The 57671-nt window shown below is 67.7% G+C and carries 51 protein-coding genes and 2 pseudogenes; 31 read left to right on the top strand and 22 right to left on the bottom strand.

All coding sequences use genetic code 11. The features are described 5' to 3' along the window. Positions 1 to 344 precede the first annotated feature (344 nt). From AB0959_RS42995 to AB0959_RS42970, 6 genes are all read left to right on the top strand, one after another. Positions 345 to 1001 carry a hypothetical protein gene (locus AB0959_RS42995; protein WP_366832297.1) on the top strand — a complete coding sequence of 219 codons (657 nt, stop codon included), beginning with the start codon at positions 345 to 347 and terminating at the stop codon, positions 999 to 1001. A 192-nt stretch (positions 1002 to 1193) separates the two neighbouring features. After that, positions 1194 to 1523, top strand: coding sequence for a hypothetical protein (locus AB0959_RS42990; RefSeq protein ID WP_366832296.1), 330 nt, complete (start codon positions 1194 to 1196; stop codon positions 1521 to 1523). A 47-nt stretch (positions 1524 to 1570) separates the two neighbouring features. Then, complete coding sequence (locus AB0959_RS42985; protein ID WP_366832295.1) at positions 1571 to 2764, top strand: putative T7SS-secreted protein; 1194 nt, start codon at positions 1571 to 1573, stop codon at positions 2762 to 2764. Positions 2765 to 2807: 43 nt separating this feature from the next. Further along, positions 2808 to 3503 carry a hypothetical protein gene (locus AB0959_RS42980; protein ID WP_366832294.1) on the top strand — a complete coding sequence of 232 codons (696 nt, stop codon included), beginning with the start codon at positions 2808 to 2810 and terminating at the stop codon, positions 3501 to 3503. 36 nt (positions 3504 to 3539) lie between these two features. After that, on the top strand, positions 3540 to 4196 hold the full coding sequence (locus AB0959_RS42975) for a hypothetical protein (protein WP_366832293.1): 657 nt from the start codon (positions 3540 to 3542) through the stop codon (positions 4194 to 4196). Positions 4197 to 4253: 57 nt separating this feature from the next. Then, the gene (locus AB0959_RS42970; protein WP_366832292.1) at positions 4254 to 4802 is read left to right on the top strand and encodes a hypothetical protein; all 549 of its coding nucleotides are present in this window, start codon (positions 4254 to 4256) and stop codon (positions 4800 to 4802) included. A 145-nt stretch (positions 4803 to 4947) separates the two neighbouring features. On the opposite strand, the gene AB0959_RS42965 is transcribed toward AB0959_RS42970, so the two are convergent. Next, positions 4948 to 5613, bottom strand: a complete 666-nt coding sequence (locus tag AB0959_RS42965) for an ATP-binding protein (protein ID WP_366832316.1) — start codon at positions 5611 to 5613, stop codon at positions 4948 to 4950. A 194-nt stretch (positions 5614 to 5807) separates the two neighbouring features. On the opposite strand from AB0959_RS42965, the gene AB0959_RS42960 reads away from it, so the two are divergent. From AB0959_RS42960 to AB0959_RS42930, 7 genes are all read left to right on the top strand, one after another. Continuing rightward, complete coding sequence (locus tag AB0959_RS42960) at positions 5808 to 6680, top strand: helix-turn-helix transcriptional regulator (RefSeq protein ID WP_366832291.1); 873 nt, start codon at positions 5808 to 5810, stop codon at positions 6678 to 6680. Then, complete coding sequence (locus AB0959_RS42955; RefSeq protein WP_366832290.1) at positions 6677 to 6880, top strand: DUF397 domain-containing protein; 204 nt, start codon at positions 6677 to 6679, stop codon at positions 6878 to 6880. The genes AB0959_RS42960 and AB0959_RS42955 overlap by 4 nt, the downstream gene beginning before the upstream one ends. A 41-nt stretch (positions 6881 to 6921) precedes the next feature. Then, complete coding sequence (locus tag AB0959_RS42950; protein ID WP_366832289.1) at positions 6922 to 7227, top strand: hypothetical protein; 306 nt, start codon at positions 6922 to 6924, stop codon at positions 7225 to 7227. A gap of 264 nt (positions 7228 to 7491) precedes the next feature. After that, positions 7492 to 7821, top strand: a complete 330-nt coding sequence (locus AB0959_RS42945) for a hypothetical protein (protein ID WP_366832288.1) — start codon at positions 7492 to 7494, stop codon at positions 7819 to 7821. A gap of 79 nt (positions 7822 to 7900) precedes the next feature. Continuing rightward, a complete protein-coding gene (locus AB0959_RS42940) occupies positions 7901 to 10138 on the top strand; it encodes a hypothetical protein (RefSeq protein WP_366832287.1) in 2238 nt (745 codons plus the stop codon). Positions 10139 to 10170: 32 nt separating this feature from the next. Then, a complete protein-coding gene (locus AB0959_RS42935) occupies positions 10171 to 10767 on the top strand; it encodes a hypothetical protein (RefSeq protein WP_366832286.1) in 597 nt (198 codons plus the stop codon). A gap of 230 nt (positions 10768 to 10997) precedes the next feature. Continuing rightward, entirely contained in the window at positions 10998 to 12248 is a 1251-nt protein-coding gene (locus AB0959_RS42930) for a hypothetical protein (protein ID WP_366832285.1), read from the top strand. A gap of 119 nt (positions 12249 to 12367) precedes the next feature. Here the strand turns inward: AB0959_RS42930 and AB0959_RS42925 are convergent, their stop codons facing one another. Next, on the bottom strand, positions 12368 to 12721 hold the full coding sequence (locus AB0959_RS42925; protein ID WP_366832284.1) for a DUF4333 domain-containing protein: 354 nt from the start codon (positions 12719 to 12721) through the stop codon (positions 12368 to 12370). A gap of 430 nt (positions 12722 to 13151) precedes the next feature. On the opposite strand from AB0959_RS42925, the gene AB0959_RS42920 reads away from it, so the two are divergent. Beyond that, on the top strand, positions 13152 to 13877 hold the full coding sequence (locus AB0959_RS42920; RefSeq protein WP_366832283.1) for a hypothetical protein: 726 nt from the start codon (positions 13152 to 13154) through the stop codon (positions 13875 to 13877). A gap of 79 nt (positions 13878 to 13956) precedes the next feature. Further along, positions 13957 to 14106: pseudogene (locus AB0959_RS42915) on the top strand (IS630 family transposase); the annotation flags it as partial. 65 nt (positions 14107 to 14171) lie between these two features. On the opposite strand, the gene AB0959_RS42910 reads toward AB0959_RS42915, so the two are convergent. The 4 genes from AB0959_RS42910 to AB0959_RS42895 form a co-directional block, all read right to left on the bottom strand. Continuing rightward, positions 14172 to 15326, bottom strand: coding sequence for a hypothetical protein (locus AB0959_RS42910; RefSeq protein WP_366832282.1), 1155 nt, complete (start codon positions 15324 to 15326; stop codon positions 14172 to 14174). 158 nt (positions 15327 to 15484) lie between these two features. Next, positions 15485 to 15997, bottom strand: a complete 513-nt coding sequence (locus AB0959_RS42905) for a hypothetical protein (protein ID WP_366832281.1) — start codon at positions 15995 to 15997, stop codon at positions 15485 to 15487. A gap of 63 nt (positions 15998 to 16060) precedes the next feature. After that, on the bottom strand, positions 16061 to 17359 hold the full coding sequence (locus tag AB0959_RS42900) for a putative T7SS-secreted protein (RefSeq protein ID WP_366832280.1): 1299 nt from the start codon (positions 17357 to 17359) through the stop codon (positions 16061 to 16063). Between the two features lie 19 nt (positions 17360 to 17378). Further along, positions 17379 to 17681 (bottom strand): hypothetical protein, encoded by a 303-nt coding sequence (locus AB0959_RS42895; RefSeq protein WP_366832279.1) that lies wholly within the window; start codon positions 17679 to 17681, stop codon positions 17379 to 17381. 422 nt (positions 17682 to 18103) lie between these two features. Between AB0959_RS42895 and AB0959_RS42890 the strand changes: the two genes are divergently transcribed. From AB0959_RS42890 to AB0959_RS42875, 4 genes are read left to right on the top strand one after another with little or no spacing between them, the layout of a single operon-like run. Further along, on the top strand, positions 18104 to 18409 hold the full coding sequence (locus AB0959_RS42890) for a hypothetical protein (protein WP_366832278.1): 306 nt from the start codon (positions 18104 to 18106) through the stop codon (positions 18407 to 18409). A 5-nt stretch (positions 18410 to 18414) separates the two neighbouring features. Further along, positions 18415 to 19716, top strand: coding sequence for a hypothetical protein (locus AB0959_RS42885; protein ID WP_366832277.1), 1302 nt, complete (start codon positions 18415 to 18417; stop codon positions 19714 to 19716). 32 nt (positions 19717 to 19748) lie between these two features. Then, the gene (locus AB0959_RS42880; protein ID WP_366832276.1) at positions 19749 to 20453 is read left to right on the top strand and encodes a hypothetical protein; all 705 of its coding nucleotides are present in this window, start codon (positions 19749 to 19751) and stop codon (positions 20451 to 20453) included. A gap of 14 nt (positions 20454 to 20467) precedes the next feature. Beyond that, on the top strand, positions 20468 to 21091 hold the full coding sequence (locus AB0959_RS42875; protein ID WP_366832275.1) for a hypothetical protein: 624 nt from the start codon (positions 20468 to 20470) through the stop codon (positions 21089 to 21091). Positions 21092 to 21546: 455 nt separating this feature from the next. Here AB0959_RS42875 and AB0959_RS42870 read toward each other — a convergent pair whose 3' ends face one another. The 5 genes from AB0959_RS42870 to AB0959_RS42850 form a co-directional block, all read right to left on the bottom strand. Continuing rightward, positions 21547 to 21852, bottom strand: a complete 306-nt coding sequence (locus AB0959_RS42870) for a hypothetical protein (protein WP_366832274.1) — start codon at positions 21850 to 21852, stop codon at positions 21547 to 21549. Between the two features lie 92 nt (positions 21853 to 21944). Beyond that, complete coding sequence (locus tag AB0959_RS42865) at positions 21945 to 22346, bottom strand: hypothetical protein (protein ID WP_366832273.1); 402 nt, start codon at positions 22344 to 22346, stop codon at positions 21945 to 21947. Positions 22347 to 22408: 62 nt separating this feature from the next. Then, positions 22409 to 23155, bottom strand: a complete 747-nt coding sequence (locus tag AB0959_RS42860) for a WXG100 family type VII secretion target (protein WP_366832272.1) — start codon at positions 23153 to 23155, stop codon at positions 22409 to 22411. A gap of 30 nt (positions 23156 to 23185) precedes the next feature. After that, complete coding sequence (locus AB0959_RS42855; RefSeq protein WP_366832271.1) at positions 23186 to 23500, bottom strand: type VII secretion target; 315 nt, start codon at positions 23498 to 23500, stop codon at positions 23186 to 23188. Positions 23501 to 23903: 403 nt separating this feature from the next. Next, the gene (locus tag AB0959_RS42850) at positions 23904 to 24353 is read right to left on the bottom strand and encodes a hypothetical protein (RefSeq protein WP_366832270.1); all 450 of its coding nucleotides are present in this window, start codon (positions 24351 to 24353) and stop codon (positions 23904 to 23906) included. Between the two features lie 478 nt (positions 24354 to 24831). On the opposite strand from AB0959_RS42850, the gene AB0959_RS42845 reads away from it, so the two are divergent. After that, on the top strand, positions 24832 to 25065 hold the full coding sequence (locus AB0959_RS42845) for a hypothetical protein (RefSeq protein WP_366832269.1): 234 nt from the start codon (positions 24832 to 24834) through the stop codon (positions 25063 to 25065). A 62-nt stretch (positions 25066 to 25127) separates the two neighbouring features. Here the strand turns inward: AB0959_RS42845 and AB0959_RS42840 are convergent, their stop codons facing one another. After that, entirely contained in the window at positions 25128 to 25781 is a 654-nt protein-coding gene (locus AB0959_RS42840) for a hypothetical protein (RefSeq protein WP_366832268.1), read from the bottom strand. 165 nt (positions 25782 to 25946) lie between these two features. On the opposite strand from AB0959_RS42840, the gene AB0959_RS42835 reads away from it, so the two are divergent. Beyond that, positions 25947 to 26384: a hypothetical protein gene (locus tag AB0959_RS42835; RefSeq protein WP_366832267.1), complete on the top strand. Its 438-nt coding sequence runs from the start codon at positions 25947 to 25949 to the stop codon at positions 26382 to 26384. An 84-nt stretch (positions 26385 to 26468) separates the two neighbouring features. Here AB0959_RS42835 and AB0959_RS42830 read toward each other — a convergent pair whose 3' ends face one another. The 8 genes from AB0959_RS42830 to eccCa all read right to left on the bottom strand — a co-directional run bounded on the left by AB0959_RS42830 (position 26469) and on the right by eccCa (position 44134). After that, positions 26469 to 27191: a hypothetical protein gene (locus tag AB0959_RS42830; protein ID WP_366832266.1), complete on the bottom strand. Its 723-nt coding sequence runs from the start codon at positions 27189 to 27191 to the stop codon at positions 26469 to 26471. Between the two features lie 170 nt (positions 27192 to 27361). Beyond that, positions 27362 to 28702: an SUKH-4 family immunity protein gene (locus AB0959_RS42825; RefSeq protein ID WP_366832265.1), complete on the bottom strand. Its 1341-nt coding sequence runs from the start codon at positions 28700 to 28702 to the stop codon at positions 27362 to 27364. 57 nt (positions 28703 to 28759) lie between these two features. Next, positions 28760 to 30805 carry an ATP-binding protein gene (locus tag AB0959_RS42820; RefSeq protein ID WP_366832264.1) on the bottom strand — a complete coding sequence of 682 codons (2046 nt, stop codon included), beginning with the start codon at positions 30803 to 30805 and terminating at the stop codon, positions 28760 to 28762. An 88-nt stretch (positions 30806 to 30893) separates the two neighbouring features. Beyond that, positions 30894 to 31232: a hypothetical protein gene (locus tag AB0959_RS42815; RefSeq protein ID WP_366832263.1), complete on the bottom strand. Its 339-nt coding sequence runs from the start codon at positions 31230 to 31232 to the stop codon at positions 30894 to 30896. Between the two features lie 167 nt (positions 31233 to 31399). Then, entirely contained in the window at positions 31400 to 33484 is a 2085-nt protein-coding gene (locus AB0959_RS42810; RefSeq protein ID WP_366832262.1) for an SUKH-4 family immunity protein, read from the bottom strand. A 174-nt stretch (positions 33485 to 33658) separates the two neighbouring features. Next, positions 33659 to 39343, bottom strand: coding sequence for a toxin glutamine deamidase domain-containing protein (locus tag AB0959_RS42805; protein WP_366832261.1), 5685 nt, complete (start codon positions 39341 to 39343; stop codon positions 33659 to 33661). 236 nt (positions 39344 to 39579) lie between these two features. Beyond that, the gene (locus AB0959_RS42800) at positions 39580 to 39987 is read right to left on the bottom strand and encodes a hypothetical protein (protein WP_366832260.1); all 408 of its coding nucleotides are present in this window, start codon (positions 39985 to 39987) and stop codon (positions 39580 to 39582) included. A 202-nt stretch (positions 39988 to 40189) separates the two neighbouring features. Further along, positions 40190 to 44134 carry a type VII secretion protein EccCa gene (gene eccCa, locus AB0959_RS42795; RefSeq protein WP_366832259.1) on the bottom strand — a complete coding sequence of 1315 codons (3945 nt, stop codon included), beginning with the start codon at positions 44132 to 44134 and terminating at the stop codon, positions 40190 to 40192. Between the two features lie 269 nt (positions 44135 to 44403). Here eccCa and eccD point away from each other — a divergent pair, with 269 nt between their 5' ends. The 6 genes from eccD (at position 44404) to AB0959_RS42765 (ending at position 51681) form a co-directional block, all read left to right on the top strand. Next, the gene (eccD, locus tag AB0959_RS42790; RefSeq protein WP_366832258.1) at positions 44404 to 45861 is read left to right on the top strand and encodes a type VII secretion integral membrane protein EccD; all 1458 of its coding nucleotides are present in this window, start codon (positions 44404 to 44406) and stop codon (positions 45859 to 45861) included. Between the two features lie 269 nt (positions 45862 to 46130). Beyond that, entirely contained in the window at positions 46131 to 46418 is a 288-nt protein-coding gene (gene rpsO / locus AB0959_RS42785) for a 30S ribosomal protein S15 (protein ID WP_131566354.1), read from the top strand. A gap of 356 nt (positions 46419 to 46774) precedes the next feature. Next, positions 46775 to 48994, top strand: a complete 2220-nt coding sequence (locus tag AB0959_RS42780; protein ID WP_366832257.1) for a polyribonucleotide nucleotidyltransferase — start codon at positions 46775 to 46777, stop codon at positions 48992 to 48994. Beyond that, positions 48991 to 50370 (top strand): pitrilysin family protein, encoded by a 1380-nt coding sequence (locus AB0959_RS42775; protein WP_366832256.1) that lies wholly within the window; start codon positions 48991 to 48993, stop codon positions 50368 to 50370. Before AB0959_RS42780 ends, AB0959_RS42775 begins: the two co-directional genes overlap by 4 nt. 86 nt (positions 50371 to 50456) lie before the next feature. Then, positions 50457 to 51209 carry a 4-hydroxy-tetrahydrodipicolinate reductase gene (dapB, locus tag AB0959_RS42770; RefSeq protein ID WP_366832255.1) on the top strand — a complete coding sequence of 251 codons (753 nt, stop codon included), beginning with the start codon at positions 50457 to 50459 and terminating at the stop codon, positions 51207 to 51209. A 16-nt stretch (positions 51210 to 51225) separates the two neighbouring features. Continuing rightward, positions 51226 to 51681, top strand: a complete 456-nt coding sequence (locus AB0959_RS42765) for a hypothetical protein (protein WP_366832254.1) — start codon at positions 51226 to 51228, stop codon at positions 51679 to 51681. A 61-nt stretch (positions 51682 to 51742) separates the two neighbouring features. Here the strand turns inward: AB0959_RS42765 and AB0959_RS42760 are convergent, their stop codons facing one another. Together AB0959_RS42760 and AB0959_RS42755 are read right to left on the bottom strand one after the other, a co-directional pair. Continuing rightward, on the bottom strand, positions 51743 to 52303 hold the full coding sequence (locus tag AB0959_RS42760) for a hypothetical protein (RefSeq protein ID WP_366832253.1): 561 nt from the start codon (positions 52301 to 52303) through the stop codon (positions 51743 to 51745). A gap of 166 nt (positions 52304 to 52469) precedes the next feature. Continuing rightward, entirely contained in the window at positions 52470 to 52703 is a 234-nt protein-coding gene (locus AB0959_RS42755) for a hypothetical protein (protein WP_366832252.1), read from the bottom strand. Positions 52704 to 52922: 219 nt separating this feature from the next. On the opposite strand from AB0959_RS42755, the pseudogene AB0959_RS42750 reads away from it, so the two are divergent. The 4 genes and pseudogenes from AB0959_RS42750 to AB0959_RS42735 all read left to right on the top strand — a co-directional run. Next, positions 52923 to 53213 (top strand): annotated as a pseudogene (locus AB0959_RS42750) (FAD-dependent thymidylate synthase); the annotation flags it as partial. Next, complete coding sequence (thyX, locus tag AB0959_RS42745) at positions 53193 to 54422, top strand: FAD-dependent thymidylate synthase (RefSeq protein ID WP_366832315.1); 1230 nt, start codon at positions 53193 to 53195, stop codon at positions 54420 to 54422. The pseudogene AB0959_RS42750 and the gene thyX, both read left to right, overlap by 21 nt. Positions 54423 to 54666: 244 nt before the next feature. Continuing rightward, on the top strand, positions 54667 to 55566 hold the full coding sequence (gene dapA, locus AB0959_RS42740) for a 4-hydroxy-tetrahydrodipicolinate synthase (RefSeq protein ID WP_366832251.1): 900 nt from the start codon (positions 54667 to 54669) through the stop codon (positions 55564 to 55566). A gap of 127 nt (positions 55567 to 55693) precedes the next feature. After that, positions 55694 to 57379 carry a ribonuclease J gene (locus AB0959_RS42735; protein ID WP_366832250.1) on the top strand — a complete coding sequence of 562 codons (1686 nt, stop codon included), beginning with the start codon at positions 55694 to 55696 and terminating at the stop codon, positions 57377 to 57379. The last annotated feature ends 292 nt before the right edge of the window (positions 57380 to 57671 follow it).

Below are 57671 nucleotides of genomic sequence, written 5' to 3'. Positions count from 1 at the left end.
ACAGCCGTACCCCACCGCAGCACCCAATCAGGGGTTCCCCACTCCTCCAGGTCAGCCCCAGCGGAACCCCAATCCCTACACCCAACAACCGCCGTATCAGGGACAGTAGGGGTCGGAGTCGCTTGTCATCCTCGTGCTCTACATGGTGACCCCTGATCTCGACTCCGCCACGCCTACCGGGACATATTGCTCGGGATCGCCCGCACGCTCACTTTCACTGACCTCGAGCGAGCCACGGCGGACGACAGGGCCACCCAAGAACCAGAGGAGTGACCGGCGCCCCCGCTATGCGGAACGACGTCGGATAGCACCAGCCGTGCCGGGACGGACTGACAGGAGAACTAGTGCCGGACATCATGCAAGGTACCCACACATCGGGAACGCTGGACACCGCCTCGCTGCGCGGAAAGCTGACCACCCGGATGTGGTGGACCGGTATTCGCAACACCGTGATCTACGGGCTCATGGCCTTCGGCGCACCGGCCCTGACCGGCGTCGTCCAGGACAGCAGCCTGCCCTGGCTCGTCTACATCGTTGCCCCGTTCACCGGTGTCGGTATTGTTGGCCTGCTTGCAACGCTCCGCAGCATCCCGGTAGCGGTCGTCGTCACGCGCAGCTGCCGCAAGACACTCGCGCAGTACTCCTTCGACACGTTCTGCCCGCAGATCACCAAGGTGGACGGCGCCGAGGCGACCAAGGGCCGCCCGAAGAGCATGACCCTGGCGCTGTACACCGCCGAGGGCCACGAGTCGCCGTTGATGCGGATGAACCCGATCCCGCGGCGCGGCGCGTGGCGCAATCCCTGGCCCGAAGGCATTGAGAAAGGTGTGTACGTCGCGGGTGACTTGCCCTTCGGCGCGGTCGGTTACGTGCCGAGCAGCGGGACGTTCTTCCTCATGCAGCCCGAGGACTGGGACGCCACCGCCCACGACCGCAAGCAGGCAGACCCCGACCGCGTCACCCGAGCCCAGGCCGCCGACCTCGCGAGAAGGATCATCTAGCCCCGCAAGGCCGATTCACGCTGAGGCGACGATCTCGTGGCCCTTCTGTAGGGATTTTCTGCAGAGCCGTGGGGTCGATGAGGTCCGGTACTGACGGCCAGTCAGCGCATGTAAGGTGCCAAGAAGGCCCGGGTGATCAGTTGAGTCGCCTGGGCCCGACGCATCCAGAGCTGAACGGGGAGAAACTGGCCCATGGGGGACCACTTCAAGACGGACATCGGGCAACTCGAACAGTTCCTGACAAGTCTGGAGAGATGCGTCGATGAATTGAACGAAGCTCGGACCGCCCTCGATCATGTGCGTGCCGACCAGATCGGCACCCCCCGGCTCGACGAGGCCTGTGACAAGTTCCAGGACGAGTGGAAGTACGGGTCCGACAAGACCAAGGAACTGATCGACGACATCAAAGAGGGCGTGAAGTCCAACAAGAAGGGCTACGAAGAGGTCGAGGACGCCCTGGAGAAGGCCCTCAAGCAGATCGCGGACAAGAGCACTTCTGGCGGTAACGGGGGCGGTAAGTAATGGCTACGAACCCGTACCCCCACATCGGCTTCAACCCCGTACCGGGCATGCCCGCCGAAGTCTCGAAGCTGCAGCAGAAGGCGGCCGCGGCCGCGACGGCGCTCGAGAACACGCACCGGCAGCTGACCAAGCTCACAGCAGAGAGCAGCTACTGGGAGGGCGACGCGGCGGAGGAGTTCCGTAAGAACCTCGAGGGCGACCTATCGAAGTACATCAAGAAGGCCGCCTCGGCGCTGCGTTCCGCTGCAGGTCAACTGCACAAGTGGGACGCTCAGTTGACCTCCAACCGAGGGCTGGCGAAGAAGTACGACGACGATGCGGCCGAGAAGAAGGCCGCGGCTGACAAGGCCAAGAACACGTACGACCAGGCTGCCCAGCACCCGGACCTCAAGCTCGCCAACCAGACCTTCCCTTCGCAGGAGGAGGCCGACGACGCGACCGCGCGGCTGCGCTCCGCCGAGCGAGGGCTGAACGAGGCAAGCACAGCTCTCACCAAGGCCAACAACGAATACGAGTCACTCAACCGCAAGATCAAGGAGCTGGAGTCCGAGCACTCCCGCGATGCCGAGATCATCGCCAAGGCGTTGGAAAGCACGGCCGAGAAGGCTCCAGACAAGGGCTTCTGGGAGAGCGTCGGCGACATCCTCGGGTCGGTCGGCAAGTTCCTTGCGGAGCACGCAGGCACCATCGGCGCTATTGCCGGTCTGCTCGCCCTCTTTCCCGTGCTGACCCCGATCATGGCGCCCATCGCGCTCGTGGCGAGTGCCGTATCCATGGGCAAGAACCTCTCCGACGACGAGTTCCGCAAGAACTTGATGTTCCAAGGCAGCAAGATGGAGATCTTCTCCGCCTATGCGTCCTTCGCCGGTGACGCGGTCGGCATGATTCCGGGTGGGAAGGCGTTGGGACTCGCGGCCAAGGAGGGCTTCGAAAGCGCGGCTGACGGAGCCAACATCGCTTCGAAGACCTGGGCTGGCATGAAGGGCGGAGTCTCCGGCATCGGCCGCTCGGCGTTGGACGAGGCAAACGATGCATGGCGGGTCGCGGGTGAATCTGCCAAGGGTTCAGGGCTTCTGATGGCGGAAATCAGTGTCAACGGCCTCAACGTAGCCGCGAACGCCGTCTCTTCTGCGGAGAGCTTCGGTGCCGTGGACGAGGACGGTACCGAGCACAACGTCGCCGAGAGCACGAAGGCAGCCGCGACGGCGCACGGACTCGCCGGATTGCTTGGTCTCCTGTGACCGGCCAAGGCGAGAGTGAAGGCAACGCATGACCGTGAGTGAAGTGACCACCCCATCCCATGGCACCCGCAAGCCGTCCTTCTGGTATGGGTTGCCGGTCGGGTATCTGTCTCTGGACCTCCACCCGCCGGCCGAACGGCTGATGGAAGTCGTCAACCAGCTCCGTGGGCTGCCTGAACAGGAACGAGACGAGGCCGATCGGGCTTTGCGCCTGTACGCGGGCATTGTCAACCTGCTGAACGCCAACCGGGTGCAGGAGTGCGCGCTCGGGGTCCATCCCAACGACTCCGGCGGTTTCACGACATCGGTGTTCACCGTGTCGACGATGTTGACGGCGGGCAACAGCTCGAAGCTTGTGGTGGCCGGCCTCGCGGGCAGCGCAGCGGATGGCCGGGACGAGGGCATGTGCCCTCTGGAGCTGCCGTGCGGCGTCGGTTTCCTCGCCGAGAAGCGGTCGCCCGCCCCTCGGTCGTCCCGACGGCCGGAAGCGAGCGACGCGGCCCCGAGTCACATCTGGCAGGGCACCATCGCGGTAGCGGCACCAAGCGCCCCGGAGCTCATCGTGCTCCAGATGGTGACACCGGACCTCGACTCCGCCGACGCCTACCGGGACATACTGCTCGGGATCGCCCGCACTCTGACATTCACTGATCCCGCGCGAGCAGCTGCCAACGACGAGGACGGGGAACCGGAGGCGCCCACTGGCGCCGCCGCTGCCATGCGGAACGACTTCGGATAGCGCCAGCCGGGCTGGGGCAGGACTTCAGGAGAACTAGTGCCGGACAACACTCAAAATGCCTACGCGCCGGGAACATTGGACACCACCGCGCTGCGAAGGAAGCTGACCGGCCGGGTGTGGTGGACCGGTATCCGCAATTGCGGGGTCTACGCCATCATGGCGTTCGGGGGGCCGTCACTGGGTGCGGATCTGACTCGCGCCGGCCTGTCCTGGGTGTTCATCATCATGGGACCAATCACCCTTGTCGGCATCATTGGCTTCTTCGCCACGCTCCCCAGTATCCCGGTAGCGGTTCTCCTCACGCGCAGCTGCCGCAGGACACTCGCGCAGTACTCCTTCGACACGTTCTGCCCGCAGATCACCAAGGTGGACGGCGCTGAGGCGACCAAGGGCCGCCCGAAGAGCATGACGCTGACGCTGTACACCGCCGAGGGCCACGAGTCGCCGTTGATGCGGATGAATCCGGTCCCGCGGCGCGGCGCGTGGCGCAATCCCTGGCCCGAAGGCATTGAGAAAGGTGTGTACGTCGCGGGTGACTTGCCCTTCGGCGCGGTCGGTTACGTGCCGAGCAGCGGGACGTTCTTCCTCATGCAGCCCGAGGACTGGGACGCCACCGCCCACGACCGCAAGCAGGCAGACCCCGACCGCGTCACCCGAGCCCAGGCCGCCGACCTCGCACGAAGGATCATCTAGCTTCGCATGGCCAGCTCCCGCACAGACTCCCGCACCGATTCGCGTCCCCGAGGCCCCGTGACCCGGGTGATCCTCTGGATCTGTGGCGGCATCGCTGCCTTCGTCGCCGGTTTCTGGGCGGTTAATGCGACCGCCGATCTCGCTCTTTCCGCAGGCGTCTACGGCACCACCGGCACGTACAAGGTGGAGAGCTGCTACGACACCAAACCCGGCCGGAAGCGCTCCGACATCTCCTGCTACGGGGACTTCACGCCGGATGGCGGCAGCGCCGACGACGCCGTCTATGTGCACCTCAAGGACACAGGGCACGACTACCCGGACGGCACCGAGTTCGACGCACGGCAGGGGCTTGAGCCGGACACGATTCAGCGGGCCGGGATCCGGGGCGTCGTGGGCGAGCTGTGGCAGGTCGGATTTGCCGTGGCCGCCCTCTGCTGGCTCTTGTATTTGGTGGTCCGGCCGCCCAAGTCGGACAAGCCGAACCGGAGCCGGGAACCGTCGCGGCGCGAGAAGGTGGCCGAGCGGGTGGGTATCGGTCTCGTGATCTGCGTCCTTGTGGGCGTCCTGGGCTGGATCGCCAACTTCGTGGACTCGATCACTTCTTAAAAGGTCCTGTGGGCAGAAGCCCTGCCTGAGGCGCGACTTTCACGTAGACGTCGGCCGTCGCGGCCGTCATCGACTGCATGGCGGCCCGCCTGCTGACCTGTGCCGCAGCGTCGTCCAGGCCGAGCAACGGAGTGGCTCGGTCACGTCACCTTTCACCGCCTCCGGCAGCGTCGCACTGACGAGGTTGCCCTGAACCCCGTACGGTCAGCGGCTCGGCGGCGTCCACACGCAACACGGAACCGTCGTCCAGTCCCAGCACCATGACGAATCCGCCTGACGGAGAACGCTCACCCCGGGCACTCCGCACCGTCCGCCATACCCCACGCAGCTTGACCAGATTCCCGGGCTGGAGTGTTACCGCCGCGACATCCCTCTCGACCGGGACAGCCGTGATGCCCGAGGCCTTCAACTCTGCCCACACCGTCTTCCCGATGGCGCCCACGCGTTCCTGTACGCCCCATTGGTGGACCAGCGCATCCACGAGCAGCAGCCCGCGTCCGCCGGCCTCGTCGTCACCGGGGTTCCGCACTTCGGGCCGGCCTTCCCCGGCGTCGCTCACCTCCAGCCGCAGCAGCCCGTCCTCCGCCGTGTACGCGATGCGTACGCCGACCTGGCGGTCACGTGGCGCCCGCGCCCGCAGTGCATTGGTCACCAGCTCCGACAGGACCAACTCCGCTGTGTCGAGCACTTCTTGATCGATGCTCCAACTGCCGAGCACGGCGCTGAGCAGGGCCCGCGCTCTGGGAACGGTGCTGTCGCGGCGGGGGAGGCGGCAAGCGATCTCGTGAGCGTCTGACGGCTCGGGCTGCATAGCCAAAGCGACTCCTGGAGTTCGTGGCTGAGTCGGAGTGCCCTCGGTGCGGTGAGGAGGCGATCTCTTGCTCACCGCATCCGGCTCACGCAGCATAGGCTCCATGCAAAATTGCACGGAGCCTCAGAGGCTCTCTTCACTCCTTCGAGTAATGCCTGCGTCCCTCCACCCGTGCTCCTGATAGGGAGTTGCGCATGCCTTCTGTGAAACCGTCCACCGTCCTGGGCAGGCAGCTCGGTGATGAACTCAAGCGACTCCGTGAAGCCGCAGGCGTGTCCATGGCGGAGGCCGCCGAAGTGCTCGACTGCACGAGAGGGAAGATCAGTCGTCTGGAGAACGGGCACGTGCCGGTCCGTGCACCAGATCTGGATGCCCTCATGCGCGCCTACAAGATCGAAGGCCAGGAGACGCGCGAGCGGCTCAGTGTTCTGGCTCGGAAGGCCAACCGGCGCCGCCGGGACGGTTGGTGGCACCAGTACCGTTCCGTTCTCGGTGACGCCTACCGGGACCAGATCGAGTTGGAGGCCATCTGCGACCGCGTTCGGACGTACGAAGTCCAGCTGGTTCCAGGGCTCTTGCAGACGGCTGAGTACGCACGCGCGATCACGGTGGCGTCGCGCGCTTGGCAGACAGCCGAGGAGATTGAGCAGTTTGTCAAGGTGCGGCTGACCCGACAGCGACGGCTCACGGACGAGTCGCCTCTCGAACTCTGGGCGGTGGTGGCGGAAGGAGTCCTACACCAACACGTGGGAGGTTCGGCGGTGATGCGTACGCAACTGGAGCACTTGCTCACGATGGCGGAGCTGCCCAACATCACCGTGCAGGTCATGCCGTTCTCGCGCGGTGCGCACTCGGGTATGTTCGGTCCGTACTTGGTGCTGAGCTTCCCGCAGATGACATCGCTTGATCTCGTACTGACGGAGACTCCGACGGGCAATGTCTGGATGGAGCGGGAACCGGATGTCGCGTACTACCGCGCTCTCTTCGACGACGCACGCACCGCTGCGCTGCCACCGACAGAATCACTCGCGCTGGTCCATCGCATCGCGAAGGAGTTCCGACCATGAGCCATGAAGACCACATATCGACCGCTCTTGCGGAAGCGGCATGGCGTGCGAGCAGCTACAGCGGTGGGCAGGGTAACTGCCTTGAGGTTGTCGATGGTCTCCCTGGCGTACTCCCCGTGCGCGACAGCACACGCCCGACCGGCCTCGTACTCGCGTTCAGTCATCACGCTTGGAGCGCCTTCCTCGACCACTTGCGGTGACCGACCGTACGCCGCCGCCCACCGGGCCAGGAGGTCTAGCGATGGCAAGGCTAGGGTTGCGGCCCACGGACCGAACCGCGTACCTGATCATCTTCCTTACGACCATCGGGCTGTGGGGCACCATCGAGTACAAAGTCCGTTCCGTCGACCGGAGAACTGCCCGGCTGGAGCGGAAAGTTGATCTCGTCCTTGAGTCGTTGGGCGTCGAGTACGTCGACCCGGCGCTGGATGAGGTCGACACTCTCGTCAGGGAAGGGAAGAAGATCCAGGCGATCAAGCGCTACCGGATCATCACCGGGGCCAATTTGTCCGAGGCCAAGGACGCGGTCGAGCGCATGGAGGTGTAGCTGGCCGGACGGCATCCCGAGGCAGACTGATCGAGACGTAACCAGGTTCTGCCCATGGGCTCGTTACTCTGCCGCGGTCGCGTGCCTCCGTGGGTGGAGCCCTCATACCCGCGCAGGCCAATGCCAGTAGCACACACCTTCCCCAGAGTGCTCACACAACTCCGCGACCGGACACGGCTATACTCACGCACCGCGCGGACGTGTGCGCGTCAAAAATCGGCGCCCTTCGCTCCACACGAACGCAAAACAACACGGGGGATCGGCATGTCAACGGGGACGGAAATCGAAGATCCCGCAGCGCTCAATCGCGCGGGCTCCGGCGCGCGCGAGATCGCGGGGCAGACGCGAACCGCCGGCGCTCATCCGGTGGACGAGACGCGTACGGCGTCCCGGGACTTCGGCACCGGTAACTGGGACGGCGGGCTGGGCGGGGCGCTCACCAACTTGGCGGAGACCTGGTCGGCGCAGGTCTCCTCGCTCGCGGGCAAGTGCGACAGCCTCGCCGGCCAGTGCGGCGCTTCGGGAGTGCTGTATCAGCGTACCGAAGCCGCGAACACGCAAACCATGAACTCTCTGGCGAGTGACTTCGGCTGAGCCAAGCCCTCCACCTGTCGCCACCGCCACCGCGCCAACCTGACAAGACTCACGACTCCACGGGGGAATCGCCGAGCTCATGCCGACGTACGAGCAGCTGTACCACCTCAACCTCAGCAACCTCAAAGCGGCCGCTGGCCGCTGGGAGGAGACCGTCACCAAGTTCAAGGGGCTGCACACCGCGTACGGAGATCAGGTCGCTCGCCCCTTCCGGCAGGCCGGCTGGACCCAACCGGTTCTGACGGCGGCCAAAGCCGACAGCGACGTGCGTGCTGCCCAGCAGGAGTTCGCGGATGCGCACAAGGAGGCGCAGGGCATCGCCGGTGTCCTCACGACACTGCACGCCGAGCTGAAGAAGGCGAAGGGCGACCTCCACCACCTCGCCAATGTCGAGGCCAAGGAGCAGGACCTCGTCGTCAGCGCCGCAGGCGTCGTCACGCCGCGTAACGACCTCTCCCAGGACGCCGGCGCTCGCCACGATCCCGACGGCCAGGCCCCCATCCGCGAACAGCAGGAGGCTTGCGACGCCTTCGCCCGCCGTATCGAACGCGTCCTCCAGCGCGCCGCCGACGCCGACGAGACCGCCTGCTGGGCCCTGCGCCGCGACCTCGGTGGAAACAAGACCGACTTCAACTCCAAGGTCGTCACTTCCCTCGACGGCGCCGACGCCACCCGCGCTCTGGCGCTGGCGAAAAAAGGCTCGGACATGTCGGACAGCGAACTCCGGAAGTTCAACGAGCTGTTGCGGGCCAACAAGAACGACAAGGAGTTCGCCGAGAAGTTCGCCACCGGCATGGGCGGCCGGGGGACGCTGGAGTTCTGGGCAGACATGGCGGACCCGGCCGGCAGTGCGGACACCACGCGGCCAGAGCGCAAGGAGCTGCTGAAGGAGCTTCAGAAGGACCTCGGCGAGACGTTGGGCACCGCCACCCAGTCCGACAGCAAGGCTATGCAGGACTGGAAGGAGGAGGTCATCGCACTCGGTCCGCAGCCGCTCGGCATCGAGGACGCGAAGAATCCGGCCGGGTTCCAGGTGATGAGCAGCCTGATGCGCTACGGGAAGTACGAACCCGAGTTCATGGAGGACTACGGCAAGTCCCTCATCGCCACCGACAAGTCGTTCGGCAAGGACGTCGAAGAGGGCTGGAACGGCGATCACACCTCCGGCACCCTGAACTTCGCCGGTAAGAACGAGGGCAGCACCGACCCCATGATCGGGTACATGGAAGGGCTCGGCCGCTGCCCCGAGGCGGCGACGAACATCTTCGCCAATGACGAGTACTTCGAGTACCTCACCGACAAGCGGGAGTGGTTCCCGGATCAGGAGGTGCCGTTCTTCGACCCGGAGACCGGCGAACGATACGCGGATCCCATCACCGGATACAACCAACTGGGCCACGCCCTGGAGGCGGCGACGACGGGCCATGCCTACGACGAGGCGCCGCCGAAGGGCCTTCCCGCGCACAGCGATGATCAGGCCGAGATCATGCAGAAGATCGTCACGGGGGTTTCCGAGGACCCGGACATGGCCCGGGACGGCATGAACGACAGTCTCGGCCGGATGAGCGCCGAGTACATGCCGGACTTCAGCAGGGCCATGGCCAGCGACAAGTCCGCCGATGGCCTGGCCCTCTTCCCCCTGGAGGGGGCACAGGCGAACTTCGGCGAACAGGACGCGACGAGGTTCCTCATGACCGTCGGCAAGGACCCGGACGGGTACGCCGCGGTCAACCTCGGACAGACCGCCTACGCCGCCAACCTGTACGACTACCACCTCAAGCACCCGGACGCCTATGCCCCGGACACGGACGAGGCCCTCAAGAACATCGCCCACTCTTCCGGCGAGATCCAGGGAGCCATCGCCGTGGGCCGCCAGGAGTCGGAGATCGGGGATGCCGTGGAGGCCGACAAGAAGTACAACGACGCCCTGGAGCGCAAGGGGGCTTGGGCGTCCGGCATCGTAGGCACCGGCATCGGAGTTGGTACAGCCTTCATCGCGACGCCTGCTACAGGAGCCGCTGTGAGCGGCATTGCCACCACCATCAGCGGAGACATCGTCAACCAAATTGTCGATGGCAAGGAGCAGGACAGCACTGGCAAGGTCGTCTACAGCACTGGCCAGGACTGGCAGCACGTCAAGGACTCCACCTCGCAGGTGAACCAGGACGCTGCGCGTGCGGCAGCTGAAGCCCACGGAATCTCACGCACCGAGAACTTCAACAGCATCATCGCCAGCGAGACGACCGCGGGAATCGTCGAAGCGCAGACCAACCTGCGTGGATACGGGCGGGACTTGAGCGCGGAAAGCAGAGACTGATGAGAACTTTGGTAATAGCGGGAACCGGTGCCGTGGCCCTGGCTGGTTGCCTCGTCGGAGGTTTCTTCGTCGGAAGAGCGTTTCCCGAAGCCGAGAAATCTCACCTCGACAGCTGGGAAATCTGCGACGGAGACGACTTTCAGGAACAGGTAACCGCGTTCGAGCGTATCCTTCCGGACGGAAAGAACTTTGCCTCCTCTGCCAAGTCGCGGAGTAGTGAAATCGCTGACAAACTGAACGCAAGCTGCCGTATTACAGTTGACGGCAAGAATGCCTTCTACCTCGAGACTCAGACCGTTAATATGTCTGCCGTTACATGGGAGAAGGGTCTGCTGCTGGACAAGGTCGTCAGCAAGGATGGACTCAAGACGTTCAAGGCCGGGACCCGGGCACTCTCGTCATCCAATGCGGCAGCCATTTATCTCCGCTGCACACGCAAGGACAGCGAAGGTCGGGACATGGCATTGAGCATCGAGGTCTCGGCTCAGGGCTCGGCAGTCTCCGAAACGGGCGCTCATCGTCAGGATCTGGCCGAAATCGCTGTGCAGGAAGCCCGGGTGGCTGCTTTGCCGACGCAGTGTCAGTCCGGCGATCCACTGCCCGAACGCGCGCTGCCAGCACTGGATTGACTTGGGCAAGCTGTCGCTCCACTGAACTCGGCGCAGCTGCGGACTCGACGAGACGCGGTGCAACAGGCCTTCCGCCCACCGCCACCGCGCCAGCCTGACAGGACTCACGAACTCCACGGGGGACTCGCCGAGCTCATGCCTACGTACGAGCAGCTCCACCACCTCAACCTCAGCAACCTCAAAGTGGCCTCTGAGCAGGAACTTCTTCCCGCAGCCGCGAAGGTGGACGGATGCTGATCATCTCCGACCATCGGCGGGACGGCGTACGCAAGTCCGTCAACGTACTGCTGTGCGTGGTCGCCGTAGCGGGCATCGGACTGAGCAGCACGGTGCTGTGGCAGAACTTGAACGGCCGACACCAGATCAACCAGGCTTGCGCGGGGCTCGTCCCGGCCGGACGGGTGCTCGCGCTCTCTCCGGCGGGCGGCACCATCTCGCACCGGGTGGCCGACGAGGGCACCATTCAGCTCGACGGCGGTCTGCCGCAGGACTGCGAGATCTTCAGCACCGAGGCAGGGGAGAAGCACGGCACATCCAGCGGCGAGCGGTGGTTCTTCACCGCCACGGTGGGAGTCCAGCCCTCGGGCGAAACCTGGAGTCCCGAGGATCCGCTGGACCACCTTGTCTCCCCTTTCAGCGACGATCCCACCTACCCCGCGGAACCGCTGGGCGGCGGTATCGCCGGCAAGGTCACGGCGTCGAGTGTGATCGTCAGTCTTCTCTGCCCTGAGGGAACGTCGAGCGACAAGTCGACCAAAGGGGTCTGGGCACGGGCCTCGCTCATGGATCCCGGCCCGGCGTTCCTGGAGGAGGGGCAGCTCACTTCGCAGGACCGGAACACGCTCGCCGAGATTACCGTAGGCACGGCCAATAACTTCGCCGAATATCTGGGCTGCGCCGATCGGTTGCCTGATCCGCCGGAGGACATTCCCGCCCTCACGGAAGGCCCCATTCCGGCCGCTCGCGCGGATGGTACCTGCGCCTGGTACGGCAAGGCCGGCTTTGCACGGCAGAGGCAGCTTCCGGACCAGGCGCTCGAAAGCCGCACGCACGGCACTCTCTGGGACGAGCAGTGCGGCCTCACCCTCAGCGACACCCGTGCGAACGACCTCTGGGAGTCCAACGCGGCCAAGACGGAGGGGCTTGCGCGCCCGTCAGACCCGGCCGACTGGTACGTCTCCCTCCACACCTACGCCGGAGATGCGGCGAAGAACGTCTATCTCAAGTCCAATAACGACGACCTCCCGGTTGCCGCGGAACCGGGCGAGGCGGGCCGCAGCGATCGTTCGGCCTGGTGGGCCTCCTCCCAATGTGACGGGAAGCCCCAGATTCATACGATGACCGTCTCCTACGGCTACAACCAGCTGACGATCCCCGCACTCGAGAAGGTGTTCCGCGCATACGTCACCGATGTCGTCGCCCGCCGCGGCTGCAAGGACACCAAGTTCCCCGCCTCCTCGACCTTCCATGCCGACCAGTAGGGCTCTGTTAGGGGAGTGCTCGACCCTGTCACCCTGCCGTGCCGTTTGCTCTGGCGTCCTCCCTGGAGGGGCCGGTGCGCAGGAGCAGCCCCGCAGCCGGCCTCACCCGATCCGCCCCCTCAGTTCGCAGCCGGAGAAGCTGTATCGTCGGCCTTGATGTCGAAGTTGATCTTGCCTCCCTCGACAGAGGAAACGGTGACCGTCACGCCCAAGGTGCTGCCGTCGCTAGCTGTGAGAGTGCAGCGGGTGGTGGTGCCGACCTTCCCGGTGAGGTCCTCGGGGCAGCTGATGTCCGGCTTCGGCTGGCCCGTCGTGGCGGCGAGCTTTTCGGCGACCGTGGTGGCCAGCTTGTCCGCGGACAGTTTCGGCTCGGACTTTTCCACGTTGACCGAGGCCGAGCAGCCGACGAGCAACGTGCCGACGACTGCGGCCGAGATGCTCCAAGTTGCTGCGGACAGGCGAGCTGTGGGCATGAGAGTTCCATTTCGTGTGATCAAGATAATCAAGGCGCCGGAAGTGTGCGTGGCAGGACTGCTTCAGACATGACCCGGAGCGGAGCGGAAAACGCTGCCGTGATGGAAAGTTCCGGGCGCACCACCGTGCCGCGCTCAGGAGACGGCACGCGTCAGAGTAACTGAATATCAGCCCGTTCCGGGCGCCCGGCGCCGCATCATGATCTCTTCACTTTGCCTGCGGTCGGTCTCCATCTGTGAAGAGTTGATAGAAGAAAACCGCTGCGGTGAGGAGAATCCACGAACGAGCTGCGCCCTTCCATGGTTACCGCCGCGCCGGCCAGGCACTCGTCTTGCCGTTACTGAGGGCCCCTCAGGTATCCACACGCCTTCCCTTGCCGGTATTCGCCCCGCTCCATTTGCGGTCGCGTGTCCGCGATAATCTTGGGTCATGGAGATGCTGGTAGGGATTCTGATCAAGGTATTGCTCTTCGCTTTCATTGCCGGCATGTTCACCTTGGTGATCGCCATGTCCGTACGCGGACGCAGGCAGGATGCGCGGATCAGGGATGAATGGGCGCAGATTGCCCAGATCGCTCCGGAACGTGGCTGGATGTACCAGCCGTGCGTGCGAGGGCAGATCGATCAGTACGGCGGTATGGGGCCCATCCTCTACAAGGGGGAGAACCAGGCCGCCTGGCACTACACCACCGGAGAGCTCCGCGGTCGTTCCTTCAAGTACTTCGAGTACCGCTACAAACGATCCGCGGCGGACGGTGACGTCAACGACTTCGGGGACCACAGGCGTCTCGTCATCAAGTCGGTCTTCACTGTCACGGCGCCCGGCTCCGGAGCGTATATGGAGATCCTTCGCAGGAGTAAGCTGGGCGCGGTTGCGGACGGGCGACCCGGGAAGCGGGTCGGGGAGTCGGAGTTCGACAAGGAATTCAAGGTTCTTGTCAAGGATGAGGCATTCTTCCGGAACGTCTTGAGCGGTGGCGTCGTGCCCTTCATGCTCGCAGACCCCGGTGCCAAGGAGTCCCCACTTCGGTTCCGCGACAACGAACTCATCACGTGGTACACGGGCACCCTGTCTCCGCAGGCCGTCGACGAGAAGTTGAACTACTTGTGTGATGTGCTCGACCGGATACCCGCACAGGCCTGGACTGCGGTCTGAGCAGCCAGAACGCCCCTTGCTCCGGACCACCGGGTCCCGGGGCAAGGGGCGTTCTTGTGCGCGCAGACTGACCGACCCGGAGGGGCAGAGGCTGCACCGCTACCTGCGCTGGCGCAACGCCAACGCCCGCCAGCCCGACGTACTCGCCGCCAAGCGCCGGGAACGGGCCCGCGTCCGCGGCGAGAAGGGCATCCGGTGGGGCGGTCGAGCGATGTCAGCGGTGGCCTGACCGCCCACCAGTGACTCTCCTGGTCACAGCACCGACAGACGCAGCGAAGAATCGAGGGACCGAACTCAACGCAGCGATGGATGCGACTCGTTGCGTACGGTCCAGAGCTCCGGATCCAAGTTCTGTTTCTGAACGCCGAGAACGCTCAGGCGTGCTGCTGCGACGAGAGCCAGGATTCCCGCGGCCGCACCCAGTGCCAAGCCCAGCTTGTACGGAACCGCACCGAGCAGGTAGGGGACTGCAGTGAGGGCTGCGATGGCCGCGATGAGCAGGGTTCGAGTGTGCACTTTAGGTCGGAACCGGGACGGGCGGGCAAGCGGCTCGGCTGCGACGGCGCTGTCGGTCCGGCACACCGGCGCCGCCGCGCCGCGCAGCCACGGTTCCCAATCCTGCTCCGCCGTCTGCCCCCAGACCACACGGCCGGTATCGGTGACGAAGGCAGCGGAGACGCTGCGCTGCTTGTCCGTGCCTGCGATGTCCTTCCACCGAGTGGGCCAGCACAGCCATCCCGAGTGGCCGGACAGCTGAGCAGCGGCGTAGGACAGGTGCTTCTCGCCTGTGGGTATACGGAAATTGTCGCCGGCGTACATGGACTGGAGCCGGATGGCCTGTTGCCGGTCGGTGTCACCCTCGGGCAACAGGTCGACGTAGTACGAGCTGGTGGTGATGATACTGCCGACACCGGTACCTGTGGGCCGCCGGTACTCCTCCCGCACCGCCGTGCCGAATCGGACGCGGACCGCGTGAACACCCCCCGAGGCGGCGTCCTCCTTGAGCATCCGCTGTCCCGCACCGAGCTGGTCGGTGAGCAGGCCGATGGCATACAGGGACACCACGACGCCGAAGAGCAAGGTGAGCCCGCAGTACGCACTTCCGACGAGCGATCCGCCTTCACCGTAGGCAGCGCGAGCGGCGGCGAACGGGGCCCAGGCAGTCACGTAAGCCGCGCCGATGTAGCCCCAGTCGCGGCGTATCGTGCCCAGTTTGCCAGGTATCCCGTCCCGAGCCGGAGCGACTGGTAGCGGCTCCACGGGCGGCGCCGCCCGGACAGCCAGCAACCAGCCTCCAGCAAGCAGGGCCGCCAAAGCCAACGGAACAAGAATGTCCAGCCGCGGAGCGTCCGCGTCATACCGCACTACTGCCGCACCCCAGGCGACGGCTGAGCACACCAGCGCCGCCCCACCCAGAGTGGTAGCGAAACGAGTGGAACGGTGCCGCATGCGGCCTCCCCCTGACCGTGTCCTGAACGTGCTGTAAGGCAGGAGGAGATTACGCCAAGAGATCACCTTCTGGAAGAACCGATATACCCCTCATCACGATCGGCAGTATCCAACCACGATCATGAGAATCAGCCTGGCGGGCGTTCCCGGTCGCAGCACTAGGCCAGTGCTTCGTCGGCCGGGCGCACCGTCCTGATGAACTCCTTGAAGTCCTCGATGACCTGGCCGAGTTGGCTCGGCTTCGCGGTGAGGACGAGTTCGATGACGACGCGCTTCGCCGGGTCCTTGACGTCCTCCATGCCGAGGTAGACCTGGCTCTGGAGCAGTTCCAGAGGTTCTCCCCTCAGGGTGGTGGAGAGGCGGAGGTTCTGAACCACGCCAGGGGCGTCCGTCAGGCCCGGGGCGTCCGGGGTGCCCGCCTCGGCCTTCTTGACGACCTCTACGGGTCCTGCCTCCTGCAGCCGCCGCACCGACTCGTCGGCGATCTGCCACATGCTGGCGCTGTCGTTGCGCATCTGCCCGGCGATGGTGATGTTCGCCGTGAACCCGTCCATGGAGGCGGGATGGAGCGCGACGAAGGCCACGCCAGGTGCCCCCACCTCGTCCGGCGGGGCCGCCTGCCAGCCGTCCGGCAGGGAAAACGAGATCTTGATCGGCAACGTGGTGGCCATCGTGAATCCACTTCCTTGATGAGCGTCGGCTCAGGCTGGAACCAACTAGCCAGAACCAACTCGCTAGAACCAACTGCCGACCGTGCTGTCCCAGGCATCGCCCACCGCGTCAGCCGCGTCATCGGCCGAGTCGATCATCTTGCCGGGGTCGATGGTGACGTCGAAGGAGACCTTGCCGCCGATGCCCAGACCGACTCCGGCCTCTCCGCCGATGGTGAACTTGCCGTCCTTCATGCCGAGGTCGGCACTGGCGGAAGCCCCCGCTCCGGCCCATGCCTCGCCGCTCACGCCGGCGCCGACGCCGCCCACGTCGGCAGAGACCGACCCTGTGGCCTTGGCTCCGGCGAAGGCCTCCGCTCCGGCGTGCAGTCCGTCCTTGCCGGCGGAAAGGTTCGCCGAGGCTTCCGCGCCCGCAAAGGCCTTGCCCTCGGCCTGGGCTCCGACGATGCCGTACTGCACACTGCCGTTCGCGGAAGCCTGCGCCAGATAAGCGCTCCCCGAAACACCGGCCTGGAGCCGCCCGTTCGCGATGCTGGCGGTGGCGGATCCGTCCACCCCGAGCGCTGAAACCCCCACTCCGCCCTTGAGCGTGGCGCCACCTACCGTCTTCTCTCCGGAGTCGCCTGCCGACCAGGCGCTGGCGTTGCCCGACCACTCGGCGAGTTTGATGTTGACATCGGCCTTCTTACCGGTGGCCGGATCCGTCGGATCCCCGTCCTCGGCCCCTGCGGCCTTGTCGCGGATGAACCAGTTGCCGTTCTCGTCCTTGCCCCACTGCTTCTCGGTGCGCCACTGGCCGTCTTCGCCCCTGGGGCGCCACCTCTCGGTCTCCCACTTCGTATGGGTTTGAGTGGTCTTGCCGACCCCGTGCTCGTCCGTCCACTGCTTGGCGTCCACCCAGTCCCTGGCATCCGCGAGCCAGCTGGGGCTGTCGGAGGAACCGCCGGCCAGGTCGTCGAGCTTCTTGGCCAACGTCTCGGCCTCGTGCTGAAGGTGCTGGCGTGCGGTCTTCAGTACCTCCGCCGCCGCATCGTGCTGCCCGTTCTCCCATTGCGCGATCGCCGTAGCGGCCTGCTGCTGCGCCCAGCTCAGCATGGAGGAGTACGAGGTGACTGCCGTGGCCGCACCCGACATCGCGTCGGAAGCTAGGTACCAGTTGGTCTTCTCCGTGGACAGGGTGGGCCAGAAGGCGTCACTCGCCTTACCGGTCCATCCCGGGATGCGCAGGCCACGGAGCCCGTCGCCGATTCCATCGAACTTGACCGACCAGGTGGTGAGGTCGGTAGCCAGATCACCAAGCTTCTCGACGTCCCCCGGGATGAGTTCCTTCGGGTCGGACGTCTCCCCGAGCGCGGCTGCCATGAATACGGATTCCCCGTCCCTAACCCAAGTCCGACTTGACCGAATTCACTGCGTTGCGGATGGCCTCATCCGTCGCCGCGTAGTTGTTGCTGGCCGAGTTCAGTCCCTCTGCCAGGGTCGCCGCGCAGTCGGCGAGGAACTCGGCGCCCGACTGCCACGTCGCGCAGAAGCTCACCAGTGCCGCGGCGGCCGAATCGACCCCGATCGAGGACCCCTGCTTGGACACCGGCTCCAGGTCCACTTTTTCGACCGGCGAGAGGCATTCCAGAATGCCCGACGCGCCCTTCTTGAGGATCTCCGGGTTTACTTCGAGGTCGGTCACCGCAGGATCCCCTTGTTAACTCCGCTTGCTAACTCCGCCTGAACGCAGATGCGTTGGCAACCAGCCTGCGGAAAGTATCACCAAGATCGGGCCCTGAGTCGCGCCCACACCACACCCTCACGACTCCTGCCGTGCACGCGCTGAGCTCTTTCAGGACAGCCACTGGGATTTTCCCAACGGTTGGTAGTTCGCGCCCAGTTGTGGAGAAGGAGCGGACGTGTAGAAGCGCTGCACGCAGGCTGTTCCGCCGATCCGGCTTGGGTGGTGCGGGGTGTGACGGGGCGTGACGTGGTGGAGGTGCACCACCATCGCTGCTCCGTGCCCCGGTGCGGCGTCTTTACCATTCCATGGCATGATCGGCCCATTCGACCGCCGGTTGCCCTTTGCCGATGCGACCGTCGATGCGCGAACGGGAGGCTTGCGTGGGGGACCACTTCAAGACCGACATTGATCAGCTCGACACTTTCACCAGAGATCTCAAGGGAGCCAACGACTCCCTTGAGCAGGTGCGGACCGCCCTGCGGCACGTGCGGGCCGACCAGATCGGGACGCCGGAGCTGGACGAGGCCTGCGACGAGTTCCAGGAGCGGTGGAAGTACGGCAACGAGCAGATCAAGGAGCGAATCGACAAGCTCACCGAAGGCCTCCAGAAGAACACCGACAACTACCGCGAAGTGGAGACCTCCCTGGAGGAGAGCTTCAAGCGCGCCGCGGCTGCGGGGAAGTGATTGCGGTGGCACAGAATCCGTATGTGCACCTCGGGTGGAACCCGGTGCTGGGGCAACCGGGCGAGGTCGAGAAGCTCCGCACCCAGCTCGTCAATTCGGCGAGCGCGCTGCAGACCGCGTACCAGAAGATCGACAAACTGCTCGGGGAGTCCAGCTTCTGGGAGGGCGACGCCGCCGTGGGCTTCCGCGAGGCCCTCGACGGTGACCTGCCGAAGTACATGAAGGACGCCCACAAGTCGCTGACCCTGGCTGCCGGTCACCTCGGCACGTGGCACGGCGGGCTGACCAGCCGCAGGGAGCTCGCGCGCAAGTACGACGTCGAAGCGGCCGACCACAAGGGTGACCTCAAGACCGCCAACTCCCGGCACGATGCGGCCCAGAAGGACCCCGACCTGAAGCTCGCGGGGCAGACGTTCGCCGAAGGTCCCGAACTGGAGGCCGCCCAGGCCCGCCTCAACGCGGCCAACGACCGGCTCAGCGACGCCGTCACCGCCGTCAACAACGCGCAGGGCGCCCTGGACGAGGTGATGCGCAAGGCGCGGGAGCTGGAGGGGACGCACGAGGCGGAGGCGCGGGACCTCGCGAAGAAGCTGAAGGATTCCACTAAGGACCTGGCGCCTGAGGAACCGGGGTGGCTGAGCAAAGCGCTCAGCTGGATCGGGGACAACCTCACCAACATTCTGAGTGTGTTGGCGGCGGTGGCGGGGTTGCTGGCGCTGATCTGCACCGGCCCGGTCGGGATTGCGTTCCTGCTCGCCGCAGGCGCGCTCAGCCTGGCTACCATGGCGTCCCGGCTCTCCGATCCCCAGGTGCGTGCCTCACTTTGGGACGGCATCACGAAGGGTGAGCTCGACGCGGACTTCTGGGAGAACTCGGTGGGGCTCGCCGGGGATCTCGTTGGGGCGGTGCCGGGCGTCGGGGCCGTGTCCCGTGGCCTCAACGGCGCCATCCAGTCGACGCGCTACGCATCCGAGGCGGTCAGCGCGGGGCAGTTCCTCGGCAGGTTTGCCGACGACACCGTCACGGCCGCGAACAGGATCGCGACTGCGGGCGCCTATAACCCCGCCGGAAACTGGGTGGCGCAAGCAGCGGGGGGCAGCCAGGCGGTCAAAGTGGGCATGGACTATGTCTCGCCGGTCGCGGGTGTGCTTACCTCCGGCTACGGACTGGCCGCTGAGAACATCGATGCCTTGGACAGCGATGCCGGCAAGAACACCGCCACCGGGGTCGACGCGGCTCGCGCGGGCCTGTTCGACGGCCCTGCGGCCTTCTCCGTCTTTCGCAGCACTGTGGCGGCACTGGGATGACAGAAGAAGCCTCTGAGAGTCCTATCCGTCTGGTGATCGACGACACGGCCAGAGACCCGAGCTCGAAGATCTGGTACGCACTGCCGGCCGGGTTCTTCGGCATTCCGATCGACGCTCTCGACCCTGAACCGGGCACGGAGCAGGAGACGCGCCTTGAGCAGGCACTGGCATTGGTCCTCGACCTGGCGCCCGAGGACCAGCGTGACCGGTACACGGGCGCACTGCGGGACGTGCGATTCATGGCTGCCCAGATGCGGAGCGAAGGTGTCATCGCATGCTCGCTCGGTATGCACTACGCGGATGACGGGTCGTCTGCCTCGTCCGTGTTCACGGTTGCGCTCAGAGACATCGATTGGGCCCCAGCCAAGATCACGGCGGTTCGCGCGGCCTCCCTGCGTGAAAGCGGGGAAAACGTGGGGCTGTTGACGCTGCCGGGCGGCCGTCCGGCGTCGATATGCGACACCATGATCACCATGCCCGCCCTGGCGGGGATACCCAGCCAGGACCTCTACCAGTGCAATCTCTACGTCCCGGCCCCCTCAGGTACGCAGCTGGGCGTCCTGACGCTGAGCAGCACGGCCGTGGGCTCCCGGAAGCACTACCGCGACATGATGGAAGGCATCGCGCACACGGTGTCTTTCTACGATCCGATGCCGGAGATCGAGCGGGCCGTACGCGGCGACACGGCCGACGGCACGAGCAGCATCGCGGATGACATCGCGTCCGACTTCGGCTGACCTGGGATGTGCGCATGACCACGAACGTGAACAAGCAGAGTTTCGAGGGCTTTGACGGTCCGGTGGCGTGGGACACACCGGGCACCCGACGTGCCTTCCGTCTCCGGACGGCGCGTCACCTGGCCATGGGGCTTGGTTCGGTGGCGCTGTGGTGGGGGGCCGTGTTCGTCACCGTCCTGCTGCCCGTGGCTGCAGTGGTTCCCATGGTTCTGGTCCTTATGGTGATCGGGATCATGGCCCTCGTGGCCCTCGGCCGCCTCGGCTGGGGGTGGCGGATGTGGCGCATCCTTCGCGTCTACCCCTGGCGTCAGAAATCCGGTGCTGTCCGGATCACCAGGGGCAAAGACGCGATTTTCGTACTGCCCGATCCCGACAGCCCCGAGAAGACGGTGTCTCTGAAGGTGTCGGCCGGGCTGTTCCGGACCTGGAGCCGCGAGGCCTTGAAGGAGTACGACGAGGAACTCTGGTACGCGGGTGACCCGCGCTTCGCCTGTGTCGTGGCCAAGCCCGACCTGCGCGGCCTTGGCTACCTTGCCCAGCCCACCGCCTACAACCACCGCACCTCCCCCCGCCGCAAAGGCGTCAGCCCCGAAGCCCGCCGCCGCGCCCGGGCCATCGGTGCCCGCGTCGCCGACTGACGCGGGACCCGACCCGGGCTCCGGGCGGGGCCGGCTGAGCTCAACTACCCGGAGCCCGCCCTGACCTGCCACGCAGTCGAGACGTCCCGATAGGTGTCGCGGGTCTTCTCCAGCCCGTCCTCGATGGCCTGTGTACCCTCGTCGATCTTCGCGATCGCGTCGTCCCAGCTGTCGTGGAACTCGTCGCAGACGTTGTCGAGTCAGGGCGTTGCCGGAGTGCAGAGCACGCAGTGCCAGTGCCGGTACGGAGTCGAGAGAGCGGGCAGGTGCACAGCCGCGAGGGCGCGGAGCGGAGCATGGGCTCCACCGTGAACACAGGGGCCCTGAACGCAAGGGCCGTGAATGCAGTGGCGGGGTAGGGCTGGGCCGGTGAGGACTGTTTGTCACAGGCAGTCTCTCGACCTGACCCGCTCCACCGTCGAGAATGACGCGGCGGAGTTGAGCGCTCGGAGGCGTCAGCCCACGCTGCGCAACACGACCAGCACCGCGCCGCTCCCCAGCGCACATGTCAGGGCGAGCGCCAACAGTTTGCCGCTGTGGCTGCGGTAGCCGCGTACGGCCGCCCAGACTCCGGTGGCGCCGACGACCGCCAGGACTCCGCTCACCACACGCGTGGCGACAGAGGAGTTCGGCAGGACCGTCGCCGCGGCGCCGCCCAAGGCGACCATCGCGCTGAGGATGCCGGCGAACATCGCCGCGTTCCACCAGGTGCGAGACGTCAACCGCTCCCGGCCGCCGTCACCCATGTCGTTCATCAGCATGTGCGGCAGGCTACGCGATCGCCCGAACCGGCGTAACCGACGCGAAGCTCGACCGCTCGCCGGTTGCGCAGTACGCGGCTGACATTTCGCTGTCAGAGTTTCCAGTCGTGACCGCTGTGGCGAGCCCGTTGCTGTGCCGCTCGTGAGCGCTCCGCTGCTTCCTGACGCTCCTGTTCGATCTCGGCGCGCTGGTCCTCGAGGTAGCGCTCGGCCTCGGCGCGCTGCCGTTCCCGTTCTTCGGGGGACTGTTCCTCGTACTCCCGGCGAGCCTGCGCGATGCGTTCGCCGAGAGCTTCGGAGTACGCGCCCACGCGCAGGGCTTCGCGGAGGCCGGTCCGTCCGGAGAGGACCTCCTTGGCCATCTCCTGGAGTGCGGGGTTGCCGGACGAGTTGTCGGCGAGGCGCTGCAGCGACTTCCGTAGAGCACGGGCCCGTGCCTCGTCCCGCGCGATGTCCATCAGGTCCGCGTCGCCGATCTGGCGCTCTTCACCCATGGTGGGGATCTCTCCTTACTGCCGGTTGCTGTCGGCAATGGCCGAGCGAGGGGACGACAGCGTCAGGCGACCGCAGGGTTGTCGTAATTCCCGCCCACGGAAGGGAAGTTCTGGAAGTGCCCGTAGATCTCGGCGCCCAGCGATTCCAGGACGCCGACTCCGCCGTTGACGATGGTCTGAGCCTGGGCGAACATCTTGGTCGCGTCCCCCCACAAATTGATCAGCCGTGTGATCTCGAGAGCAGCCAGTCCGTACCCAAGGAGAGCGCCGGCTCCTGTCCAGGCCAGCAAGGTACCCGCGGCCATTTCGACGCCAACAATGATCAGGCCGTCGATGATGCCGCCGAGTACGCCCTTGATGGCCTCCGCCGTCGAATAGGCGGCGTGGGCCAGCCTCTCGTACGTGGACTGCAGGGAATCGAAGGTCTCGCGGCAGCCGGTGAGTTTCTTCGCCAGCTCGTCGAAGTAGATGTAGGCCGCGTCCGCGGCATTACCGTCCCATGTCGAGTCGAGAGAGGAGTTCCCCGACTTCAGGTTCTGTGCCACGCCCTCGCACGCCTTGCCGATGTTCTGCCATACGGAGGCGCACTCGGCGAAGGACTCCCAGTCACCGGCGAACCACTGGATGACTTCGTCCAGGGGATTGAAGCCGAAGACCGCGTTGTACGCCTCCATGACCCAGTACGACGGGCTGACGAGGTCGCTGGCGTCGTTGAAGACGTCCAACAGGAATCCCTGTGAGAACTCCTCGGGCTTCTTCGGGGCGGTCAGGTGACTGGTGGGCTCGGATACATCTGTAAAGCCGGACAATGGGGGGCCTCTCGGGGCAGGCTGGCGGAGTCAGCGCTTGCTGGGCGGGTAGGTGGCGTCCATGGACCGAGCGGTCGCGGTGTCGGTGTTCCCGTAGTAGGTGGCGCTCTTGCTCAGCTCTGTCTCCGCTGCGCGCAGTACCGACTCCGCCCGTGTCATCGCGGAGTTCACCTCGTCGACCACTGACCGGTGGGCGCCGATGATCAATTCGATCAGGCCCTGGTTCGAGATGCCCACGTCGCTGTTGTCCTGTGCGTACTTCCGTGCGTGCTGCATGTCGTCAGCGGCTCTGCCCACTTGCGACGCATAGCTGGTCAGATCGTCAGCCTGGACCCTGAACCCCATCAGTCCCCCTTTGTCCTTCAGCCTCAGCAGTTCGGACACGTTATCGCACGCCACACATCAGGCCGAACGGCTGTAGGTGATCGAATGAGCCGTCGAACCGGTGAACCTTGACTCTTCCTTGGTGAGTTGGAAGGTGATTCTTTGGTTTTCCCCGGCGCGGACAGAACGCGCTGTTCATGCGGGTGTCCGGCTGTCAGGAGTTCGCCGCGTAGTAGCGAGAAGAGGGAGCGAGAAGAGGGGTACCTCGCATCTCAGAGGACCAGCCCGGCGGAATTGTGACGGGAGTTGTGAGGGAGTGGCGAGGAGAAGTTGTGAGGGGGGTGAGGAGCGACGTCGATGGCGTCAATGCGCGTCTGTCCTGCGGGCACCGGCAGATGGCCGCGATCCACCGGACGGGCGGCCTCTAGCCCGACGATCCGCGGGTACGCTCCCGGTGCCCCTTGCGATCCGGAACACCCATGTAGCCGGCCTCACGCTCGGTCTCACCGAGCCACAACCGCGGGACCTGTTGCTGGATCGCCGTGACCAGTGCCTCGCGGGAACCCGCGGGGACAGGGAGGCGGTAGCGCAGTCGCGGGAGGGTGGGTTGCAGCGGCTCCTCGTCACGGACCATGGGCCACAGGACCGGGTCGTCCCGGTCGATGTGAGTATTGGGGAAGAGTTCGATGGAGTACATCTTCACGCCGCTCTTCCCTGCCTTGCTCCAGTGCAGTCCGACTCCAGCGAGGCTCTGCCAGGGGATGACGTTCCCCACCTTGCCGTTGCTGACCCACAGCCCCGCGTCGTCGACGCTCACGCTGGAGCGCCGACCCGACCAGGCGACGACCAGGCTTCCGACGCTGATGACACCCATCAACAGCCCTATGACGATTCCCCCGATCCCCTTGGGGTTTGGTCCGCTCTCTCCGAGACCCGCGGTTACCGCTATGCCGCCGAACAGAACGAGCGCACTGATCGCAGTGAGGGCGATGCCAAGGGGAATCATCCGCCGCGAAGCCTTCTGGCCGGTGCGCACGACAGTGGCGGTGGGGGACGGGGATGGGGACGAGGGTGGAGGGAGATCGCGAGAGGACGACATGGGCGGAGTGTAGGGAACGTTTCCGCGACCTCACCCGGCAGGGTGTTGGCCGCTAGGCTCCGCTGCCATGACGAGGCATGGCGGTGAGTCAGCACACGCATCGGAGGCGGCGACACAGGGAGGGACGAAGCCCCGGAACGGTCAGCCACGGTCTGACGATGGCAGCGAGAACGAGCTGCGGGCACCGTTCCAGGCTCAGGGCCGACCGGGCCTCGCGGAAAGCCGACGGCGCGACGCGCGGCGGGCGCGCCGGATGTACGCGGGACTCGCCGGGTTGGTTGCCGCTCTCTGCCTCGTCCTCATCGTCGTACGTCTCAGCCGGGGCGACGCGCTGGGTGTCTGGGCCGCCACGTACGCCGTAGGCGTGGTCGTCAGCGGTTTGGGTGCCGCGCTGGCCCGGAGTGGCCGTACCCGCTGGGCGATGGCGGTCACTTGTATGGCGGTGGCGGTGGCGAGTCTCGGTGACAACCCGGCCTTCCCGCGCTGAGGCCGGCATCGGACGAAGTATCGGTCAGGCGAAGTAGCTGGTGCGACGTATCTGGCGACGTATCAGGCGAAGTAACTGACCAGGAACGACACCCCGGCCCCCACGATCCCCACGCCGATCATCCCGAGCATCACCAGGCGCGTCACTCCACGCCCCGACGCCTCCCACGCCGCGTCGTACGAGATGCGGCTCTGCCCGAACGGGGCGTAACCCGTGGCGAGGCAGAAGACTCCGAGGCCCGTGAGGACCCAGCCGCCGAAGAAGGCTCCGAAGAAGCGCCAGGCCCGGTCCGTGCCGCTCTGGATGTAGTCCCCGTCCCCGGCGGCAGCCGTCGTCGGCGCGTCCGTCTGCTGCACCGACAGCTCGGTGCCCTGGGCGTACCGCTGCCTGAGCTGCACCGCGGCCTCGGTGTCCTTGCTCTTGCCGTTCTCGGAGACGAACGTGCCGGTGCAGCGGATGGGGCGGCGGTTCTTGCGGCTGCTTCGGGAGGCGTTGTTCGGGTAACTCACCTCGCACACCCTCACGGTGAGCGTGCCGTGCGTGCCCGCCCATCCCGCCGCGTACGCCCCCTCGTACGCGCCCCAACCACTCAGAGCGAGGCCGGCCAGGAGGAAGACCAGGCCGCCCGCGCGCCCGAGGCGGCCGAAGGCCCTGCCGACGAGGCCGGCGAGGCCGGAGCGGGAACTGTCTTTTCCGGTGCCTTGCGTTCGGGCCATGACAATGCCGTCCTTCTCATCCGCGGCTACCTCTTCGGCCGGTGGGCGCAGTCAGCATGGCACCTGTGTCTGTGGGCATGGAGGGGAGGGTGCGACACTGCGCCGCCTCCCGAGTCGGGGGATACTGCGGGTGACGCGAAGCGAGGAGAAACGAGGAGTGGCGAGATGACGAGTCGGCCCGAGAACTCCCCGAACCCGCACGGTTCTTCGCCGGAGCGCGGGGTGCTCGACGAAGCGCTGGAACCGGGACAGCTACGGTCCCTGAACTCCGCCCTGCGCAAGCTGTCCGAAGCCGACGGCGGAGCGAACAGGGACATGCAGGACGCGGCGAAGAGGCTGCTCTCCGGCCGCCTCGCCCTGCGCGAGGCCCTGGACGACCCCGCCGTGGCACGCGCCCTCGGCGGCGGTGGCATGGCGTCGCTGCGCGGCCAGTGGGAGTCGCTCCCCGAGGAGGAACGGGAGCGGATCAGGAGCGAGGAGGCCCCGCCGAGCGGTGACTCGGCCCCGGGGGCTTCCGAGCCGAGGCGCTCGGAGGGTGACCCCTCGTCGCAGTCCGGCAAGAAGAGCCCGGGGCGGCACAGTGGTGGGTTCTCGCTGTACTGATCGCTGTACTGATCGCGGTACTGATCGCTGTGCTGATCGAGGTACGGGTCGCGCCTGCTGATTGAGGAGCGCCCCCCGGTGGAGTCAGGCCGTGCGGCCCTTGTTGCCGATGAGGTAGGCGAGGCCCCAGGCAGCGGCCGCGGCGAGCGGGAGGCCGAGCAGGGAGAACCAGTCCACCCCTCCGCCTTGGGTGTCCCACCAGGCCTTGGCCGGGTACAGCGGGTTGTCCTCCAGCATGTACCTGAGGGGCATGAGCGACCCGTCCTTGAGGAAGAGGCTCACGACGGTGTTGGTGTAGCCGAAGAAGGTGCCGAGCACGGCGATGATGGCGGCGCCGACCCGGGCTCCGTTGCTGCCCCTGCCCACCGTGCCGGCGAGGGCGCCGACGGCCGCTCCGTTGAGCAGGGCATGGAGAAGGTAGAGGGCGTTGCTGACGGTGGTCGACTGCTCCTTGTACGTGGCCAGGTTGATGCCGACGTAGACCAGCGAGATGACGAACGAGACGACGAACCCGAGGAGGATCGCGCCGAACGCGTTCCCGGCGTTGCCCGTGCCTGATTGCCCCTGCCCGAAGGGGGCTGCCGGGTACGGTGTCGCGTGCTGCATCGGCTGCATCGGCGGCTGCCCCGGGACGGGCGGCGGGCCGAATGCCGGTTGCTGCTGCGGGAGTTGCTGCTGCGGCGGTTGCTGCGGCGGCCCGGGCTGGCTGTACGGGTTGTAGGAACTCTGCGGCGCTTGCGGCGGCTGCGGGGGTTGCTGGGGCGGCTGGGGTGGCAGCGGTGGCGGCTGGAACGGCGGCTGGCTCATCGATTCCCCACGTTGTGAACTGACAGGACCAGCAAGCTATCAGTGAGATCAGGAGGGGCCCGTCGGAGCCCGAGCGGGCTCCGTGAAGGGCGTCTCGGGCACGTACGGAACGGTCCGGAGCAGCAGGGACAAGCACGCATCCGGCAGCCGCAGACACTGCCCCGGCCGGCTCAGAACAACCCGTGCCACATCTGCTCGACGATCAGCGACCACCACGCCTCGGCGTCCCCCAGCGCGGAGGCGTCGACGGCTGCCAACTGCTCCTGCAGCGACACGACTTCACTCCCGGCCGCGACCGGGTCCAGGCCCTGCATCCGCTGCCGTGCCGTGGCGAGCGCGGCGAGGGAACGGGTGAAGGCGGCGACGGAGATGTTGACGTAACGGGCGGCAGCGGTGACCGGGTCCACCGCCCAGACCGCGCCGAGGCCGTCCGGTTCCGTCGTACCCGGCAGGCACTGCACCGCGATCACCGCGACGCCGTCGAAGCCGATCCGCGACAGGTGCGCCAGGACGCCGATCTTCTCCTCACCGGCAGGGCTGCGGCGCTCGCGCAGATTCGTGGAGACATCGGTGAACAGGCCGCCGGCCGGAGGCGCGTCGGGCCGGTCGGCGGTGAAGAACAGGGGCAGATCGACGGGGAGCCCCGCCCAGGTGAGCGTGGCCTTGGTGGTCTCGGGCAGCGGGCTGCCGGCGATGTCGTCGGCGTCGTATCGACGTACGCCGTCCTCACCGAAGACGTCGACGAGGTGACGGCCGAGGGTCACGTCGCGCATCGGCTCCGCGGGCGTCACCTGCGCCGGAACGGGCACGCGGTGCGGACGGGGCGGCGGCTCCTGGCCGGCGATCCGGTGCATCGTCTCGACCTGCTCGACCAGCGCCGCGATGCCCTCGGCGCGCGCCTCGGGACGGGCACCGTAGTTCTGCGAGCAGGAGAGCTGGGCGTTGGGGAAGGTGTTGAGGAGTTCGGCCGTGTAGCCGCCGGGGAGCAGGCTGGGACGCAGGTCGGTGTGGATGGCGAGGACGCTGTCGACGGGTGCGTTCAGCTGCCGGAGGTCGGCCCATGCCTGGTACTCGGCGGGGGGCAGGCCCGGGCCGGAGTTACGGAAGAGGGTGCTCTCCTCGCCGCTCGCCGGGTCGACGTAGGTGAAGACGGCGGTGTTTCCGGGGCCGGTGACCGGACGGGCGCCCTTCGCCCCGCCCGCGCCCGGTGCGTCACCGCTGTCCTCGTTCCCGTGCTTCTGCCGGTACATCCGCACGACCTCGTCGACCGGCACCGAAGGCCAGACCGTCAGCTCGCCGGTACGGCGGTCCACGACCCCGCACGCGTTGCCGATCTCGGCGGGCGGCCGGCGCTCCCCGGTCTCGGGGTCGCGCTCGGACGCGGGCGGCGCGGCCCACACGACCCACCCCAGGTCGAACTCCTGCGTCCTGACCTCGCGCCGCGGCTCCGCCGAACCTTCCGGGTTGAGCCAATGGTCGGCGACGGCGAGCGCCTGCTCCTGGCTGGTCACGGGGGAGGCTCCTTCGAGGTGGTCGGTCGAGAGGCGGGAGAGGGCGGTGTCGTGTGTCTACGAGGCTATCGCCGGGGCCGCCGGGCGGATGCGGAGGGCCTTTGCCCCGCGCTCGGTGGCGAGGAGGAGGATGCCGTCGGGGGAGAGGTCGGCGGCGGTGATGGGAACGTCGGAGATCAACGCGGCCACGACTTCCCGACTCTCCCGGTCCCACACGCGCAGGTAGTCGGCGCCACGGCTCAGCCCGAGCGGGGCGGCGGCCCGTTCGTCCTCGGAGGGGCGAACGATCCGCGTGGGGTCGGGATCGGTGTCGCTGAGGTCGTCCGGTCGTACGAGGGCGTGGACGAGCACGGCAGAACGGCCCGCCTGATCCTGTTCCCCCGTCTCGCCCACCGGGCGCGCGCCAGGGGTGTCCGCGGGAACGACGAGAACGGCGACGGGGGTGGCCTGTCCTTGCGGCTGCGGCAGGCTGCCGACGGCCACCGCGCTGACACCGGGAACGGGCAGGCTCCACAAGGTCTGCCACGGCAGTTCGACGCCGAGCCGACGGTGTACGGCATCGGCGTACTCGGGCAGACCGTCCTCGACGAACGCGGTCTCGAGCAGCGCGGCGCGCAGCGTCGTGGACGCCTGGGTGCGGGTCAGCAGGGGCGCCGTGCGGAGGTACGTACGGGCCGGTGCGCCGAGTTCCTCCGTCGGTACGGCCTCGATGGCGGCTCGTAGCGGTACCGGGTCGGCGTGCACGAACAACCCCGGATCCGTGAGGAGTTGGGGCAGGAGTCCAGCCTCCAGGGTGTGGCCCGCGATGTGGTCGCGTACGTAGGGGTCGGCCCGGCCCCAGTCCTGCTCGGGCACGGCCTCCAGCAGCGCCATGGCGATCTGCGTCTGGGCGGCGCGGACGTTCGGCAGACCGGCGCGGATCTCGTCGCCGATGGCCGGGTGCAGCAGCCGGAGCAACGTGCGCCCGCTGTCCTCCTGCCCGTCCTCCTGCTCGTCCTCCTGCTCGTCCTCCTGCCCGTCCTCCGTGTCCTCCGCATCCTCGGTTTGTACGAAGGGTCCGGCGAGCAGCATTCCTCCGGCGAAGGCCTGGCTCATGTCCTGTCCGGCTACCGCGCTCGCCAGACGCGGCCACAGATGGGCGGGTATGCCGTCGGCCTCGGCGAGGGCGAGCGGCGCCAGCATCAACCGCAGCGTCTGCGGGTCGGCGCCGAGCCGTCGGGCGTGCAGGTCGAGGGCCTCGCCGACGAAGGTCGGCAACAGGCTTTCGTCGGCGGGGTCGAAGCCCTCGGGAGCCATGAGGACGCACTGGACGGCGAGTTGCACGACCAAGGGGCTGGTCCCGGCCCGGCGGCCGATGGCGGCGCCGAGGGCGAGTCGGGGAGCGGGATCGACGGTGAACGGCAGCTCGGGGGCGCCGAACTCGGGGCTCAGCGCCGCCTGAGCGTGCAGTACCAGGCCCTCGGGGTCGGCCCACTCCGGTTCGTCGAGGTCGATCAGCCGCACGGTGCCGGGGGGCAGGACGGCGGCGAGTCCGGAGGCCAACTCGGCGGCCAGCGGACGCGGCACCTCGGCCAGCAGCCGGACGGTCTCGGTGGCGGCGAGGGGCGTGAGCACCTCCCGCACGAGCCGTGCGGGCTCGCCCGCGGCCCGGACCGGACCGGCCCGGTCGACATCCGGCACGACGACGGTCACCGGCTCTGTGAGTGCGGCGAGCTCCGCGTACACCTCCGCGGTGCTGGTGGCGTCCAGCTCGAAGTGGTCGGCGAGCAGCCACAGCACCTGCGCGGCGGTCAGCCCGTCGGCGGCGGGCACGGCCGGGGCGGGCAACTCGGGCGGCACCGTGGACGGATCCATCTCGTCCAGCGGCAGTTGCTTGCGGTATTCCGGCTCGCACAGCATCAGAAAGCCCGTGAGCAGCCGCGAACGCCCGCTGCCCGAGCTGCCGGTGAGCACGACCACGCGCGGCGCGCCGGGCGCCGCCGCACGCCACGCGGCGAGCGCGCGCAACGCGGCGGTCCGGCCGCCTATGTGGGGGTGCGGTGCGAAATCCTCGGTGTCCTCGGTGTCCTTGGTGTCCTCGGTGTCCAAGGTCGATCCGGTCATGGGTCCCCGTCCTCCGCCATGTCCTTCGCCATCGCGGACTCATTCGCGTACGACGCCGATCTTAGGCGTCGATCTGTCGATCTCTCCGCTACGCGTCCGGCCGCTGCGCCTGGCGCTGCTTGCGGTACAGGGCGATGGCCGCCTCGGTCGGGTAGTTGGGGACCGTGACGGTCTCACCGGTGTCCTTGGCGACCACGATCTTGCTGCCGCCCGGCGCCGAGGGGCGCGGTTGGCCCGAGGCGTCCGTGGTGGGCGGGAAGGTCGCGTACACCAGGTAGCCGATGTCGAACTCGTGGACGTGCAGGGGGGCCGGGGTCCCGTCGGGCAGCTTGGGCTGGGCGTAACGGCTGCGGACGATGGCCAGGGCCTGTTCGGGGTTGCTCGGGGGAACCGGGTTCTCCGGAGGAGCCGGGTTGTCCGGGGTCATGGAGCTGGTCTCCTTGTTGTGGCGGTTGTACGGGTTGCGCGTCGGTCGGGTGCCGAAGCCACTGGGCCCTGACGGTCACATGGGGAAGTCGGGCCACAGGGCTGCCCTGAGTGAGCGGCGTTCCGCACGTGCGGCACTGTTGGGGTCGGTTTGAGCGACGCCACAAGTCAGTCGGTTTCCGTCAGGCCGGCCCTCCAAGCGCCTGCGGCAGCTCCTGCCTCGTCGATGCGGGACAGCGAAGCCGTCAGGGCGTCTCTGATCGCGACACGTTCGAGTCGGCTGCCGGCAGTCGCCAGCATGCACCGGATCATGACGTAGTGCTGGAGCAGATCGATGAACTTGGCCAGGCTGCCGGCGATCAACAAGCTCGTGCTGCCTTGCACTTCGTCGTCATCGTCGTCATCGTCGACTTCGTAGTCTTCGACGTCCTCGTCGTCGAAGTAGTCGTCGAATTCGTCATCGCTGCCCCAGTCATCCGCGTTCAGTAGATGGACCTGCCCGGTGGGGGCGTGGAGGGCGATGTCACTGGTCACCCATGTGCCGAATGTGTAGTACGTCCCTGGGGGCGTGCCGTCCGGCAGGCTCTCGGGATCCGGCTCGGTCAGGCCCTCTTCGTCCAGTGCGACCAGTCGCATCTCGACACCCTCGAAGGCGGGCAGGCCGATGTCGGTGAGGATGCGACGCGACTCGGTGTCCGTCAGTCCTTCGGGGAGCCGGGTTTCGGGCAGGCGGCGCACGACACCCGGTTCGAAGAGGCCGGCGTCATATGAACCGGAGGGCTGTGGTGCCCTGGTGTACAGGGCGGCCACGAATCCGGGATCGTCGAACATCGGCTCACCGTGCACCCTGCTGAACTCGAACCCGGCGGTGGAACCGCTGGGTTCGACGGCGAAGACGCCGCCGAGCCCCGTCACCACCACGACGTCCCCCATCGTCACCTGGCCCGAGACGAAGGGAGGTTCCAAGGTGTTGAACACGGTCAGGTCGATCCAGGCGGGTGTGACGTTGCGTTCGGTGCCCGGAAGCCACAGCGTTTCGCGCTGTCCTGGTGCGGGCACAGCATCAGGCCAGGGCCCGGCCAGGTCCTCACCGGTCTCTGCGTCCCAGACCCGGTACCGTCCGTCCCACTCTCCTGGAGCGGTCACCGCATGGCGCCCCGGGCAGTAGTCCTCGGGGGCGACGGACGGCCGGCCCAGCGGGCCGGGCCGGACGAACTCCGCGCTCAAGGAACCCGGCGGCCTCCAGCGGGCCCAACGCACCCGCCACGGAAGGTGCCGCCCCGAGGCCACGATGTCGGCAGCGGTCCGGAGGTCGCCGCGCACGGTACTCATCAGGTGCAGCCAGGACACCCATTCGTCCTGCGGCAGGGAATCAACACCGCACATCCACAGATTGACCGCGTCGCCGGCGGGGGACTCGCCGTCGATCGCGTAAGGGGCGTCACTGAGGGCCGCATCGATCAGGGCCACCTGATCGAGGTGAGCCACCAGACGGCCGGAGCGCTGCACCGAGGCGAACTCTCCCGCCTGAACCGCGTGCATGGCCAGCCCCTGCGTCAGGTACGGGCCTGTCGCCCCGGCCATGGCCTGGTCGCGCAGCCACTCGACGACTTCCACATTCACAGCACGTACGACATCGGGCTCGATGGTCCGGCGCAGAGCCTCGGCCACGCGTTCATCACGGAAGCGGACCCAACCGTCGGCTTCCACCTCCAGTAGCCCACCTGCGGACTCCAGCGCCGCGGTGACATCCAGGGCCCGCCCCAACTGCGAACCCAGTGCGAGACCGAGCCGCTCCCACACGTCCATGGGGGCATGACGCGGTTCGGCCAGTGCCAGTGCCCGCAACGCGTCGGCATCGACCCGGTCGAGTACCTGCCGTTCCGTGGACTCTCCAGCGGGGTCCGGCCGGAGAGTCACCACCAAGTGATCGTGTCCCCGCCTGACGTCCGGCAGATCCCGTTCGATCAGTACCTTCACCCCAGCAAGCGCCAGCTCGCCGGTGAGGCGGTGCACCATCCGTTCAGGCTCAGTGGAGCGTCGTGTGCGGCCCGCACGCTGGGCGTTGGCAATGATGACCAAGCCGCCGCTCAGGGGGGAGTCCTCGAGCGCGTAACCCCAATCGGCTCGGCGCTCCGGCGGAGTGTCGAGTCCGGCTGCTTCCATCACCCGTTCGATGAGATCTTCAGAGGTCAGCCCTGTGGCATCCACGAACATCGATTCACGGGCGACGTCGTGCAGTTGGAGCAGCATCCTGGTGCGACCGGAACCCGGGGGGCCGGTCAGTTCCGCAACCCCTGGTTGTCCATTGCCCTGCCACTCCATCATGTCGGCCAGGGCTTGTTCAGGTGACACGGGTGAAGAGTTGGGCGTCTGAGGGGTCATGGCTGACTCTGTTGACTTTCCATGTGTCCAGGGGGGCAGGCTCTACGGAGAGCCTACTTGCGATGCGATCGCCTTCCAAAGGCCTTCCACCTTCTTGACGCGTGCCTTTATCTGGCGATTGCGTTCTCGCTCGGCTTGTGTGGCGGGGTACTCGTTCTTGACCTGGTCCGTGATGCTCTTCTTTTCGTCCTGCGGGAGAGCAGCGTTGGGGGGCAATCCGAGTTCGATTCTGCGCTGTTTCTGCAGCTCCTTGGTGCGCTCGATTCGCTCCGGTTCCTTGTCTGCCCGATAGGTGGTGCTGTAGTAGACCGGCTTTCCGGCAAGGGCTTCGCCCAACAGGTTGGAACAGTTGGCGTCTTTCCCGAGGCCGCCCTTCTTGTCACCGCAGGGCTCACGTTCGGTGTACAGGGCCGTGATCTCGTACTTCCGTCCCGTTGTGGCGTATGCCTTGTTGACTTCGTCGATCCAGTCGGCGAGATGCCGTTCCGAATGCTTCCCTCCGACGCCGGTTCCGGGCGGCGGATAGGAGGAGTCGGTTACATACTCGATGGTGCCGTCGTCCCGCTGTATCTCGACCGCCGCGAAATTCCGCTCAGTCAAGTCGGGGATGTGTTGCTCCGGGACTTTGAACTTCGTCATCATGTCTCGGACGCGTTGTCCTGGTGACCTGTGCTTGGCTACGCCTTCGGAAACCTTGCCATTGTCCATCGGGTTCTTGTTCACGCCGTACTGCTCGTGAGCCGAGTCGCTGAGGCGGGCCAGTGTGGACACGACCAGCATGCGTTCGCCCCGGTTCAGGGACGAGAATCCTGGCAGTGCCTTGTTCAGCCCTTCCGCCGTGAACGTCCTGGGCCGGTCAGGGGAAGCGTGAGGGCTGGTCTCACCTGCGGCCACCCGGAGAACATGGGCGAGTTGTCCGTTCTTGGCCCACGTTTGTAGCTGTTGGTCGACATGGCCGTGCTCCAGCCGGAACACGGGGTTCGTCACACGGACCTGTGCCTGTGCCTCGTCCGGTGGCAGGTTGCTCCGCAGTGTGGTGATATCGCCCGGCTCGCGGTTCAGGCGCGGATGCGAGTCGTCCGGATGTGGTTCGAGGCCCGCCTGCTTCTTGTCCGCCTCTGTGCCGTCCGGCTGCTGTCCGGCCGGGTCGGCAGGCCGCCGATCCTCGTCGGTACGCGGCTCGGCGACGGACCGAGCATGGGGGCGGTCGGCACCGGGCTTGCTGGAGTCCGTGCCGCCCGCTCGGTCCGGGTTCACCGGCCGCCGGTTCGAGTCCAGCGGGATGGCGAAGACGCCGTTGCTGCCGTTGTGCAGCGGGTTCGGGCTCGTGCGGCCCGTCTGGGCGTCGATGTAGGTGACGCGGCCGTTGTGGTTGACGGCGTTCCAGGCGTGGGCGCGGCCGTTGGCGTCCTGGGTGATGATGACGGCCTGGGAACCGTGGCCGCTGTTGCGGAGGGTGTTCTCCAGGCGGTTGAAGGCGTCGCGGCCGTTGCCCAGGTCGTTGAAGCGGGCGCCGAGCGTGTTCTCTATGCGGTCGCGGCCCGCCTTCTCACCGCGGTCGGAGGGGGTGCCGTCGGCGTTCGGGTCGGGGGTGCGGGCCGCGGCGGCCGTGGGATTGCCGGCGTACGTGTCCACCGTGGAGAGGGCCACGTCGGCACAGTTGTTGTTGCGGCCGGGGACGTCGGAGCCGTCGCCGTTGACGCGCTGGACCCAAGGGCCGTCTGCCGGGTCCGGGGGCCGCGTGGGGTCGCCGTTCTCGTCTCGGGGGACGGAGTTGTCCAGGGCGCTCTGTTCGGCGGGGGTGGGGTGGGTGACGCCGCCGGGTGGGGTGGTGTCGCGGGTGGCCGTGGCCGGGAGCGGGTCCTTGTGGGAGGCGTCGTCGCTGGACTGGTGGTCGGGGTCGTGCGCCGAGTGTTCGCCGGGGGTGTGGTCAGGGGACTCGGCCGAGTCGTGGTCCGGGGGGTCGCCCGACGGGTCCGACTGCGGGGTCTGCTGGTCCTGGTCCTGGTCCTGGTCCTGATTCTGGTCCTGGTTCTGGTCTTGGTCTTGGTTCTGCTGCTCGTCCTGGTGCCCCTGTGCCGAGTCGTCCGTGTCCTGGTGCTGGGACGAGTCGGCCTCCGCGGGGGAGGTGTCCGTGTCGTGGGGCTGGGGGGTGTCGGCCTCCGCGGGGGAGGTGTTCTCGTCCTGCTGGGACGAGTCGGTTCCCTCGTGGGGAGCGTTCGTGTCGTCGTGCTGGGTGGTGCCGGTTCCCTCGCTGGAGGTGTCCGGCCCGAGCTGAGAGGGGTCGGCTTCCTCCTGGGGAGTGTCCGTCCCCTTCTCGTTCTCGGAGGCCTCGGTTCCCTCTTGAGAGCTGTCCGCAGTGCTGTCCGTAGAGCTGTCCGCAGTGCTGTCCGTAGAGCTGTCCGAAGAGGTATCCGTCCCCTGTTGCGATGCCTCAGCCCCATCCTGAGACGTGTCCGTCCCCTGCTGGGAGCCCTCGGAGCCCTCGGCACCTTCGGAACCCTCGGAGTTCTCAGCGCCCTCGGAGTCCTCCGCGTCGGACTGCGTGGTGTCTATCGGGTTCCGGTTCGCGTCCAGCGGGATGTGCCAGACGTGTTCGGCGTTGTCGATGTGGAGGGGCTGGCTGCTGACCTGTCCGCTCTGGGTGTCGATCCAGACGATGTTGCCGTCGTGGTTGACGACGTTGAAGGCGTGGCCGCCACCGCCGTTCGGCCAGTCGACCTGGACGATGGCCGCTGAGCCGGGACCGGACTGCTGGAGGACCGACGCGATGTTGTTCGCGGTCGCGGGGTCGCCGCCGGGGCCGGCGTAGGTGTGTGCGGCGCCCGTCCAGCGGATCTGGTTGTCGTTGGCGTTGTTCTCGGGGGTGAACGGGTCGTGGTTGCCGTTCGCGTCGTAGTCGGGGGTCCGGGCGGCTGAGACCTGGGGGTTTCCGTACCAGGTCTCCAGGAAGGAACGGGAGCAGTCCGCACAGTTGTTGCTGCGTCCGGGGACCTGGATGCCGCCGTCGTTCTGGAGCTGTGACCAGGAGCCGAAGGGGTCCGGGAAGCGTTCCGGGGTGCCGTCCTCGTTGTGCGGGACGGCGTCCGCCAGTGCCTGTTGGTCGGCCGGGTCGGGCTCGGTCAGGCCCCCGGGGTAGTGGTCCAGGTCGTCGCGGATGTCCTGCAGGCTGTCCTGCTGGGGTTGCTGCTGCTGGTGGTTCGGGTCGCCGGGGGTGGCCTGGGGAGAGCCCGGCTGGTGTGGCGTGGCGGGCGCCGCGTGTGACGGTGGCGTCGAGGAACTCGGGGTCGTGACGACCGTGTGGATCGGGACCGCCGTCACCTGCTGGTGCTGTTGCTGCTGCGGGTTGGGCGGTGTGTTCTGCGGCGTGTGAGGCTGCGCGGCCGGTTGCTGCGGGGCGTTGGGATTGTTCGGGGTGTTGGGGGTGTTGGGAGTGCTGCCCGCGGGCTGCTGGGGTGGCCTGGTGGGAGTGGTGGGCGTACCGGTGCTCGGCTGGTTCTGCGTGCTCGGTGTGCCCGGCGTGCCGGTCGTGTTGGGCGTGCCGTTCGTGCTGGGCGTCTGCGTCGGGCTCGGCCGTGTCGAGGAGTTCGGGGCGCTGTTGCTCGGCGTGGAGGTCCGGTCGGAGCCGGTGCCGGTGCCGGTGCCTGTGCTTGTGCCGGCTGACGTCGACGGGTTCTGGCTCGGGGTGCTGGTGCTCGGGTTCTGCCCCGGCGTGGACGTGCGCGTGCCGGTCGGGTCCGGGGTGTTGCGGGGAGGGGTGCGGTCGCCCGGGGTGTTGTTGGGTGTGTTCCGTTGCGTCGTGCCGTCGCCCGGTGTCGTACCGGGGGTGTTGCGCGGTGCGGTTCGGTCGCCCGGTGTCGTACCGGGGGTGTTGCGGGGCGTGGTCCCGTCGCCTGGCGTCGTGCCAGGGGTCCGCTGGGTCGGTATGCGGCCGTCGGGCGTGCTGGCCGTGCCGGGCGTGCGACCGTCCGCCGTACCGGGGATTCGGCCGTCCGCCGCCGGAGTCGTCCGTGGCGTCGACGCCGGCGACGTGGGATTCGGTGTCGAGGCAGGTCCCGTACCCGTCGGAGAGGGCGTACTGGGCGTACTGACGGAAGGGTTCCTGCCCGCACCGGAGTTGGGCGTCGGGCTGGTCGGGCTTGTGCCCGAGGGGGCGCTGCCGGACGTGCTCCCGCCGTGGTGCGAGCCGGGCACGGGCCCACCCCCGGTGGAAGGCGCCACCGGCGACGACGGTATCGACGAGCCGCCATCCGCCCGGCCCCCGGCCCCGGTACCCGCAGTCGACGGATCGCTCGTCGTCGGCGTGGGCGCCGCGTTCGACTGGGTGGGGACGCTGGCGGCCAGGCTGTCGATCGAGGTGCCGATCGCGCCGCCACTCGGCGACGACGTCGTTCCGCCGGACGATGCGGCAGCCGGCGCGGAATGCGAGGCCGGCGACGCGATGCTCGACACGGAGGGGCCGCCGCCCGTGTGGGACGGACCGGACGTGCTCGGAGTGCCGGACGAACCGTTCGAGTCCGCGCCGCCGGGCGACGTTCCGCCGGGCGAGGGGTCGTCGAAGTCCGCCAGCGACGGCCCGGACAGCGAGGGCGTCGGCCTCGGAGCGGGCGCGTCCGAGGAAGGGTTCTGGCCCGGCCCGGAGTCGGACCCGGACCCCGAGTCGGAGCCAGGGCCCGCCCCCAGGTCCGGTGCGGCTGGGCCGCCACCGCCCGTGTCGGCGGAAATCCCCGCGCCTATGTTCACGCCGCCGTTACTCGAACGTGTCGACGTGGACGAGTCCGACGAGCCGGAGCCGTCGGAATCGGAGTTCGAGTTGGACGACGAAGAAGACGAAGAAGAATCGGAGGACGAGTCCGAAGAGGAGTCCGAGGAGTCCGAGGAGTTGGAGGAGTCCGAGGAGTTGGACGACGAGTCCGAGCCCCCGTCACTCCCACCGTCCCCACCATCATTCCCCGAGCCGCCAGAACCCGACCCGGCGTCATAACCGTCAATACGACTGTCGATCGCATGGTGCGCCCGGCTCCCCGCCTTCGCCCCGAGACTGTCGCGCACCCCTTCCGCCAGCGTCTGCGGAGTCTGCTTGATGGCCTCCCAGCCGCCCTGCGCACCGGCCTTGGCGGTCTGGCCGAGGTCGTAGCCCTCCTGGGCGCCGAAGCTGACGTTCACCGTCTGCCGCACGAGGTCGGTGATGATCGCCTCGATCGCCGAGACGGCGGGCTCCTTCATCGCCTCGACGATGGCCTCCATGAGGGCCTCTTTGAGCTCGTCGAGGAGGCGGCGCACGATCAGCCGGGTGGCCTGTGTGGCGCCGAGCGCGCCGACCTCGGACAGGCCGAAGGTGAAGGGAGCCGCGGCCTGGGCGGCGAAGATCTCGATGGCCAGGGCGATCAGCTGGGCGATCACCGCCCATTTGGCGAACTCGACGATGTAGGCGCAGGCCTCCATCACGTTCGCGATGATGTACGCCGCCTGTGACGCGTTCGCGAGGTAGCCGTCGCCGCCGCTGTCGAACTTGTCGTACACCTTGGTGAACGCGTCGATCGACTCGCCGCCGTTGTGCGCGGTCACGTTCCTGGCGGCGGAGTTCGCGGACTCGTGCAGCTTGACGACCTCGTCGCCGAACTTCCGCCACAGCGCCGCGGAGTCTCTGAGCTTGTCCTCGTCCGCCGTCGGCCAGCGGTAGCCGAGCATTTCGAGAACCCACTCGAGCTCGTCCGGCAGCATCATCGACACAGCAAAAGCACCCCCGTCAGCCGACCTCGGCCGTACAACTGTCCCCACTCGAAAGGGAAATCACACAGCAGTACAGCCGAGCACAGAGTCTACGGACACACCCGCAGGCAACTTCAGGGGGTTGCTGTCACAAATCTGTTGCAGGACAGGTCTTTTGAGCGCCCGCCACGAGGTCAGAGCCCGGTCACGAGGTCAGAGCCCGGTCACGAGGTCAGTGCCCCACCCCAGGCTCAGAGCTCCTGATGCGGCCGCAACCTCGCATGCACGGTCCCCGACGGCATCTTCACCTGACCGTCGTACTCGGCCGTCGTCGAGCGCCAGATCTCTTCCTCCCTGGCCTCGTTCTTCTCCTGCGCCACGCCCATCTTGGTGAAGGCGATCCCCATCCCGGCGACGCGCGTCGCCAGGCTGCCCATCGACTCGTACATGCCGTCACGCAGGCCCTCGTAGACGACACCGAACTTCTCACCGATGTCGTCGTCACCCCAGGGCGGGGTGGCGCCGTTGCCGCCCTCGAGATGGGTCAGTCCGTCCTTCAGGGCCTTCACGGCCTGGGCGAAGTCCTGGCCCACCGTGAACATGTTGAAGCCCTCGTCCTTGAGGACCTTGAAATCGGAGATCGTGTAGTCCGACGACACAACTGCCCCCCGTGGCTCATCTTTTCTGTCGCAACGCCACCTTAGCGGTGACACCCGTACGAGCCCCACCCCTCACACGCGACGGAACACCGCGACGGAACAAGCAACGGAACAAGCAACAGAGAGGGGCGGCACCCACACGGGTACCGCCCCTTCCCCCGCAGCCTCCGGACCTCAGAACCGAGCCGGCAGCCTCCCAACCTCAGAACCGAGCCGGCAGCCACCCCGTCTGGACGAGCTGCCCACCACGCCGCCGCGTGTGGAAGTACCCACGCCCGGGCGGCAGCTGCGAGGCGGTGATGTTGCCGAGCAGCGCACCCTCCGACCGCTCGCCGGAGAGTACGAGGCCCTGGGCGCCGAGCTCACGCAGGCGCTGCATCACCGGCTCGTACAGCGACCGGCTGGCACCGCCCGAGGAGCGGGCGATGATGATGCGCAGACCGACGTCGCGGGCGAACGGCAGGTACTCCTGGAGCGGGGCCAGCGGGTTCACGCCCGTCGCCACCAGGTCGTAGTCGTCGACGATGACGAACGCGTCCGGGCTGCTGTACCAGCTGCGGTTGCGCAGCTGCTCGGGCGTGACGTCCGGGCCCGGCATACGGCGGCTGAGCGAACCGGCCAGGCCCTCCAGCGTCTCGGAGAGAGCCGGCGCCGACGCGCAGTACCGCGACAGGTGCGTCTCCGGCACGAGCTGCAGGTGGGCGCGGCGGTAGTCACCCATGACGATCTTCGCCTGGTCCGGCGTGTAGCGCTCGCAGATCTGCTTGATGAGCAGCCGCAGCATCGCCGACTTACCCGACTCGCTCTCACCGAACACGATGAAGTGCGGGTCCGTCTCGAAGTCGACGAAGACCGGCGAGAGCGACGACTCGTCGATACCGATGGCCACACCGCGGTCCGGGTGCTCGAAGCCCTTGGGCAGCCGGTCCGCCGGCAGCAGCGTGGGCAGCAGCCGTACGGCCGGAGCCGGGTTGCCCTGCCAGTTCTCGTTGATCCCTCGGATGAGGATCGACGTCGCCTCCGACAGGTCCTCCGTCTCCGAGGAGCCGTCGACCCGGGGCAGCGCGGTCATGAGGTGCAGCTTGTCCGGGCTCAGACCACGGCCCGGCACGGTGGCCGGAACGTTCTGCGCGACCTTGCGGTCGATCTCGGACTCCGTCGGGTCACCGAGGCGCAGTTCCATGCGGTTCTGCAGCATGTCCTTGAGCGCGGGCCGCACTTCGGTGTAGCGGCTCGCCGTCAGGATCACGTGCACGCCGAAGCCGAGGCCCCGCGTCGCGATCTCGGTGACGGTGGACTCGAGCATCTCGTAGTCCGTCTTGAAGGTGGCCCAGCCGTCGATGACGAGGAAGACGTCGCCCCAGGGCTGGTCGGGCAGCGCTCCCGAGGCCCGGCGCTGACGGTAGGTCTGGATCGAGTCGACGTTGTTCGCGCGGAAGTACTCCTCGCGCGCGTTCAGTATCCCCTCCACCTCGCTGACCGTACGGCGCACCTTCTCGGCGTCGAGACGGTTGGCGACCCCGCCGACGTGCGCCAACTCCTCCATCGAGATCAGACCGCCGCCGCCGAAGTCCAGGCAGTAGAACTGAACTTCGGAGGGTGTGTGGGTCAGGGCGAACGACGAGATGAGAGAGCGCAGCAGCGTCGACTTGCCGGACTGCGGACCACCGACGAACAGACCGTGACCGGCGCCGCCCGAGAAGTCCCGGTACAGCACGTCACGCCGCTGCTCGAACGGCTTGTCCACCAGGCCGACCGGCACGTTGAGCCGGCCGAGCGCCGTGTACTCGGGCGCGGTCAGGCCGCGCTCCGGGGTGACGGCGAGCTGCGGGAGGAGCTGCTCCAGCGAGGGAGCCTCGTCGAGCGGGGGCAGCCACACCTGGTGGGCGGGCGGGCCCTGGTTGACCATCCGGCCGACGAGGACGTCCAGGACGGTGTCGGCGAGTGCGTCGTCCACCCTGTTGTCGGGCTCCGGCTCCTCGATCACCGGCTGCGGAGGCAGCGCCACGTGCTCCGCGGTGAAGAGCGCGGGCCGCAGCTGGGTCGAGCGGTGCGCACGGGACGGGCCCTCGCCGTGGTACGGCCCCGACACGTACGCGGCCTTGAAGCGGACCATGGTGTCGGTGTCGTACCGCAGATAGCCGGAGCCGGGGATCGACGGCAGGTGGTAGGCGTCCGGGACACCGATCGCCGTACGGGACTCGGCCGCGGAGAAGGTGCGCAGACCGATCCGGTACGACAGGTAGGTGTCCAGACCGCGCAGCTTGCCCTCCTCAAGCCGCTGCGACGCCAGCAGCAGGTGGATACCCAGCGAACGGCCGATACGGCCGATCTGGATGAACATGTCGATGAAGTCCGGCTTGGCGGTGAGGAGTTCGGAGAACTCGTCGAGCACGATCACCAGCGAGGCCATCGGCTCGAGCGCGGCGCCCGCCGCCCGCGCCTTCTCGTAGTCGTGCAGGTTGGCGTAGTTGCCGGCCGTGCGCAGCAGTTCCTGACGGCGCTGCGTCTCACCCATGATCGAGTCACGCATGCGGTCGACGAGCGTGAGGTCGTCCGCCAGGTTGGTGATCACGGCCGCGGTGTGCGGCATGTCAGCCATACCGGCGAAGGTCGCACCGCCCTTGAAGTCCGCGAGGATGAAGTTCAGCGTCTCCGAGGAGTGCGTCACCGCGAGACCGAGCACCAGCGTGCGCAGTACCTCGGACTTGCCGGAGCCGGTCGCGCCGACGCACAGGCCGTGCGGGCCCATGCCCTCCTGCGAGGCCTCCTTGAGGTCGAGCATGACCGGTTCGCCGGCCTCGCCGACACCGATCGGCACCCGCAGCCGCTCGTGCAGCGTGCGCGGACGCCAGGTGCGCGAGACGTCCACTTCACCCGCGTCGCCGATGCCCATGAGATCCGTGAAGTCCAGGTTGGACAGGAGGGGTTCGCCCTCCTCCGCGGAGCCGACCCGGAAGGGGGCGAGCTGCCGTGCCAGGGACTCGGCCTGCGCCGGGTTCAGCAGGTCCGGCCTGCCGGTGTACGCGGACTCGTGGCCCACGAACAGCCGCATCCGGTCCGGCTTCACATACGCCGTCAGACCCGCGCGCAGCTCCTCCTCCAGTTCGCCCGGGGAGATCTCCAGGAAGGTGACGCCCTGCAGGCCCTCGCTGCTGGCGAGTTCGGAGTCCGGCGGCACGGTGCCGCCGTCGAGCACCACGATCAGGTGCGGCTGGTCGTAGACCGGGTTCGCCTCACGGTTCCAGCGCGGACGGTCGTCCAGCTGGTCCGCCAGCGCCTCCTCCAGCTCGCCGAGGTCGTCGAACAGCAGCCGGGTCGAGCCCGCGCCGTCCTTGACCTTCGGGTGCTGGCTGTGCGGCAGCCACTTGATCCAGTCCCAGTCCGCCGCCGCGGAGGGGTGCGCCACCACCGCGATCATCAGGTCCTCGGGCGAGTGCAGCGTCGCCAACTGGGACAGGGACGCACGGGCGTTGCCGTAGACCGTGTCGGTCTCGCCGCAGATCGTCACGTGGTAGAAGGCCCGCAGCGAGATGGACACGGGCAGGTCGTTCAGACTGCCGTGCGCGTCGAGGAAGGCCTTCATGGCCGCCGCGGTCAGCGGCTCCAGCTCGTCCTTGGGAGCCGTCTCCGGCGCGACGAGCGGGGTGTTCAGCTGCTGGACGCCGCGGCCGATCCGCACGGAGGCGAAGTCCGCGTCGGTCGGGCGGCGCTCCCACAGGCGCTTGCCGTCGGCCGCCACCGCCCACAGCTGCTCCGGGTCCGGATGCTGGAAGAGCTGGCTCTGCCGCTGGAGTTCGGCGGTTTTGTGGACGTCCTTGCGGACCTGTTCGAGGTAGCGGAAGTAGTCACGCCGGTCCTGGGCCATCCCCGCGCCGCCGCCCTGACGGGACTTGGCGAACTGGGCGATGGCCATGGCCAGGGTCGAGGCCAGCATCAGCCCGCCGACCACCCTCATGTAGGAGGGCAGGCTGGGCATGAAGAAGAAACCCACGGAACCCAGCATGCCCATCATGGGCAGCAGGTTCATCAGCATGCTCTCTTCGCCCTCGCGCGGGATCTCGGGCGGCGTTTCCAGCTTGACCTCGCCGTCCGGTACCACCGGGGGCGCTATCCGCGGTGGCCGTTTGATGATGACGACGCTCACCGATGCACTCATCCTTCGCGATTGATACGTCCTGGTATGACGCCCCCGTGTACCGCGACGTGTTGTCGTCCGCGTTAGGCGCCGTCCGCGTAAGCGACGATCCTACTGATGCGAGCAACGCGCCAGGGAGCCAGGAGGATGGAGATGCCGAGGGGGTCCGGGGAGGATTGTTGGAGGCCGCCTCTGCGCCGCCCGCCGCAACAGATATGGTGGCGCTCCGCGTCGTACGAACGACGCGAAGAAGCCTTTCCATCAGGGGGATGTACCAGGTGAGCACGGGGACTTCGACAGGTTTCTGCCGAATCACCATCGCAGCGCCGGACAGCCGGGTCGATGTGGCACTGCCGGAGGACCTGCCGATCCAGGACCTCTTTCCTGAGATCGTCAGACTCTCGGGCCTGACGCAGTCGGACACCAGCCCCGCGGGCTACCACTTGGTACGCCGCGAGGGTGAAGTCCTCGACGCGAGCCGATCGTTGCTCGAGCACAGGGTCAGGGACGGCGAGGTACTGCTGCTGCGGACCTTCGCCGACTCACTGCCGCCGGCGGTCCACGACGACGTCGTGGACGCGATCGCCGCAGCGGTCAAGCAGGACGTCCGCAGCTGGAACGACAACCTCATGCGGATCGCCGGACTCGTCTCCGGCGCGCTGCTGCTGATCATGCTCGGGTTCGTCTTCTGGTTCGCGGACCCGGTACGGCACGACATGAACGGCCTGCAGGGCATCCTCGCCGGCGTCGTCGCCGTGGTCCTGACGGCACTCGCCGGCGTACGGGCCCGGGTGTACGACGACAGAGGGAGCGCCGTCGCGCTCGGTATCTCCGCCCTACCGCACGCGCTGATCGCCGGCTCCGGCGTCATCGCCCAGGACGCGGGGGAGGGGCCGGGGAGGATCCAGTTCCTCGTCGGCTGTGTCGCCGTGCTCCTCTTCTCCGTCGTACTGATCATGCTGCTGCCGCAGGGGGACGCCCCCTTCGTGGCCGCCGCACTGGCCGCCGCGATCGGCACGCTCGCCGTGTTCTGCGGTGTGCTCACCGAGGCCGCGCCGCGCGAGATCGCCGCCGGCACCTCGGTCGTCGCCCTGGCGGTCGTCGGCTTCCTGCCCGGCTGGTCGGCCCGCTTCGCCAAGCTGCCGATCGGTTTCCGCAATCCGGAGGACCTGGCCAGGGCCCGTCGCGAGGGCCAGGAGGGCGACCTCGAGGCCGTCGACGTCCAGCGCATCGTCGCCCAGACCAGCCGCGGCCACGAACTGCTCCTCGGCCTGGTGGGCGGCTGCGCCGCCGTCATCGTCGGCGCGGGCGGCGCCGTGCTCGGCTTCAGCGACAGCGGCTGGGCGCAGCTGCTCGCCCTGTGCACAGGCCTCGCCGCGATGCTGCGGGCGCGCCTGTTCCGTTACACCGCCCAGGTCACCTGCCTGTTCGTGGCCGGTGTCGTCACGCTCGGCCTGCTGGTTCTCGGCCTCGCGATCTCGCCCCCGGCCGGCATCATCGTCGAGCTGCTCCAGGGCAACTCCGGACCCGTCGACATCCGCACCCTGTGGCTCGGCGCCTCGGTCGCGGCCGGTGTGCTGCTGCTGATCGCGATCGCCCTGATCGTTCCGCAGAAGGGGCTCTCCCCCTTCTGGGGCCGCATGCTGGACCTCGCGGACTCGCTGGTGCTGCTCTCCCTGGTCCCGGTCTGCCTCGCCGTCCTGGACGTGTACAGCAAGGTCCGCGGCGGAGTCTGACACGGCTGGGTCCTTCTGATGGATCTCCGTGACGCCGCGGAGATCCATCAGAAGGACCCTAGGCCCGCGGCGGCGTCCGAGCCCCGCGGGCCGTACGGGAATCCGGCCACGTCCGGGCTGGTACCCTGTGTGACGGCCGTTTGTGTACGCGCTCCTGGTTGTCCGCCAGACCGCGCCGGACGGATCCCCGCCTCCCGAGTCGAGGAAGCTCCCCTGAGAAGAAGACCAGGGGGCACTCGGAGGCAACAAGACGACCACGAGGAGTACGCGTGTCGCTCGACACCGCCACGAAGAAGCAGATCATGGCCGAGTTCGGTACCAAGGAGGGCGACACCGGCTCCCCCGAGGTCCAGGTCGCCATGCTGTCGCGTCGGATCTCCGACCTGACCGAGCACCTGAAGACCCACAAGCACGACCACCACTCCCGCCGCGGTCTGCTGATCCTGGTCGGTCAGCGCCGCCGCCTGCTGCAGTACCTCGCCAAGAAGGACATCCAGCGCTTCCGTACGCTGGTCGACCGCCTCGGCATCCGCCGCGGTGCGGCGGGCGCCAAGTAAGACGTCGTGGAGGGGGCGGTTTCCCGGGGATCGGGGGACCGCTCCCTTTGCTGTACGTACGGAAACGTGCGGAGTGTCACCGCCGCTTTGTAGGGTGGTAGCACAACGCAAGACGAACGACACGGCGTGGGGGAACCCGGGACACATCGGACACCCGGCCGACACCACGCACACCGAACGAGGAGAAGCGCACCTCGCCGCCGCCGGTCCTCGGTAGTGGCCCCCGGGGGAAAGCGAGCCCCGGGTGCTTCGATCGAAGACCGGCCCGCACCAGACGGAGCGCTTCTCCACCACCGTCCCCCCGCCACACGGGCGGGCTCCGGGACAAAAGACGATAAGTAACGGAGAAAACGCTAGTGGAGAACGAGACCCACTACGCCGAGGCCGTCATCGACAACGGCTCCTTCGGCACCCGCACCATCCGCTTCGAGACGGGCCGCCTGGCCAAGCAAGCCGCCGGCTCCGCCGTGGCGTACCTGGACGACGACACCATGGTGCTGTCGGCCACCACCGCATCCAAGAACCCCAAGGACCAGCTCGACTTCTTCCCGCTGACGGTCGACGTCGAGGAGCGGATGTACGCGGCCGGGAAGATCCCCGGTTCCTTCTTCCGCCGTGAGGGCCGCCCCTCCGAGGACGCCATCCTCACGTGTCGTCTCATCGACCGCCCGCTGCGCCCGTCCTTCAAGAAGGGCCTGCGCAACGAGATCCAGGTCGTCGCCACGATCATGGCGCTCAACCCCGACCACCTGTACGACGTCGTCGCGATCAACGCCGCGTCCGCGTCCACGCAGCTGGCCGGTCTGCCCTTCTCCGGCCCGATCGGCGGCGTCCGCGTCGCGCTGATCCGCGGCCAGTGGGTGGCCTTCCCGACGCACACCGAGCTCGAGGACGCCGTCTTCGACATGGTCGTCGCGGGCCGCACCCTGGAGGACGGCGACGTCGCGATCATGATGGTCGAGGCCGAGGCCACCGAGGGGACCATCAAGCTGGTCCAGGGCGGCGCCGAGGCCCCCACCGAGGAGATCGTCGCCGCTGGTCTGGAGGCCGCGAAGCCCTTCATCAAGGTCCTGTGCAAGGCCCAGGCCGACCTCGCCGCGAAGGCCGCCAAGCCGACCGGCGAGTTCCCGATCTTCCTGGACTACCAGGACGACGTGTTCGAGGCCCTCACCGCCGCGGTCCGCGCCGAGCTCGCCCAGGCGCTCACCATCGCCGGCAAGCAGGAGCGCGAGGCCGAGCTGGACCGCGTGAAGGGCCTGGCCGCCGAGAAGCTGCTCCCCGAGTTCGAGGGGCGCGAGAAGGAGATCTCCGCCGCGTACCGCTCGCTCACCAAGCAGCTGGTCCGCGAGCGCGTGATCAAGGAGAAGAAGCGCATCGACGGCCGTGGCGTGACGGACATCCGTACGCTGGCCGCCGAGGTCGAGGCCATCCCGCGGGTGCACGGTTCCGCGGTGTTCGAGCGTGGCGAGACCCAGATCCTGGGCGTCACCACCCTCAACATGCTCCGCATGGAGCAGCAGCTGGACACCCTCTCCCCGGTGACCCGCAAGCGCTACATGCACAACTACAACTTCCCGCCGTACTCCACCGGCGAGACCGGCCGCGTCGGCTCCCCCAAGCGCCGCGAGATCGGCCACGGCGCCCTGGCCGAGCGCGCCCTGGTCCCGGTCCTGCCGACGCGCGAGGAGTTCCCCTACGCGATCCGCCAGGTCTCCGAGGCGCTGAGCTCCAACGGCTCGACGTCCATGGGCTCGGTCTGCGCCTCCACCATGTCGCTGCTGAACGCCGGTGTGCCGCTGAAGGCCCCGGTCGCCGGTATCGCCATGGGTCTGATCTCCCAGGAGATCGAGGGCGAGACGCACTACGTCACCCTCACCGACATCCTCGGTGCGGAGGACGCCTTCGGCGACATGGACTTCAAGGTCGCCGGCACCAAGGAGTTCGTGACCGCGCTCCAGCTCGACACCAAGCTGGACGGCATCCCGGCCTCCGTCCTGGCCGCGGCCCTGAAGCAGGCCCGTGACGCCCGCCTCCACATCCTCGACGTGATGATGGAAGCGATCGACACGCCGGACGAGATGTCCCCGAACGCGCCGCGGATCATCACCGTGAAGATCCCGGTCGACAAGATCGGCGAGGTCATCGGCCCCAAGGGCAAGATGATCAACCAGATCCAGGAGGACACCGGCGCCGAGATCACGATCGAGGACGACGGCACCATCTACATCGGTGCCGCCGACGGCCCGGCCGCCGAGGCCGCCCGCACCACGATCAACGGCATCGCCAACCCGACCATGCCGGAGGTCGGCGAGCGCTACCTGGGCACCGTCGTGAAGACGACGACCTTCGGTGCGTTCGTGTCGCTGCTCCCGGGCAAGGACGGTCTGCTGCACATCTCGCAGATCCGCAAGCTCGCCGGCGGCAAGCGCGTGGAGAACGTCGAGGACGTCGTCGGCGTGGGCGCCAAGGTCCAGGTCGAGATCGCCGAGATCGACTCCCGCGGCAAGCTCTCCCTGATCCCCGTGATCGAGGGCGAGGAAAGCTCGGACGACAAGAAGGACGACACCGACAAGTGACGTCGAGCAGCTCGACGGCGACGGCCCGCACCTCCTCCGAGGCGCGGGCCGTCGCCCGTACCCAAACCCTGATCAAGGGCGAGAACGGCATCGGTACGGTCCGTAAGACCACCCTCCCGGGCGGCCTGCGCATCGTCACCGAGACCCTGCCCTCCGTGCGCTCGGCCACCTTCGGCATCTGGGCGCACGTCGGCTCCCGCGACGAGACGCCCGCGCTGAACGGCGCCACGCACTACCTGGAGCACCTGCTCTTCAAGGGCACCGGGCGGCGCAGCGCGCTGGACATCTCCGCCGCCATCGACGCGGTCGGCGGCGAGATGAACGCGTTCACGGCGAAGGAGTACACGTGCTACTACGCGCGCGTACTCGACACCGACCTCCCGCTCGCCATCGACGTCGTCTGTGACATGCTCACCGGCTCGCTCATCCTCGAGGACGACGTCAAGGTCGAGCGCGGCGCCATCCTCGAAGAGATCGCCATGACGGAGGACGACCCGGGCGACTGCGTGCACGACCTGTTCGCGCACACGATGTTCGGCGACAACCCCCTCGGCCGTCCGGTCCTCGGCACCGTCGACACCGTCAACGCCCTCACCGCCGACCGCATCCGCCGCTTCTACAAGAAGCACTACGACCCGACGCACCTGGTCGTCGCGGCAGCGGGCAACGTCGACCACAGAAAGGTCGTCCAGCAGGTCCGCGCCGCCTTCGAGCAGGCCGGCGCCCTCAAGCGGCTCGACGCCACCCCGATCGCCCCGCGCGACGGCCGCCGCACCGTCCGCACGGCCGGCCGCGTCGAGCTCCTCGGCCGCAGGACCGAGCAGGCCCATGTCGTCCTCGGCATGCCCGGCCTCGCCCGCTCCGACGAGCGCCGCTGGGCCCTCGGCGTCCTCAACACCGCGCTCGGCGGCGGCATGTCCTCCCGGCTGTTCCAGGAGGTCCGCGAGAAGCGCGGCCTGGCCTACAGCGTGTACTCGTACACCTCGGGCTTCGCCGACTGCGGCCTCTTCGGGGTGTACGCGGGCTGCCGGCCCTCCCAGGTCCACGACGTGCTCAGGATCTGCCGCGACGAGCTCGACCAGGTCGCCGAGCACGGCCTGCCGGACGAGGAGATCGACCGCGCCGTGGGCCAGCTCCGCGGCTCCACGGTCCTCGGCCTGGAGGACACCGGCGCACTGATGAACCGCATCGGCAAGAGCGAGCTGTGCTGGGGCGAGCAGATGTCCGTCGACGACATGCTGGCCCGGATAGCGGCGGTCACCCCGGACGACGTCCGGTCCGTGGCCCGCGACATCCTGGGACAGCGCCCCTCGCTGTCGGTCATCGGCCCGCTCAAGGACAAACAGGCCTCCCGGCTGAACGACGCGGTCGCGTGATTCGCGGCGGCGTACATCGGCGGTAGTTTCACGTACGTCCGTCCTCGACAACCCGCATTCCCGCATTCCCGTAAGGAAGCAACAACATGAGCAAGCTGCGCGTGGCGGTCCTCGGAGCCAAGGGCCGTATCGGAGCCGAGGCGGTACGGGCCGTCGAGGCCGCCGAGGACATGGAGCTGGTGGCCGCCCTCGGCAGCGGAGACAAACTGGAGACGCTCGCCGACACGGGAGCCCAGGTCGCGGTCGAGCTCACCACGCCCGCCTCGGTCATGGGCAACCTCGACTTCTGCGTGCGCCACGGCATCCACGCGGTCGTCGGGACCACGGGCTGGACCGACGAGCGCCTCGCGCAGCTGACGGGCTGGCTGGAGAGGTCGCCGGAGACGGGCGTGCTCATCGCCCCCAACTTCTCCATCGGCGCCGTGCTGACCATGAAGTTCGCCGAGAAGGCCGCGCCCTACTTCGAGTCCGTCGAGGTCGTCGAGCTGCACCACCCGAACAAGGTGGACGCCCCGAGCGGCACCGCCACGCGCACCGCACAGCTCATCGCCGCCGCCCGCGAGCGCGCCGGCAGCGCCCCGCAGCCCGACGCCACGGTGACGGCCCTGGACGGCGCCCGGGGCGCCGACGTCGACGGGGTACCCGTCCACGCCGTGCGCCTGCGTGGCCTCCTGGCCCACCAGGAGGTCATGCTCGGCGGTGAGGGCGAGACCCTCACCATCCGCCACGACTCCCTCCACCACAGCAGCTTCATGCCGGGCATCCTGCTGGGCGCCCGCCGTGTGGTGACCACCCCGGGCCTCACCTTCGGCCTCGAACACTTCCTCGACCTGGACTGAGCGGCCGGCGGAAACCATGCGCGCGAAGATCACCTATGCCGTCACGGCCGCCGTCCTGGTCGTCTACTTCGTCCTGGTCGGCAGCCGGGGCATCCTGCTGATCGAGACCGGCACCCCCGTCACGATCGCCTTCGGAGTGGCGGTGCTGATCCTTCCCGGAATCGGCCTGTGGTTCCTGTGGAAGAACACTCAGTTCGTCCGCAAGGCCAACCAGCTCGCCGCCGAACTCGACGCCGAAGGCGGCCTGCCCGTGGACGAGTTGAGGCGTACCCCGGGCGGCCGCATCGACCGTGACTCGGCCGACGAGGTCTTCGCCCGTCGCAAGGCCGAGACCGAGGACGCCCCCGACGACTGGCGCAGCTGGTTCCGCCTCGCCGTCGCCTACCACGACGCCCGGGACACCCCCCGGGCACGCAAGGCGATGCAGCGGGCGATCGCGCTGCATGAGGGAAAACCAGTCCAGGCCGCTTGAGAGCGCCGCATACGAAGGGGCCGGTCCGCACCTGCGGACCGGCCCCTTCATCGTCTGCTCGCTACCGTCCCCGCACGTACTCCGCGGCCCACGCCTCCACTGTGTCCGCTGCCCGGTCGAAGGCATCCGAGCGCGCCAGGAAGTCCGCGTTGTGCGAGGTCATCAGCGGCGGCTCGGCGCCGGGCGCCCGGTCCTTGCGCACGAGAACGAGGGCCTGTCCCTGCACCGTGCGCGGCAGCCCGAGCCAGCGCACCGGCTGCTGGATGGTCCGTGCCGACACGATCTGCTCCCAGGGAGCCGTGCGCGTGACGAGGAAGCCCACCCTGCGCAACCCCCGCGCGCTCACCCAGGTCCCCACGCGCAGCAGCCGCAGGGCGCAGGCGATCACGAGGAGCGCCACTCCGAAGCAGACCGCGCCGGCCGACAGGGTCCCGGCCACCGCGATGATGACCGCCGCGACGAGTACGTACGAGGCGAGCAGCAGCAGGATGGCGGCCGCGCCCACCCGCCACGGTCCGGGGCGGTAGGGCCGCCGCCAGCGGTCACGGTCCTGGAACGGCAGCGCCTGGTCGTCCACCACCTCGTCGAAAGCGCGGTCGGCGGTCAGGAAGGGCAGGGGCACGGTTGATCCTCACTCAATCCGAACTCAATCCATGGAGGGGCATCGCCGAGTGAGATTATCGAGCCGGCTGCCCGCCCACCACCCGCGGGGGGCCAGGGGGGTGTGTACCGCGCCATTCGGGCGGCTCGGGCGGCTCGGGCGCGCAGAAGGCCTGGGCGCCTGGCCGTCAGCGGTTCTGGGACGCCTGTGACTGCTGCTGGGGCGACTGGTCGAGCGACAGCGCGGGCATCCCGAGGATCAGGGAGCCCGCGAGCCCCGCGACCACGGTCAGACCTATCAGCCACTGCCCGGCCCTCTCGCGCACGGAGGCCCGCCGGCGGGGCGGGGGAGCGACATTGCTGCGGAACTTGTCGGCTTCGGCGATGAAGGCGAACGGTACGGGCTCGCGCCGACGGAACATGGGTGGTGCGTCTCCTTCTGGGGTTCGTGACGGAACAGGCGACTCGAACGATCGCTGTCATCTACACAGACGCGCGAGTGCCCCAAATGGTGCCCGCTATCGCCGAATTCGCTGAAGTTCGCCGACGAATGTCGCGGCCCGCCACCGAAAGCCCGATGTCGGCGCCGGGCCGTAGAGTGGGCGCCGCCCGAGAGACGTGATGGAAGGACCCTCCGAGCCGTGACCGACACCCCCGCCGACGACCTCAAGCCCAGCTTCCGCAGCGACGTCACCGTCGAGCTGGTCAAGCACAGCGCGGCCGACTCCGACGTCCTGTGGGCCGCCCGCGTCTCCACGGCCGGCGAGCAGTCCCTGGAGGAGCTGACGAAGGACCCGGAGCGCTCCAAGGGCCTGATCAACTACCTGATGCGGGACCGGCACGGCAGCCCCTTCGAGCACAACTCGATGACGTTCTTCATCAGCGCCCCGATCTTCGTGTTCCGCGAGTTCATGCGGCACCGCGTGGGCTGGTGTCTGCCGGGTGACGCCATGATTCGTGTCGGCACCAGCAAGAACGGCAAGACCAAACGCATCGCGGACATCTATCGGGACTGGAAGATCGGTGTGCCCGATTCCATGGGGCGTACGCGCAGGCTGAAGTCCTGCCAGAACCTCCTGGCCGACACCATCAACCTGGAGACCGGGCTGGCGGAGAAGGCGCCCATGGTGGATGTCTTCGAGTCCGGTGTGAAGCCGATCCTCAAGGTGTCGACAACCAACGGCAAGGCTCTGCGGTGCACCGCGGACCATCGTGTGTGGACGCCCCATGGCTGGGTTCGCGCCGGCGATCTTCGGGTCGGCGACCGGGTCGGGCGGCTGGGCCGCGTGGGGGTCGGCGAGCGGGTGGGCATCCCGAAGCGCCTGCGTGAGGGGATTCAGGTCTGGACGACCGAGCAGCGAGTCGATCTCATCGCGCCCATGGACCTCTGCTACATGTGCGACGAGAAGTTCGAGGCCGCGGACCTGGAGCTGGATCACGTCATCCCGGTGGATGCCGACCTGACCAAGGCCCTGGACGTCTCAAACCTGCGACCGGCCTGCAAGTCGTGTCACCAGCGGAAGACCAACGGCGAGGGCGTGCCGGTCGGAGTGCGCCGCCGCGCCCTCCAGAACGGAGTGCGCTGGGAGGGTGTCGTCTCCGTCGTCCCCGACGGGGAGGAGATGACCTACGACATCTCCATGCCGCCGCCGCACCACAACTTCATCGCGGACGGTTTTGTCGTACACAATTCGTACAACGAGGAGTCCGGGCGCTACCGCGAGCTCCAGCCGGTCTTCTACGTTCCCGGCAAGGACCGCAAGCTGGTCCAGGAGGGCCGCCCCGGCAGGTACGAGTTCGTCCACGGTACCCCCGAACAGCAAGAGGCCGTCACCGCCGCCATGGAGGAGTCCTACCGGCAGTCCTACGCCGCGTACCAGGAGATGCTGGCGGCCGGCGTAGCCCGGGAGGTCGCCCGCGCCACCCTTCCGGTCGGACTGTTCTCCTCGATGTACGCCACCTGCAACGCCCGATCGCTGATGCACTTCCTCGGCCTGCGCACCCAGCACGAGCTCGCCAAGGTGCCGTCCTTCCCGCAGCGGGAGATCGAGATGGTCGGCGAGAAGATGGAGGCGGAGTGGGCCAGGCTCATGCCGCTGACGTACGCCGCTTTCAACGCCAACGGCCGGGTCGCCCCCTAGCGGGGTACTCGATCGCGTGTACGGCGGGGGAACGGCGCGACTCTGGTCGCCTAGGGCACACATGTACGGGTCAGCCGAGAGAAGTGTCCGTATTGCGGCATTTCGCGAAGTTCATCTAGCCTGATCAAACGGACCCGGCACTGCTTGAACCCCCGAGCAGGCAGTGCCGGGTTCCACCTTTGTCCGGACTTTTACCGCTCCCCGAGGGCAGACCGCGCCGTGAGCACCGAGTAGCGTGGTACCCATGGCTCCGACCTCCACTCCGCAGACCCCCTTCGGGCGGGTCCTCACCGCCATGGTCACGCCCTTCACGGCGGACGGCGCACTCGACCTCGACGGCGCACAGCGGCTCGCCACCCACCTGGTGGACGCAGGCAACGACGGCCTGATCATCAACGGCACCACCGGCGAGTCGCCCACCACCAGCGACGCGGAGAAATCGGATCTCGTACGAGCCGTTCTGGATGCCGTCGGCGACCGCGCCCACGTCGTGGCGGGCGTGGGTACGAACGACACCCACCACAGCATCGAACTGGCGCGCGCCGCTGAAAACGTGGGCGCGCACGGCCTGCTCGTCGTCACCCCCTACTACAACAAGCCCCCGCAGGAGGGCCTCTACCGGCACTTCAGCGCCATCGCCGACGCCACCGGGCTGCCGGTCATGCTGTACGACATCCCCGGCCGCAGCGGTGTCCCGATCAACACCGAGACGCTCGTGCGCCTCGCCGAACACCCGAGAATCGTCGCCAACAAGGACGCCAAGGGAGACCTCGGCCGCGCCAGCTGGGCCATCGCCGAGTCCGGCCTCGCCTGGTACTCCGGCGACGACATGCTGAACCTGCCGCTCCTCTCCGTGGGCGCGGTCGGCTTCGTCTCGGTCGTCGGCCACGTCGTCACCCCCGAGCTGCGCGCTCTCGTCGACGCGTACGTCTCCGGCGACGTCCAGAAGGCCACCGAGATCCACCAGAAGCTGCTCCCGGTCTTCACCGGCATGTTCCGCACTCAGGGCGTGATGACCAGCAAGGCGGCGCTCGCGCTCCAGGGCCTGCCCGCCGGGCCGCTGCGCGCCCCCATGGTCGATCTCACGCCCGAGGAGACCGCTCAGCTCAAGATCGATCTTGCCGCCGGCGGGGTACAGCTCTGACATCGGACTTCACAACTGAATAGGCAGGACACAGTGCCTGCAACCCACCCTGACAACTGCTTTTGCACGAACGTCATGCGCGCCACGTGCCCTACAGGTACGTGGCGTGTGTGGTGAGGAGAGTCTTTTGAGTCATCCGCATCCTGAACTCGGCCCGCCGCCGAAGCTCCCCGAGGGCGGCCTGCGGGTCACCCCGCTCGGTGGCCTCGGCGAAATCGGTCGGAACATGACCGTCTTCGAGTACGGCGGCCGTCTGCTGATCGTCGACTGCGGCGTGCTCTTCCCCGAGGAGGAGCAGCCCGGAATCGACCTGATCCTGCCGGACTTCTCTTCCGTCAGGGACCGCCTCGACGACATCGACGGCATCGTCCTCACGCACGGCCACGAGGACCACATCGGCGGCGTCCCGTTCCTGCTCCGCGAGAAGCCGGACATCCCGCTGATCGGCTCCAAGCTGACCCTCGCTCTCATCGAGGCCAAGCTCCAGGAGCACCGCATCCGCCCCTACACCCTCGAGGTGGCCGAGGGGAACCGTGAGCGCATCGGCCCCTTCGACTGCGAGTTCGTCGCGGTCAACCACTCCATCCCGGACGCCCTGGCCGTCGCCATCCGCACTCCCGCGGGCATGGCGGTCCACACGGGCGACTTCAAGATGGACCAGCTCCCGCTGGACAACCGCCTCACGGACCTCCACGCGTTCGCCCGGCTGAGCGAGGAAGGCATCGACCTCCTTCTCTCCGACTCCACGAACGCCGAGGTCCCGGGCTTCGTTCCGCCCGAGCGCGACATCTCGAACGTCCTGCGCCAGGTCTTCGCGAACGCCCGCAAGCGGATCATCGTGGCGAGTTTCGCCAGCCACATCCACCGCATCCAGCAGATCCTGGACGCGGCCCACGAGTACGGCCGTCGGGTCGCCTTCGTCGGCCGCTCGATGGTGCGCAACATGGGCATCGCGCGCGACCTGGGCTACCTGAAGGTCCCGCCGGGCCTGGTGGTGGACGTCAAGACCCTCGATGACCTTCCGGACCACGAGGTCGTGCTGATCTGCACGGGCTCCCAGGGCGAGCCCATGGCGGCCCTGTCCCGCATGGCCAACCGGGACCACCAGATCCGCATCGTCCAGGGCGACACGGTGATCCTGGCATCGTCGCTGATCCCCGGCAACGAGAACGCGGTCTACCGCGTCATCAACGGTCTGACCCGTTGGGGCGCGAACGTCGTCCACAAGGGCAACGCCAAGGTGCACGTCTCGGGCCACGCGTCCGCGGGCGAGCTCCTGTACTTCTACAACATCTGCCGGCCGAAGAACCTGATGCCGGTCCACGGCGAATGGCGCCACTTGCGCGCGAACGCCGAACTGGGTGCCCTGACGGGCGTTCCGCACGACCGGATCGTCATCGCCGAGGACGGCGTCGTCGTCGACCTCGTCGAGGGCAAGGCCAAGATCTCCGGCAAGGTCCAGGCCGGTTATGTGTACGTCGACGGCCTCTCGGTCGGCGACGTCGGCGAGCCCGCCCTCAAGGACCGCAAGATCCTCGGGGACGAGGGCATCATCTCGGTCTTCGTCGTCATCGACTCGTCGACCGGCAAGATCACGGGCGGCCCACATGTCCAGGCCCGCGGCTCGGGCATCGAGGACTCGGCCTTCGCCGACGTGATCCCGAGGATCACGGAGGTGCTGGAGCGGTCGGCCCAGGACGGCGTCGTGGAACCCCACCAACTCCAGCAGCTCGTACGCCGCACGCTGGGCAAGTGGGTCTCGGACAACTACCGGCGCCGGCCGATGATCCTCCCGGTCGTCGTCGAGGTCTGACCCGCCGTCACGTACGGCCGTTCGCACGGTCGTACGGACCTCTGCCGGGGTGAACTCTGGGCGGGGCCCCTCGATTTGCATCGGGGCGCCCCGCTCCAGTACGTTTACGGCTCCGCCTGAACGGGAACCCGGGTGCTTCGAGCACCGGGGAACCACTCCCGGACCGGGTGGAAATTCCGACTCAGAATCTCTGATAAAGTCGGAAACACCGAAGGGAAGCGCCCGGAGGAAAGCCACGAGAGAGTCTCTCGGGTGAGTACAAAGGAAGCGTCCGTTCCTTGAGAACTCAACA

Origin of the sequence: Streptomyces sp. NPDC046862, from assembly GCF_040704615.1 — a bacterium.
Lineage (GTDB): Bacteria > Actinomycetota > Actinomycetes > Streptomycetales > Streptomycetaceae > Streptomyces.
The sequence above is the reverse complement of the archived record's forward strand: the minus strand, read 5'-3'. Positions and strand labels throughout refer to the sequence as shown.

Coding starts and splice junctions, on each gene's coding strand:
- AB0959_RS42805 (WP_366832261.1), bottom strand. CDS start 39,343: ATGATGCTGCCGGACGAGCTCGAGTGGGTTCTCGAAATGCTCGGCTAC.
- AB0959_RS42965 (WP_366832316.1), bottom strand. CDS start 5,613: ATGCAGCCCGAGCCGTCAGACGCTCACGAGATCGCTTGCCGCCTCCCC.
- AB0959_RS42960 (WP_366832291.1), top strand. CDS start 5,808: ATGCCTTCTGTGAAACCGTCCACCGTCCTGGGCAGGCAGCTCGGTGAT.
- AB0959_RS42865 (WP_366832273.1), bottom strand. CDS start 22,346: ATGGGTGAAGAGCGCCAGATCGGCGACGCGGACCTGATGGACATCGCG.
- dapA (WP_366832251.1), top strand. CDS start 54,667: ATGGCTCCGACCTCCACTCCGCAGACCCCCTTCGGGCGGGTCCTCACC.
- dapB (WP_366832255.1), top strand. CDS start 50,457: ATGAGCAAGCTGCGCGTGGCGGTCCTCGGAGCCAAGGGCCGTATCGGA.
- AB0959_RS42990 (WP_366832296.1), top strand. CDS start 1,194: ATGGGGGACCACTTCAAGACGGACATCGGGCAACTCGAACAGTTCCTG.
- AB0959_RS42925 (WP_366832284.1), bottom strand. CDS start 12,721: ATGCCCACAGCTCGCCTGTCCGCAGCAACTTGGAGCATCTCGGCCGCA.
- AB0959_RS42755 (WP_366832252.1), bottom strand. CDS start 52,703: ATGTTCCGTCGGCGCGAGCCCGTACCGTTCGCCTTCATCGCCGAAGCC.
- AB0959_RS42985 (WP_366832295.1), top strand. CDS start 1,571: ATGCCCGCCGAAGTCTCGAAGCTGCAGCAGAAGGCGGCCGCGGCCGCG.
- AB0959_RS42855 (WP_366832271.1), bottom strand. CDS start 23,500: ATGGGGTTCAGGGTCCAGGCTGACGATCTGACCAGCTATGCGTCGCAA.
- AB0959_RS42945 (WP_366832288.1), top strand. CDS start 7,492: ATGTCAACGGGGACGGAAATCGAAGATCCCGCAGCGCTCAATCGCGCG.
- AB0959_RS42950 (WP_366832289.1), top strand. CDS start 6,922: ATGGCAAGGCTAGGGTTGCGGCCCACGGACCGAACCGCGTACCTGATC.
- AB0959_RS42840 (WP_366832268.1), bottom strand. CDS start 25,781: ATGGCCCGAACGCAAGGCACCGGAAAAGACAGTTCCCGCTCCGGCCTC.
- thyX (WP_366832315.1), top strand. CDS start 53,193: ATGCGGCACCGCGTGGGCTGGTGTCTGCCGGGTGACGCCATGATTCGT.
- AB0959_RS42910 (WP_366832282.1), bottom strand. CDS start 15,326: ATGCGGCACCGTTCCACTCGTTTCGCTACCACTCTGGGTGGGGCGGCG.
- AB0959_RS42900 (WP_366832280.1), bottom strand. CDS start 17,359: ATGGCAGCCGCGCTCGGGGAGACGTCCGACCCGAAGGAACTCATCCCG.
- AB0959_RS42820 (WP_366832264.1), bottom strand. CDS start 30,805: ATGACCGGATCGACCTTGGACACCGAGGACACCAAGGACACCGAGGAC.
- AB0959_RS42835 (WP_366832267.1), top strand. CDS start 25,947: ATGACGAGTCGGCCCGAGAACTCCCCGAACCCGCACGGTTCTTCGCCG.
- AB0959_RS42870 (WP_366832274.1), bottom strand. CDS start 21,852: ATGCTGATGAACGACATGGGTGACGGCGGCCGGGAGCGGTTGACGTCT.
- AB0959_RS42930 (WP_366832285.1), top strand. CDS start 10,998: ATGCTGATCATCTCCGACCATCGGCGGGACGGCGTACGCAAGTCCGTC.
- AB0959_RS42920 (WP_366832283.1), top strand. CDS start 13,152: ATGGAGATGCTGGTAGGGATTCTGATCAAGGTATTGCTCTTCGCTTTC.
- AB0959_RS42815 (WP_366832263.1), bottom strand. CDS start 31,232: ATGACCCCGGACAACCCGGCTCCTCCGGAGAACCCGGTTCCCCCGAGC.
- AB0959_RS42810 (WP_366832262.1), bottom strand. CDS start 33,484: ATGCTGCTCCAACTGCACGACGTCGCCCGTGAATCGATGTTCGTGGAT.
- AB0959_RS42875 (WP_366832275.1), top strand. CDS start 20,468: ATGACCACGAACGTGAACAAGCAGAGTTTCGAGGGCTTTGACGGTCCG.
- AB0959_RS42845 (WP_366832269.1), top strand. CDS start 24,832: ATGTACGCGGGACTCGCCGGGTTGGTTGCCGCTCTCTGCCTCGTCCTC.
- AB0959_RS42955 (WP_366832290.1), top strand. CDS start 6,677: ATGAGCCATGAAGACCACATATCGACCGCTCTTGCGGAAGCGGCATGG.
- AB0959_RS42830 (WP_366832266.1), bottom strand. CDS start 27,191: ATGAGCCAGCCGCCGTTCCAGCCGCCACCGCTGCCACCCCAGCCGCCC.
- AB0959_RS42905 (WP_366832281.1), bottom strand. CDS start 15,997: ATGGCCACCACGTTGCCGATCAAGATCTCGTTTTCCCTGCCGGACGGC.
- AB0959_RS42765 (WP_366832254.1), top strand. CDS start 51,226: ATGCGCGCGAAGATCACCTATGCCGTCACGGCCGCCGTCCTGGTCGTC.
- AB0959_RS42940 (WP_366832287.1), top strand. CDS start 7,901: ATGCCGACGTACGAGCAGCTGTACCACCTCAACCTCAGCAACCTCAAA.
- AB0959_RS42850 (WP_366832270.1), bottom strand. CDS start 24,353: ATGGGTGTCATCAGCGTCGGAAGCCTGGTCGTCGCCTGGTCGGGTCGG.